Genomic DNA, 55,881 nt, shown 5'->3' with positions numbered 1-55,881 from the left:
ACGAACCATCCAGCGCGCCATCCAGGGTGCGAGATCCGTGCGGTCCTGGTATTTCAGCCCTTGCACCATCTGGCGGGCAACGCCGGAGTAGACGACCGCGGCCCGTGCCCGTTCGAAGGGAGGCGGATCCGCGATCGCCTCCGCCGACAGAAAACCATCGCCCATGTGATGGGTGAACGGCGTGCCCATCACCGGACACCAGGGCCGCTCCAGCAGCCGCAGCTTCGGCCAGCAGCCGCCGCACAACACACCGGGCTGCGAGACCTGCCGGCGGCAACCGGCGCAGACCGGCGGAAACAGGATGCGCGCCGGCCAGCCCAGAGCCGACCGGGCAGCAGACCCGGCTAGCTTACCGATCTCGACGGACTTGATCTTGGGCATCGGATCGGCCACGTGATTGGTTGCTCGGCACCACCATACCAACCATATCAGGGCGCCGACATACAAGGATCAATCCCTTGCAGCCTATAATGGACACCTCTCTGTGGCTGGCGCACAAGCGGCGCGCGCTCATCCATCCGGTTGACGGCGCCGACTTCCTCATGCGCCGTGCCGCCGAGGATCTCGCCGACCGGCTGGGCGCCGTCGAGCGAAAGTTCGCCAAGGCGGCGGTGCTGTTTTGCCAGACATCGGCCGCGGCCGATGTCCTTGCGCGGAGCGGCAAGGTGGCGGATCTCGCCCGTGTAGAGACGGCCGCGGCTTTCCTGAACGGTGCCGCCGGCCTGATTGCACCGCCGGAGACCGTCCCGTTCGAGCCGCAAAGTCTTGATCTGGTGGTATCGCTTTTGTCGCTGCAGGCGATGAACGACATCCCGGGCATGTTGATCCAGATCCGTCGCGCGCTGCGGCCGGACGGACTTTTCCTCGGCGCCTTCGCAGGCGCCGGCACGCTTGCGGAACTGCGCGAAAGCCTGCTTGCCGCCGAGACAGAGCTCTACGGCGGCGTCAGCCCTCGCGTCATCCCGTTCACCGACGTACGCGATGCCGGTGCGTTGCTGCAGCGCGCCGGTTTCGCGCTGCCGGTCGCCGACGTCGAGACGGTGACGGTGCGCTATGCCAACCTGTTTGCCCTGATGGCGGATCTGCGTGCCATGGGCGAAACCAGCGCGCTGGCCGATCGCAGCCGGCGGCCGGGCACGCGCCAGCTGTTTGCCCGCGCCGCGGAAATCTACGCCGAACGCTTTTCCGACCCCGACGGTCGTATCAGGGCAAGCTTCTCGACGGTCTGGATGTCCGGCTGGGCGCCCGATGCATCGCAGCAAAAGCCGCTGAAACCCGGTTCAGCCAAGGTTTCGCTGAAGACTATACTGGAGGGACCTGATGGGCATTGACCTGTTCGCAGGCACCAGCCTCATTGCGCAAAGGCGTTGGCAAGCCTGCTGGAGTTGTCGCTGAACAGCCAGGTCAGCGAGTTGAAGACCTGGCCGATACCGCCGATGATCGTCAGCGACAGCACGGCGATAATCAGACCATATTCGACGACCGTGGCGCCGTTTTCGTCCTTCAGAAAACGCAGCAGCACTGTTTTCATGACCTCGATCCCCGTTGCGGAAACTTTACCGCGGACCTGTTAAGAAAGGTTAACGGCAAAGGCTTAACAGGCGGTGAAGTCGCCGACCGTCGGAAATGTCCTGGCCTGGTCAGCAGTCGCCACTGCTTTTGCCATCGGAACGGATAATGCAGACGCCTCCTGGATCGGCCTGCAGCACGCTGCGGCGTACCGTATAGGTGCTGCGATGGCTGATCGAACCGGTAGCCGTCATGTCCAGGCCGGGGAAACCGTCTCGGGCCGTTTGCGAACGCGCCTGGTTGTCGAGGAAAGGGGTCGCGATCAACGCCAGCGCCACGGCGGCCGATCCGAACAGCAGCGTGAGGCGCAGGACGCCCATGCCCGCATCAGCGACACGAAAGCCGCGCTCGGGCCGGATCGAATCCCAATCCCTGTCCAGGCTCATTCTATCGCTCCCCAGCGAAATGGCGGCGGCCGCACGAAAAACGGCCATGCATCAATTTTTCATGATGAGATAAATCTTCCATTAACGCTGGCTGATATGGACGGTGGTCCAACCAGATCCTCAAAGGAGATCGATCAGGAAGGGGATCAGTGGCGCATCGGCCGGCGGCATCGGATAGTCGCGCATCTGTTTGGGCCGCACCCATTTCAGCGCCTGCCCTTCCCTCGGCTGGGCGATGCCGCGGAAGCGGCGGCAGACAAAAAGCGGCATCAGCAAGTGGAAGTCGTCATAGGAATGGCTGGCGAAGGTCAGCGGCGCCAGGCATGGGATCTCGGTCTCGATACCGATCTCCTCCTGCAGTTCACGGATAAGGCATTGTTCCGGCGTCTCGCCGGCCTCGACCTTGCCGCCGGGAAACTCCCACAGGCCTGCGAGTTGCTTGCCTTGCGGCCGCTGCGCCAGCAGCACCCGACCATCGGCATCGACCAGCGCGCAAGCGGCGACCAGAAGCAGGCGCTTGCCGCTGGATTGCACATCATTCATGCCCGATTTCACCCATGAACAGCGGGCCGGCGGTAGTGGTAGCGATAGACTTCCTCGAAGCCGAGCGCGCGGTAGAGCGCCAGCGCCGGCGCGTTGCCAGCCTCGACCTGCAGCCAGGCTTCCCGTGCGCCGCGCAGCCTCGCCCATTTCAGCGCCGACAGGATCAGGTTGCGGCCGTGGCCCTTGTTGCGCGCCGCCTTGTCGGTAGCGACCTCGAACAGGCCGGCCAGATCGCCGTCATGCACGCAGATCAGCGTCGCCAGCGGCTCCGTCCCATCCTCGAGTGCGAACAGCCCGGCTTCAGGCTGGATAGCGCCGATGATCTCCGACAGGCCCGGCCGCAGCGACACGTCCGAGCCGCTGACCTTGAGCAATGCGCCGATGAAGCGGCTGATGTCCTTGAGCGGGATCTGGTCCATGGCGGCGTCGAGCTGCGCGTCGGCCAGCGGCAGCCGCATGACCAGCGATTCGTCGAACCGACTCCAGCCCTCCTTGTCGAGATGACTGGCAAGATCGGGACCCGACAATGGCGACATGCGGAACGTCAGCGGCCGGCCGTACGCGTCGAAACGGCGGCTCGCGCGGCCGATGCGGTCGGCGATGTGCTGGATGTCGCCGGGATCGAGCGGATTGACCGAGTTCAGCCGCTTGGCCGGATGACCGGCGGTCAGGCGCACCACCCAGGTGCCGTCATAGTGGACGGCGGCCGCGGGCCAGGCGCGAAAGCCGGCCGCCTCATAGCGGCGCACGGTCGCGAGCATGCTTGCGGGATGACGCGAAACCAAGGCGATCAGCTCCGGTAGTCGCCATTGATGGCGACATATTCCTTGGTGAGATCGCAGGTCCACACTGTCGCCTTGCCGCGGCCGATGCCGATATCGGCGCGGATGCGGATGTCGTCGCGCTTCATATAGGCCGAGGTCTTTTCTTCCGAATAGCTGGGGTCGCGCTCACCCTCATGCGCCAGCCTGTTGTCGCCGAACCAGATCGACAGCCGGTCGCGATCCGCGGGCTCGCCGGCCTTGCCGACGGCCATGACGACGCGGCCCCAATTGGCGTCCTCGCCGGCGACCGCCGTCTTGACCAGCGGCGAATTGGCGATCGACAGCGCGATGCGTTTGGCCGAGCGGGCCGACTTGGCCCCGGTGACGGTGACCTCGACCTGCTTGCGGGCGCCCTCGCCGTCGCGCACCACCTGCAACGCCAGCGACTTCAGCACCTTGCCGAGCGCCCGGCGGAACTGGCCAAGGCGGGCGTCCCTGGGATCGGTGATCTCGGGCGCGCCGCGCTTTGCCGCCTTGCCGGTGGCAAACAACAGCAGCGTGTCGCTGGTCGAGGTATCGCTGTCGACGGTGACAGCATTGAACGTCTTGGCCGTGCCGCGCGACAACAGGTCCTGCAGGGCAGGAGCCGCGATCGGCGCGTCGGTGGCGATGAAGGACAGCATCGTCGCCATGTCGGGCGCGATCATGCCGGCGCCTTTGGAAATGCCATTGATGGTCACATCGGCGTCGCCGAGCTTGACCGTCGCCGTCGCCACTTTCGGATACGTATCCGTGGTCATGATGGCCTTTGCCGCCTCTGTCCACAGGTCCGGCTTGCCGTCGCTGACCAGCCCGGCGAGCAGATGGCTGAACTTGGCCGTGTCGAGCGGTTCGCCGATGACGCCGGTCGAGGCCAGGAAAACCTCGCCTGCCGTGCAGCCCGCGGCCTTCGCCGCCGCTTCGCCCGTCAGCGCGGTGGATTCGCGGCCCTTCTGCCCGGTGAAGGCGTTGGCGTTGCCGGAATTGACGACCAGCACCCGCGCCTTGCCCGAGCCAAGGTTCTGGCGGCAGAAATCAACCGGCGCCGAGGGACATTTCGACCTGGTGAACACGCCGGCGACCGCGGTGCCTGCATCGAACACCATGGCCAGCAGGTCGGTGCGGCCCTTGTACTTTATCCCTGCTTCGGCGGTGGCGATGCGCACCCCTTCGATTTCTGGCATTTTGGGGTATTTCTTCGGCGCAAGCGGGGAAATCGTCGTGGACATTCAGACCTCGGGCGGGAAAATCGCAAGGGAAGGCCGGTTTGCCCGATACGGCGAGCCGGTGCAAGCGCGTTTTCGTCGCTCCCGCGGAGGGCAAACCCGTTCAGGATCAAGCTTGCATTTCAAATCTGTTGGCGTCGCCGGGGTCCGTGGCGCTATGATCTTCCACATTGGGCAGGCGGGATCACTTATCATTGCCAGCGAATTGAAACGAGGACGAAAGGCATGGCCGAGGAGGCGGATACGGCGCGCAGATCGATCGGTGCGCGGCGCAATCCCGACAGCGCGGACGCCATCCTGGAGGCGGCCGAGGCAGTGCTGGTCGAAGGCGGCTATGCCGGCTTCTCGATCGAGGCCGTGGCGCGCCGCGCGCGCGCCGGCAAGCCGACCATCTATCGCTGGTGGCCAAGCAAGGCGGCATTGCTGCTCGAAGTCTATCAGCGCCAGAAACGCGTCGACATCCCAGACAGCGGAAGCTTGGAAGAAGACCTCGTCGGCTTCCTGAAAAACCTGTTCGCGCATTGGCGCGACACGCCTTCGGGCAGCGTGTACAGGTCGCTGATTGCCGAGGCGCAATCGGACGAGACCGCCGGCGCGGCGCTCGCCGGCTATGCCACGGGGCGCCGGACTCACAACAGCCAGATCGTGGACCGCGCCAAGGCAAGGGGTGAAATTGCCGACGATATCGATTCAGAGGTGGTCGCCGATCTGATCGGGTCCTTCGCCTGGAAGCATCTTTTGACCAACCGCCTCGACGTGAATGAAGCCACGATACGAACCGCTGTTGGCTATGTCACGCGAGGCATCGTCACGCCCAGGCGCTAAAAAACGGCAAAAAAATAGGCGCGGCGAGCAATCACTCGCCGCGCCTTCGCGATTGCGTCCTACTTGGCGCTTTCCAGCGTGTCGACGGCCTTCTTCAGATTGGCGTCGGGGATCTCAACCTTGGCGCCAGCGCGAAGCGACTTGACCAGCGCGAAATACTTGTCGCGGATGACCGCCTGCTTGGCCTGGTTCTTGACGTCGTCGAAGGCCGGCGGCTGCTTGGCGCGCTTGTCCTCGAGCTTGATGACATGCCAGCCGAACTGCGTCTGCACCGGCTCCTTGGTGTATTTGCCGACCTCGAGCGCGAAGGCCGCCTTGTCGAACTCCGGCACCATCTGGCCAGGTCCGAACCAGCCGAGATCGCCGCCATTGGACTTGCCCGAGGGATCGCTGGTGTGCTCGTTGGCGAGCTTCTGGAAATCACCGCCGCCGTCGAGCTGCTTGATGATCGCCTCGGCCTCTTCCTTCGTCTTCACGAGGATGTGACGGGCATGCACCTCGTTGACCGGCGGCGTGTTGGCGATTTCCTGGTCGTAGCGGGCGCGAACCTCGGCGTCGGTGACCTTGTCGACCACACCCTTCTCGACCATCTCGCCATGCAGGGCGCGCTGCTGCAGGAAAGCCATGCGGCGCTGGAAGTCAGGATCCTTGTCGAGACCGTCGGTGACCGCCTTGGCTGCCATGACGCGGATTTCGATGGCCGCCGAAAGTGCCGCGGCGCGGCGCTGCTCGGGCGGCAACTGCGCGAACTGCTGCGACAGCTCGCCTTCGGCAAGCACCAGATCGGCTTCGGTCAAGGGCTGGCCGTTGACGGTGGCGATCACCGCATTCGGGTCGACCGGCGCCGCGACCGGGGCAGCCGCATCCGCCGGCGCGGCGGGGGCGGCCGGAGCGGGAGCGGTCTCCTGCGCCGTGACAGGCGACAGGCAAAGAGCCGACAGGCCGAGGGCCAGGCCAAGGCTGGCAAGCGACGCACGGCTGAACAACAAGGACATAAGGATGACTCCGGTCAGGGATTGTAGGGAGGGTGGCTTCCAGATCAGCCAGATTGTGGCGGAATTTGGCGCGACCGGCAGGGCCAGCGCGGCGTTGACATCAGTTGAGCCCCCTCTTATCTGTCCATCGACTTGGCGTCCAGAACCGTTTTCCGGGCGCTTTTTGTGTTTGCCCGTATTCAGGCGGTGCGTTCACGTGGATGTGATGGGGCCGCCCGGCGCCTGTCTCAAGATTGAGAATTCTATCGAAAGGACCATTGGATGGTCAGTCTCGGCGGTCTCGCCCGTAAGGTTTTCGGTTCCTCCAACGACCGTCGGGTCAAATCGACCCGCCCCCGTGTCGAGGCGATCAACGCCATGGAAAACGAGATGCGGGCGCTCTCCGATGCCGAGCTTGCCGGCCGCACGGAAAAATTTCGCCAGGATATCGCCAACGGCGCCAGCCTCGACGATCTGCTGATCCCAGCCTTCGCAACCGCCCGCGAGGCCGCGCGCCGCGTGCTTGGCATGCGCCCCTTCGACGTCCAGCTGATCGGCGGCATGGTGCTGCACAATGGCGGCATCGCCGAGATGCGCACCGGCGAGGGCAAGACCCTGGTCGCGACGCTGCCGGTCTATCTCAACGCGCTCGCCGGCAACGGCGTCCATGTCGTTACCGTCAACGACTACCTCGCCACCCGCGACTCCGAATGGATGGGCCGCGTCTACAAGTTCCTCGGCCTCTCGGTCGGCGTCATCGTCCATGGCCTGTCGGACGAGGAGCGTCGCGTCGCCTACGCCTCCGATGTCACCTACGCCACCAACAATGAGCTCGGCTTCGACTATCTGCGCGACAACATGAAGTACGAGCGCGCCCAGATGGTGCAGCGCGGTCACAATTACGCGATCGTCGACGAGGTCGATTCCATTCTGGTCGACGAAGCGCGCACGCCGCTGATCATTTCCGGTCCGCTCGAGGACCGTTCGGAAATGTACAACACCATCGACACCTTCATCATCCAGCTGCAGCCGCAGGATTATGAGATCGACGAGAAGCAGAAGACCTCGATCTTCACCGAGGAAGGCACCGAGAAGCTGGAGAACATGCTGCGCGATGCCGACCTGCTCAAGGGCGAGTCGCTCTACGACGTCGAGAACGTCGCCATCGTCCACCACGTCAACAACGCGCTGAAGGCGCACCGGCTGTTCCAGCGCGACAAGGACTACATCGTGCGCAACGGCGAGATCGTCATTATCGACGAGTTCACCGGCCGCATGATGCCCGGCCGCCGCTATTCGGAAGGCCTGCACCAGGCGCTTGAAGCCAAGGAACACGTGGCGATCCAGCCGGAGAACCAGACGCTTGCTTCCGTCACCTTCCAGAACTACTTCCGCCTCTACAAGAAGCTTTCCGGCATGACCGGCACGGCGCTGACCGAAGCCGAGGAATTCGGCAACATCTACGGTCTCGAAGTCACCGAGATCCCGACCAACCTGCCGGTCATCCGCAAGGACGAGGACGACGAGGTCTACCGGACGGTCGAGGAGAAGTACAAGGCGATCGTCAGGGAGATCCGCGAAGCCAGCGCCAAGGGCCAGCCGACACTGGTCGGCACGACCTCAATCGAAAAGTCCGAGCAGTTGGCCGAGCGCCTGCGCAAGGAAGGCTTCACGGATTTCGAGGTTCTGAACGCCCGCCATCACGAGCGGGAAGCGGCAATCGTCGCCCAGGCAGGCAAGCCCGGCGCCATCACCATCGCCACCAACATGGCCGGCCGCGGTACCGACATCAAGCTTGGCGGCAATGCCGAGATGCGCATTGCCGAGGAGCTGGGCGACATGCCGGAAGGCCCCGAACGCGAAGCGCGCGAAAAGGAAATCAATGCCGACGTCGAGCGCCTGAAGGAAAAGGCGCTGGCCGCCGGCGGCCTCTACGTGCTTGCCACCGAGCGCCATGAATCGCGCCGCATCGACAATCAGCTCAGAGGCCGCTCTGGCCGCCAGGGCGACCCCGGTCGATCGAAATTCTTCCTGTCGCTGCAGGACGATCTGATGCGCATCTTCGGCTCCGAGCGCATGGACGGCATGCTGCAGAAGCTCGGCCTCAAGGAAGACGAGGCCATCATCCATCCCTGGATCAACAAGGCGCTGGAAAAGGCGCAGAAGAAGGTCGAGGCGCGCAACTTCGACATCCGCAAGAACCTGTTGAAATATGACGACGTCTCCAACGACCAGCGCAAGGTGGTGTTCGAGCAGCGCATCGAGCTGATGGACGGCGAGGGCCTTTCGGAGACCATCGGCGAGATGCGCGCGGGCGTCATCGACGAGATCGTCGCCAAGGCCATTCCCGAAAACGCCTATGCCGAACAGTGGGATGTCGCCGGCCTGAAGGCCGAGGTCGCCGAATTCCTCAATCTCGACCTGCCGATCGAGGACTGGGTCAAGGAAGAAGGCATCGCCGAGGACGACATTCGCGAACGCATCTCTCAAGCCGCCGACGCCGCGGCAAAAGAACGCGCCGACCGTTTCGGTCCCGAGGTGATGAACTATGTCGAGCGCTCCGTGGTGCTGCAGACGCTCGACCATCTGTGGCGCGAGCACATCGTCAATCTCGACCATCTGCGTTCGGTCGTCGGCTTCCGCGGCTACGCCCAGCGCGATCCGCTGCAGGAATACAAGAGCGAGGCGTTCGAGCTGTTCCAGGCGATGCTCGGCAATCTGCGCCAGGCCGTCACCGCGCAGCTGATGCGCGTCGAACTGGTCCGCCAGGCCGCCGAAGCGCCGCCGCCTGAAGCGCCCGACATGTTCGGCACGCATATTGACGGCACCACCGGCGAGAATGATTTCGAAGGCGGCGAAACGGCCCTTCTGGTACGCCAGGAAAGCACCGCCATCGTCGCTCCCGAGGACCGCGACCCTAACAACCCCGCAACCTGGGGCAAGGTCGGCCGCAACGAAGCCTGCCCCTGCGGCTCCGGCAAGAAATACAAGCACTGCCACGGGACTTTCGCGTAAAGACCTGCAGGATCGGTGTTCCCCGGACTTCTGATCCGGGGGCGGCTCCCATATTGTCAGATCAGCCCGGAATCGCGCGCCGCGGCGGTTGCCTCGCCGCGCGAAACGGCGTCCAGCTTGCCCAGCACCGCTGAGACATGATGATCGACGGTCTTCGGGGAGATGGTTAGGTGCTCGGCGATTCTCTTATTGGAGAAACCGCGCTCGATCAGGTGCAGAACCTCCATTTGGCGGAGCGTCAGGCCAGCATGATTGGCGCGTGTGCTCTGCCGCGGTCCCCTGGCAATGTTATGGACGCCATTCTGCCGCATGACGGCGCGGACGTGCTGGGCCACCGGCCGGGCACCGAGCCCCTCGAATATGTCCAGGGCCAGGCGCAGCGCCGGCTCGTCGCCGTACAACAGGGCGAGCGCCCGTTCGAACGGAGCGCCCAGCCGGGCCCACAGCATCGCGGCACCACGCCAGTCGCCGGTGAGCAGCAGGCGATAGGGCTCCGCCATGCCGGTCGTGTCGCCAGGACTGCTTTCAGGTGACAAGAGCAGCCGCCAGACGGCCAACTCGGCGAACATTGCCCTCGTCGGCGACAGGCTTTCGGCCAGGTCGATCAGGCGAAGTGCCTCTTCGGTGTCGCCTTGCCCGAGCCATGCCAGTTCGGCCATCGACGCCGTGTAGGGGACCAGCCGCTGCAGCTCCATTCCTTTGTCTAGGAACCGCTTCATTTCGTCCAGCAACGGCGCGGCCGGATCGCCTCGTCTTATGCGCAATTTCGCCAGCGCGACCAAGGATGGGTAGCGCACCAGGGCCGTGGTCGCACTATCGTCGATGACGTCGTGAGCCATCGCGGCCGCATCGTCCCAAAGGCCGCGTCGCAAAAGCAATTGCGCCTGCACGCCCCGCATATAGTCGCGCCAGGTCGCGAGGTCATTCTCGACGCAATAGGCGATGCCCCGGTCGAGAAAGGATTGCGCCCGGACAAGGTCGAGCTGGTTCATTTCGGCGCAGGCGCAATTGGTGAAGCCGCGTGCGGCGTGCTCCTGGAAATTCTGCCCGAGCGCGATGTCAAGGCTGCGGGCGAGGTGCAGACGGCCCTTGGCCAGGTCAAGCCACTGCTCGGCGGAGCCAAGATTGTTGAGCGCATGACAGACTATCTCCGGCTTGTTCAACCGTTCGGCCAAACCGACTGCCTTGCAGCCGAGCAGCAGCGTCTCGTCGAGCTTCTCGGCCAGCATCGCCAGCTGCGAGAGATTGGAATAGGCCATGGCAAGCTCCGGACTGGCCGGCGCCTGTTCCAGCAATTCCACCGCCTGTGCCCCGAACAGGTCCGCCTGTTCTCGGTCACCCACCAGATAGGCGAAGCGCGACAGGCATCTGAGGCTGTCGCCCTCCCTGAGCGTGTCGCCCAACGCCTGCTGCAACCGCCGCGCCTGGCCCTGCGCCTCGATGGCCATATCGATGCGGCCGATCAGATGGCATTCAAAGGCATAGCCTTCGTAAAGCCTCGCCCGGTCGCCCATAGGCAGGCTGTCGGCGTGCCGCAGGGCGACCTCGTAATAGCCGGCCGCATCGCGATGCGCGCCGACGCGGGAAGCCTCGCGCGCCGCAAGCGGGGCAAGCTCGCGCACCGCTTCCAAATTCTGGGCCTCCACCGCATGGTGGACAAGTCTTGCCGTAGCCACCTCGGCGTTTTCCTGCAGTGCGGAAAGCGCGCGCTGGTTGAATTCGCGCCGATGGCTTGGCGTCAGCGCCATCTCGACGGCGCGACGGGCGATCTCGTGGCGGAAGGCATAGCCATCGCCGAGATCGTCGAGCAGGCCGTTCGAGACACATTCCGCCAGTTGGCCTGCGCTGGCGACACCACAGAGGCCGCGCAGCGCCCAGACATCGGCGCGGCGTGGAAACACCGACACCGCGTCGAGCATAGAGCGCCCGCCCGGCGACAGGCGCTCGGCACGCGCCAGCACAGCGTCGCGGACGCTGGCCGGCGGGATCATCTCGCTTTCGGCAGCCAGCAACTCGGTGACGAAGAAGGCGTTGCCCGCGGTGGCGCGATAGATTGCGCTGCCGTCGCGGTTGGCGGCTTCGGCAAGCGACAACACCGCCGCTTCGCTAAGCAGCGGCACTTCGATACGCTGGACGTTGGCGGCCGGAATTTCACCGAGCACCCGACGCGCGCGCATCTGCCCTTCGCTGCGGTCGGTGCGTGCCGTGAACAGCACCAGCATATGCGTGTTGGCGATGCGTCGGCCCAGGAAACGGACGAAATCCAGGGTCGCGTCGTCGGCCCAGTGCATATCCTCGATGACCAGCAGGCCCGGCCGAGACCTCGCCTCGAAAACCTCGAGAGCGTCTGAAAACAGGGGCAGCCGCTGGCCTTGCCGGTCATCGATCGCCCGGGGCAGTGCCCACTGCGCATCCCGGGCCAGATCGTAGAGCGGTCCCAGCGGATCGGGGATCGACAGATCCTCGCAGGCGCTGCGGAATATGGAAACGTGCTGCCCAACACCGCTTACGAACGCCTCGACGAGTGCCGTCTTGCCGGCGCCGGCCTCGCCCAGCAATGCCGCCACGCGGCCGCGACCGCGCGCCGCCGCCGCGAGCAGTTCCTCCAACTGATCAAGTTGCGCCTGCCGCTCCAGAAGCATCGTTACTGGCCCATGAGTATCGTCGTCTGCCCCATCCCCCAGGATACCCACGCTTCGGTATCCGCAGTGTGGCTCCAAGATCGAACGTCGAAAACATAGGGAATCGTCCCGCGAAATATGGGGAAAGGCTCCGATGCGCGCTTTCGAAGGCCATGGTTTTTCTCCGACCGCGCTCATTTCGAGCGTGAATCAATCGTAAAAGGAAGCCATTCCATGCCTCGCTATCTGATCGAACGGACATTCCCCGACGGACTCAACCTGCCGATGAACGACATCGGCGCAACGGCGCTTGGCGGCATCATCATGCGCAATGCCGAGAAGGGGGTCACCTGGGTGCAGTCCTTCGTCTCGCCCGACAAGAGCAAGAGTTTCTGCATCTACGACGCCCCCTCGCCGGAGGCCATCCGCAGCACGGCGCAGAAGAATTCCCTGCCGGTGGACAAGATCACGGAGGTGAGGGTCCTGGACCCCTACTTTTATCGCTGATCCAATGGAGCAAGGATGGAGCCATGAGCGTGAAATTGTCCTGGGCAATGATAGCGGGCGGTTTTCCCTGTTGTTCCCTCCCGAAACGGCCGCCGGCATGGCGTTCGACCCTGCACCCCACCGGCGCGGTCTCGCATCGCGGATTGTCTCCGCGCTGCTATCGCCATTGCGAGGCCGGCGCGGGCGCCTGCCTCCGCAAGACGATTATTTGAGACGGGACGTCGGTCTGCCGGAGCACGAGATGCGGCGGGACTACTGGGAATATTGGTGGTGGCACCAATGAGACCGCGGTCCGGTTAGACGGGATGGACGAGGATCGAACCCGTCCCGTACTGCCAATCCCATGCCGCGGGCGTCTGCAGCCAGGCCTGGCCTTGCTGGCCGGCCTGGGCGCCTGCCGGATCATCAACAATCAATGGAGAACAAAATGAACGTCAATTTCTGGCGCCTTGCCGCGCTGTTCATCACGTCGATCGCCTCCACCGCCGCATCGGCGGGGAAGGACAATCCGCTTGCCGACGAGGTGCGGGCGGCCAACAGCCGCTTCGTGAACGTCGCGGCGGCCACCGCCGAGGGCTATGCGCCGATTCCTTGCGCCAGTGGCATCACTGGCGGCGCCATGGGCATTCATTACGTCAATGGCGCCTATCTGAAGGACGATGCGATCGACCTCGCCAAGCCGGAGGCCGTGATGTACGAGCCGATGTCCGATGGCACGCTGAAGCTGGTGGCCGTCGAATACATCACCGCGAAGGGTCCGGCCTCGCTCGGAGGCCAGTTGTTCAACTTCAACAGCGCTCCCAACCGCTATGGCCTCGGCCCTTTCTACGAACTTCATGTCTGGGCCTGGAAGCAAAACCCGACCGGCGCCTTCGCCGACATGAACCCGAACGTCTCGTGCGACGCCATGAAAAAGGCCGACTGACGGCACCCGGCCTGCCGGTCCAGTCCCGGCAGGCCTTTCGCGCGCATCGCGAGGAGAAATCATGCCCGAAATCGATGTCGTCCTGGCGAGGCCGCGCACCCGGCCTTCGCGCCTGATGGCCGTTACCGCTTGGCTTGCACACGGATGGCACCTGCGGCATGGCCGGCGTCGCTTGGAGGCCATGCCCGGTTTCATGCTGAAGGACATCGGTATCAGCCGTTGCGCGATCGACCATGTCGCAACGCGCGGAGAGGCGCGCCGCCGGTAGATCCGACTGGGCGACAAACGGCGCCGCGCCTGTGCGGCACCTTCACCGTTCGTCGACCCTCAGCCATTACGCACGCCCTCCCCACCCACGCTTTCTTAAGGTGTCTTCGCTACACCAAAGCCTGAAAAGAGGCGGAAAACGGAGAGAAATCGGGGTGCGCTTTTCCGCGGCCACGACTGCCGGGCGGTTCTTGCCGCAGCGTTTGGCGCTGCGCGTGGAGCCTTTGCTTGGCCGCCTCGACGCCGTGCTGTTCACCGCCGACGAACGCGGCGAGGCCGGCCGCATGTCGGTCATCGCCTTCTCCATCCGCATCGTCAGTGCCGTCATCGCCTTCATCAGCCAGGTGCTGATGGCGCGTTGGATGGGTTCCTTCGAATACGGCATCTTCGTGCTGGTCTGGGTGACGATGGTCATCGTCGGCAACCTCGCCTGCCTCGGCTTCCACACATCGGTCATCCGCTTCATCCCCGAATACCGCGAGCGCGGCCTGATGGATGAATTGCGCGGCATCGTCGTTGCGAGCCGCCTGTTCGTGCTGATCGCCTCGACGGTCATCGCCGGGCTCGGCGCCCTCGGCGTCTGGCTGGCCGCGCCCTGGATCGAAAACTACTACGTGATACCGTTCATCCTCGGCGTCATCTGCCTGCCGATGATCGCGCTGTCGGATTTGCTGCAAGGGCTGGCGCGCGCCAATTCATGGGCGTTGTTCGCGCTGTCGCCGACCTACCTGATCCGGCCGGTGCTGATCCTGCTGTTCATGGCGCTGATGCTTTGGGCGGGCTACGCCGCCGACGCGCGGACGGCGATCTTCGCTTCGATCGCCGCTACCTACGCCACCACGCTGACCCAGCTCATCGGGGTCACCCAGCGCATGGAAAGGCAAATTCCGGCCGGCCCGATGAAAGTGCATTTCGCGCAATGGTTCGTCGTCTCGCTGCCGATCTTCCTGGTCGAGAGCTTCTTCTTCCTGCTCACCAACGCCGATGTGCTGATGGTCGGCGCCTATATGGATCCCAATGACGTCGCCGTCTATTTCGCCACGGTCAAGACGCTGGCGCTGGTGCATTTCGTCTATTTCGCGGTCAAGGCAGGCGTTGCCCAGCGCTACGCGCAGTTCACCCATGGCGAGCCGCAAAAGCTTGCCGCCTTCGCCCGCGAGACGGTATCATGGACCTTCTGGCCCTCGCTGCTGATGGCGTTTCTGGTGCTGGCGCTGGGCGAACCGATGCTGGTGCTGTTCGGCCCCGAATTCACATCGGGCTATCCGCTTCTGTTCCTACTCGTCTTCGGCGTCGTGGCGCGCGCCGCCGTTGGCCCCTGCGAAAGCCTGCTCACCATGAGCGGCAACCAGAATGTCTGCGCCGCCGTCTATGCCATGACACTGGCCTTCAACATCGGGCTCAACGTGGTGCTGATCCCGCTTTTCGGCCTTTGGGGCGCGGCCATGGCCACCGCCTTTGCCATGATCTTCGAGGCCGGCGCGCTATCCTTCACGGTCTGGCGCAAGCTCGGCATCGTCATGGCGATCTTCGTGCCAGCCAAAGGAGCCGCCTGATGGCCGCCATCCCTCTGCTCGAGGAAACCAGCGGCGGTCCCGCCGGCGCCATGGTGTCCGGCCTTGCCGGGCTGGCGCGCGACGCCGATCCCGCCCATATCGAGATCCTCGCCAACAACCGGCCCGAGCGCAAACTCGCCATCTACCCGGCGTCGGCCGGCTTCGACCTGGTCGAGGAACTGGACTATCTCTGCGCCCGCACGATCGAGCCGAACGTCTTCTTCAACCCGCGTTTCCTGGCGCCGGCCATGCCCCGGCTGGAAGATCGCGAGGTGCGCCTTGCCGTGATCCGCGACGGCGATGAATACCGCAACCGGCTGCGCCTGCTGGTGCCGATCTCGGTGGAACGGCCGGTGGTGCCGCTCGGCGTGCCGGTCATGCGCACATGGTCGAGCCCATTCGGCCCGCTCGGCACGCCACTGATCGACCGTGACGATCCGGTCGGCGTGGTCGAGGACTTCTTCTCGATGCTGTCGCGCCCGCATCTCAAGCTGCCGAAAGTTCTGGTCCTGCCCGACATCAGGCTCGACGGTCCGGTGTCGAGCCTGGTCGCCACCGTGGCCGAGACGCGTGGCCTGGCGCTGGTCACCACGGGCCAGACTTCACGCCCCGTGCTGGAGAGCGAACTCGACGGCGACGATTATCTCAAGGCTTCGCTGCGCGCGCACCACTATCGCGAATTCCGCCGCCTGAAGCGGCGCCTCGGCGATCTCGGCAAGCTCGAACATGTCGTGGCACGCGGCCCCGAGGAAATCCGCCACGCCATCGAGCACTTCCTGACGCTGGAGGCGTCCGGCTGGAAAGGCCGCGAGCGCACCGCCATGGCGATCGACCGCTTCCGCGCCGCCTTCGCCCGCGAGGCGGTGCACCGGCTCGCCGAACAGGACATGTGCCGCATCCATTCGCTGACGCTCGACGGCCGCACCATCGCTTGCCTGATCGTCTTCGTCGAGGCTGGCGTCGCCTACACCTGGAAGACGGCCTATGACGAGACGCTGGCCGCCTATTCGCCGGGCACGCTGCTGATGATCGAGGTCACCAGGCAGCATCTCGACGATCCCAACATCATGATGACCGATTCCTGCGCCGTGCCCGACCACCCGGTGATGAGCCGGCTGTGGAGCGAGCGCAAGCCGGTCGGCACATTGGTGATCGGGTTGACAAGGGACGCCGACCGCCTCGCCCGCCAGGCCGCCTCGCAGCTGCATCTCTACCGCGAAACCCGCAACATGGCGCGCCTGCTGCGCAACCGGATGAAGAGTTTGCTCAGACGGCGCTAGACCTGCGCGGGGTGGGTGATGCAAAACCGTAGATTGGCGACAACCTGCCCGGTGGGTCGCGCTACTGGTAGGCCTTGCAACCCCATTCAGAAATGTCCTCTGGCATGGCGGGCCTAGGACAGTCGAACGGCCGACATGCGTTCCAGCGGCTGTCGTGTCCGGGGACGGCCTCCGCAGGCCGTCCTGATCTCGCAAGTCCGTCATGTTGGTGCAACGTCGACCCTCCCGTTTGACTGAGAGCAGGCGTTCTCGGAAGGAAGTACCTTCGCCAGATAGTCACCGACCAGGGTGGAACTCGCGGCATCGAAAGTGGCGCCGACATAGCCGTCCGGCCGGATGAGCAGGCAGCCGCCCTCGGCCAAGCTGAGCTGATTGGAGGGGTCGCGCAGTTCCGCGCCTTCGCCCACCGTGACCACTCGCAGGCCCGCGCGCGCAGCCACGATCGGCCAGTAGTCAGGGCTCGATAGAAGCAGGGTCCAGTGCGTGCCGGTCATCACGTCGAACAGACGGCGGGGCTGTCCAGCGGCGCCAGTTAGGGTCGCGTCCGGCATGCGCTCACCGGCCCGCGGGCCAATCGTCCGACCACCTCCGTCGTGAGAAAGTGATGAGTGGGGATAGCCGATGTCGAGCTGATGTGTGTCGCGGCCGCGCCGCATGCCGCCTTGTTCGCGCTGACGGTCGAGCAACTGGGTCGAAAGCCCCAGGACATCCGCCGCAACGGTGCGTCGCTCCTCCTCATAGGTGTCTAGCAGCGCTTCGCGGGCGCCGGCCAAGACTGCGGCCAATTTCCAACCGAGATTGTAGGCGTCCTGAACGCTGGTGTTGAGGCCCTGTCCGCCCGTTGGCGGATGGATATGCGCGGCGTCGCCGGCTAGCAAAACCCGTCCGACCCGGTAGCGGTCAGCCAGACGCGCGTTCATCGCGTAGGCGGATGCCCAGGCCACCGACTGAACATCGATGTCGCTACGGCCAGTCCGTTCGGCGATCATCCGCGTCAATCCATCCGCGGAAAGGTCAGGCTCGCCGTCCAGCGGGATCGGCGCCTGCACCTGGAACAGGTCCGTGCCCGCGAGCGGGCAGATCATGACGAGCCGCTCCATGTCGCCGTCATTGAACTGGTGCCAGGCAGCGCGGTCGAGTCCGCTCAGATGGGCATCCGCCACGATAGCACGGACACCCAGCGTCTTACCGGGAAAGTCGATGCCGAGCGCACTGCGGATCGAGCTGCGGCCACCGTCAGCACCAACCAGATAGCGCGTATGGACCCGCTCCTCGCCGCCAGACGACTTGAGGCGGGCGCTGACGCCATCATCGTCCTGCTCGAAGTCGATCAATGCGGTGCCGAACTCGACACGATGGCCCAGCTCCGCGAGGCGCTCTCGCATCACGCCCTCTGTAAGGAACTGCGGGATCATGAGCGCGATGAAATAGGGGACGTCGGGCGAGGGTTCGGGCGCTTCGAAAACTGTCTTTTCGTCATAGCCGCCGTCGTTGCGATACTCCCTCATCGGCGGATAGACACCGCCGGCTGCCATGATGCGGTCGATTATGCCCAGATCCTCGAACACCTCCTGCGTGCGTGGCTGCAAGCCCTTGCCGCGCGAGCCGGCGAAGGGACGTTCCATCTGCTCAACGATGCGGAACAACACGCCTCGCCTCGCCAAGTCGATTGCCAGCGTCAGCCCGGCTGCTCCCGCGCCGCAGATCAGGACGTCAATTTCAGCTCGCTCTTCCATTTTCGGCTCCAATGTGCATAATGCACATATTAAAGGGAGCCAAGCCGGTGTCAATAAAGAAAGTGCATAACGCACATATTAAAGTGTTGTTGCCCGAGCTGCATCGCTCGCTGATTGACATCGTCACCATCATGAACCGACCCGAGCGGGATGTGGAATTGCTCACCAAGGCGGGCCTCACGCTCGAGCGTGCCCTCTTCCCGCTGCTCGTTCTTGTCGAGAGACTTGGCCCGATCGGCGTTGTCGATCTGGCTGGCCGCGTCGGTCGCGATTACACGACCGTCAGTCGACAGGTGTCACGACTGGAGGAGCTGGGACTGGTCACGCGGCGCTTGAGCGCCGCTGACAAGAGAGTTCGCGAGGCCGTTGTCACACCGCAGGGAAAAGCGGCGACGGACGCGCTGGATGCGGCGCGGGAGCAAATAGCCGTTGCCAAATTCGCCGACTGGGACCGCAAGGACTTCGACGATCTAGTCCGCTTGATGCGAATGCTCGTCGATACGATGAAGGATTAGACCATAACCCAACAGCAAGTGTCGCACGTTGCAAGGAACGACCTGCGCCCTCACTCTGTAATATGTGTCTTATACACGCGTCTGATGAAAAGTGCAGCAGGCGCGACATGTCTGCTTACGCTGCACTTTCTCGACAGAAGCGAGCGGCTGAAACCGGCGCGCGCCTTGTTGTCGCCCACCACAGCGTGCCGAACGGAACGGCGAAGCGCTGGTTGGCGCGTTCGTCCGCCTTCGCCGACCGCGCCGACGTCGATTGGGGAAAGGCCGCGGCCTGGGCAGAAATGGCCGGCCGTTTGCCGCTGCTTTCCGGCGCCGAAGAGGATCTGGTTTGCGAGACCGGATTCTCGGATGTCGAGCTTCTTCCATGCCGCCTTCTCGTTCCGTGGCTAAGTGGCGGCGGCAAGCATGGCCTGAGCGCCTCCCGCGATAACTGCCCCCAAAATGGCTAAGCTTTGCTCTGATTTTGAAGGATGGTGCCCCTAGCCGGGATCGAACCAGCACTCCTTGCGGAACTCGATTTTGAGTCGAGCGCGTCTACCAATTCCGCCATAGGGGCTCAGGCCGGGCGGCCTGGATGGGCGCGGACTATACGGTCGGAGGCCTGTTCGTCAACAGGCCAATTCCAAACCAGCCTCTGCCGCGACCAGACGGCACCTTTCCAATTTGTAAGACCGCAGCCATTGTGCAGCGCGAAAAACCTTTCTAGACAGACGGGCCGTTCCATAGGAGAGCCGATGCTTCGCGGACTGTATGACTGGGCCCTGTCGCTGGCGGCGCGCAAATCCGCCGAATGGTGGCTGGCCTTCATCGCTTTCGTCGAGAGCTCGGTGTTCTTCATACCGGCAGACGTTCTGTTCCTGCCCATGGCGCTGGCGCGCCCGGAACGCGCCTATCGCTACGCGCTGACCGCCACCGTTGCGTCCGTGCTGGGCGGCATCGCCGGCTGGCTGATCGGCTACTATGCCTACGACACAATAGCACGGCCGATCCTGGAGCACTTCGGCGGCCTTGCCACGTTCGAGAAGTGGCAGTCTTCCGGCACCGGGCTAATGCTGGTGCTGCTCGTCACATCCGGCGTTGCGCACCTGCCGCCGATCAAGGTGGTCACTATTCTGGCCGGCGCGCTCCACATCAACCTTGTTGTCTTCATCGTCTCGGCCATCATCGCGCGCGGCGCCCGCTTCCTGCTGCTGGCGTGGCTTTTGCGCCGCTATGGCGAGCCAATCCGCGAATTCATCGAAAAGCGCCTGGGCCTGATCGTCGGCGCCGCCGCTGTCGCCCTGATTTTGCTCTATATTCTGATCAAATACGCCCTCTGAGGTTTGATGCTTAAAACCGCGCAACGGTTTTGGCGGCGCGGCGAGCAGACCTTGCGGACGGCGAACACAACGGACGAAAGACGCCATGACAGCGACCATGAATGCCGATACCGGCCGCCAGCGGACACGCGCGGCCCTGTTTCTCGCCGTCGCGATGGCAGCGACCGTTGGCTCGGCGCTCGGCTTCCAGCACATTGGCGGCTACATCCCCTGCCACCTCTGCCTGGAACAGCGCACGCCGTATTACATCGGCGTGCCCTTGATGGTGCTGGCGGCGATAGCGTCGATGCTGCGCGCACCGGCATGGCTGACGCGCGGCCTGTTGGCCATTGGCGGCCTCTTGATGCTGTACGGGCTCTATCTCGGCGTCTATCACTCCGGCGTTGAATGGGCATGGTGGCAGGGCCCGGCCGATTGCACCGCGGGCGCCGGCCCGGTCGACACCGGCGGCAAGGGCGTCCTCGACGCGCTTGACAAATTCGTGCCGCCCTCCTGCGACAAGGCCGCCTTGCGCATTCTCGGCCTGTCGCTGGCCGGCTGGAACGCCATTGCCAGCCTTATCCTCGCCGCCGTCGCCTTCCGTGGCGCGCTGGCCCGCGATTGAGCTACAGAGCCGACGCGAGATCGTTCAAAGAATTCGGCAGGCTGAGTCGCATGGAGTGACTGTCGAGAACCGAAACGCAGCGGACATTTGGTCCGTGAACATCGGAAGCGCAGACAATTGCTCCAGACGGCCAACCTCCCGAATTCTTCGAACGAACTCAAGGCTCCAGTTCGACGTCCCAGTAGAGATAATCCATCCAGCTTTCATGCAGATGGTTGGGCGGGAACAGGCGGCCGTTATTGTGCAGATCATGCACCGTCGGCTGGTAGGGTTTCTGCAGCGGCCACATCTTGGCGTGAGCCGGCATCATGCCGCCCTTCCTCAGATTGCAGGGCGAACAGGCGGCCACGACATTCTCCCATGTCGTGGCGCCGCCGCGGTGACGCGGGATGACATGGTCGAAGGTCAGGTCCTCGGGGGTACCGCAATACTGGCACTGGAAACGGTCGCGCAGGAAGACGTTGAAGCGGGTGAAGGCCGGATGCCTGGACGGCTTCACATAGGCCTTCAGGCTGACCACGCTCGGCAGCTTCATCGAGAAGGTCGGCGAGGATACGGCGTGCTCGTATTCGGCCACTATGTTCACCCGGTCCAGGAACACCGCCTTGATGGCGTCCTGCCAGGACCAGAGCGACAAGGGGTAATAGCTGAGCGGACGGTAATCCGCATTCAGCACCAGCGCTGGAAGCCCATCCGGAGATACGGCAACCGTCACCTTGTTGACCTCCTAGTTCTAGAACCGTTCGGTGTGGATACTGTAAGCCTGACATGACAGGGATGTGAAGCGGATTGTCGCTGGCACGAAGCGCCAAAAACACATGATTTTTAGGCTTTCTTGCGGATTCAGGCCGGCGGTGCGGCGTCCCGGCCCCTGGTTTCGCGATAATAAGACCAGAAAAGCCGCGATGCGACACCTCGCCACGGGCTCCATGATTCGGCCAGCGCGATCAGTGTTTTCTCCGCTGGACGCGGGTCGATGCCGAAGGCATGGCCGACAGCGCTCTGCAGGGCGACGTCGCGCGCCGGGAAAATGTCGGGATGCCCGGCCGCAAACAACAGATACACTTCCGCCGTCCACGTACCGATACCGGGCACCGCCGTCATCCTGGCGATCGCCTCCATGGCATCGAGCGAACAGAGGTGATGCAGATCGAGCCCATCGGCCACGGCCTGGGCGACCGCGATCAGGCCGCGCTGCTTGGGCCGCGACAGGCCGGCCTCGCGAAACATGTCCTCGCCGGCGGCAAGGATCGCCCGCGGCGTCAGCGGATCGACGAGTTTCGTCAGCCGGCCGAAGATCGCATCGGCGCTCGCCCGCGACACCTGCTGCGAGACGATGATCGAGGCCAGGCTCCTGAAGCCCGGCTCCGAAAGCCTGAGCGGCACCTCGCCGGCCATGCCGCGCACTTTCCCCAGGCGCGGGTCGATGAGGCAAAGCGCGTCCAGCCCCCGCTCAACGTCGTCCAGTGTCGCGATGCGCTGCATGGTATCCTTGTCCGAAGATGTGCAGCAAGGTAGCAACCGCCAAAACCACAGCACAACCCGATTGCCGCTCGAGACATGACGCTCCTGACATTCCGCTTCGCGCCCAGCCCCAACGGCGAACTGCATCTGGGCCACGCCTATTCGGCGCTGCTCAACCAGAAGCTCGCAAATACCAGTGGCGGCCGCCTGCTGCTGCGCATCGAGGATATCGACACCACGCGCTGCACGCCGGAGTTCGAGGCGGGCATGATCGCCGATCTGAAATGGCTGGGCCTCGACTGGGAAAAGCCCGTGCGCCGCCAGTCCGAGCATTTTGCAGAATATGGAACGGTGCTCGGGCGCCTGATCCGCGAGGAACTCGTCTATCCCGCCTTCATGAGCCGCGGCGAGATACGTGCCTTCATCGCCGACGGCGAAAAGCGCGGGCGCGACTGGCCGCGCGATCCCGACGGTGTGCCGCTCTATCCCCCGGCCGACAAGGCGCTTTCGATGAAGGAACGCAACCGGCGGATTGCCGAGAATGCGCCCTTCGCCTGGCGGCTGGACGTCGGCGCCGCCATGGCGCGTGCCGGCAGGGACCTGGCATGGGCCGAATTCAGCGACGGGACGCTGTCCACGACGCGCTCCGTCGAGGCGCGTCCCCAGGATTGGGGCGACGTTATCGTGGCGCGCCGCGACGTCCCGACCAGCTACCACCTCGCCGTAGTCATCGACGATGCCCTGCAAGGCGTCAGCCATGTCGTGCGCGGACAGGACCTGTTTTCCGCGACCGGGGTGCAACGCCTGCTGCAGGAGATTCTGGGATTGCAGCCACCCGCCTATTTCCATCATCGGCTGATCCTCGGGCCGGATGGGCGAAAACTGTCGAAGAGCTTCAGGGATACGGGCCTTGCCGCCTTGCGCGACGCAGGCGCCTCGCCGGAGGAAGTCAGAAGGATGATTGGGCTCTGACAGGAGAAACGCTCTCCGGACACGCCACCCGTTCAACCTCCTTGACGCATGGATCAATCGTTTCGTTTTGCGCGCGGGGTTGAACAGGACTAGAGCATCCTCACGGTCAATTCTCACCAGCGCGGCGATCCCGGAAAATGTCCAGCATCAAGCGGTTCATCCCCGCCACCTTCGTTGTCCTGTGGGCGACCGGCTTCATCGGCGCGCGTTACGCCATGCCATGGGCGGAGCCGTTCACCTTCCTCGCCGCGCGTTTCGTGCTCGCCGCCATCCTGCTGGCCGTGCTGATGCTGGTGCTGGGCTCGAAACGAGCCACCCGCGAGGAGGCTCTGCATGCCACCGGCGCCGGCGTGCTGATGCATGGCATCTATCTCGGCGCCGTCTTCTGGGCCATCCATCGAGGCATGCCGGCCGGTTTTTCGGCCCTGATCGTCGGCCTGCAGCCGCTGATCACCGCGGTGCTTGCCGGCAAGTTTCTGGGCGAGGCCATCCTGCCGCGCCACTGGCTTGGCCTCGCTATCGGGCTGGTCGGCATCGTCATCGTGCTGTGGCCGAAACTCGGGGCGCTCGGTGGCGGCGTGACGGCGGCGACACTGGCCGCCTCGCTGGTCTCGGTGCTCGGCATGAGCGCCGGCACGATCTGGCAAAAGCGTTTTGCGTCCGGAGGCGACCTCGTGGCGGCCACCATGTGGCAATATGTCGGCGGCGCTTCGCTGATGATCCTGGCTTCGCTTGCCTTCGAAACCCAAACCGTCGTCATCAATGGCGAATTGGTCTTCGCCATGGGCTGGCTGCTGCTGGTGCTGTCGCTCGGCGCCATCTTTCTCCTGATGGTGATGATCCGTGACGGCGAGATGTCGAAAGTGGCCTCGTTGTTCTACCTGGTGCCGGCGGTGACGGCCGTCATCGCCTGGGCCTTGTTCAACGAGCAGCTCAATGCGCTGCAGATCGTCGGCATGGCCATCACCACTTTCGGCGTGGGCCTGGCAACCGCCCGAACAGGCAAACTTCAGCCGACCCGGGCACGCGCCTCTAGATAACGGCTGATCGCGGCGTTGAGCTCGCCGCCGAGGATGAAGATCGCCGAGACGATGTAGAGGAAGACCACCGCGATCATGATCGAGGCGAGACCGGCATAGGTCGTCACATAGGACGAGAAATGGTCGAGATAGGTGGCGAACATGGTCGAGCCGATAAGCCATGCGGCCAGTGTGAAGATGATGCCGGGTATCAGCGAGACGAAACGGCGCTTGCCGGCCGGCAGCCAGTAATGGACGGCAAACAGTCCGCCGATGATGACGGTTGAGGCGATGACGTACCGCCACAGCGTGATCGTGCCCGTATAGGGTTTGATCCATTCGAAATGGGCTTCCGCCAGCCGCGCCAGCAGGGGCGCGAACACCAGCAGCACGCTTATCGCCAGGAACCCGGCGGTAGCGATCAGCACGAAGAAGATGCTTTGCACCCGGCGATAGATGATGCCGCGCGTTTCCGTGACCCGATAGGCGCGGTTCAGCGAGGTGCGCAGCGCCTCGATGCCGTTGGAGGCAAAGTAGGCGGCAAGCAGCACGCCATAAGTCAACAGATCACTGCGCCTGACGGTCAGCACGTTCAGCACCTCGTGTGCGATCGGCTTGGCGATCTGGTCCGGCCAGGTGTCGAAGACCAGGTGCACGGCTGTGTCGGCAAAGGCCTGGGCACCAAGGAAGCTGCCCAGCGTCGTGGCGAAGATCAGGAATGGAAACAGCGCCATCAGCGAAGTGATCGCCAGATGGCTGGCCATCGCCCAGCCGTCATCGGTATTGAAGTGGCCGAGCGCGTCGTAGAGCACGCGGCGCAGGGCGACAATGTTCCGCAGCAAGGACGCGCGCTCCCCTCGATTGTCTCGACGCCGCGAATATGGGAAATGAATGCGGCAAATGGCAACCCTTCGTCAAACCCCGAATTCTCCAGCGGCAGAGTTGCGCACCATCATCGTCACCGGTGCATCTTCCGGCATAGGCGCCTATTGCACCCGTGCATTGAAGGCTGAGGGCTGGCGGGTGTTCGCGACGGCGCGCAAGCCGGAGGACATCGCCGCCCTCGAAGTCGACGGCGTCGAGGCTTTTTACCTCGACTATAGCGAACCGGACTCCATAGCCGCTCTGGCGGCGGCGGTGCTCGACCGCACCGGCGGCAGGCTCGACGCGCTGTTCAACAACGGCGCCTACGCGCAGGCAGGCGCCGTCGAGGATCTGCCCGTTGCGGCGCTCAGGGAGCAGTTCGAGGCCAATTTCTTCGGCTGGCACGACCTGACCCGCCGCCTGGTTCCGGTGATGCGACGCCAGGGCCACGGCCGCCTCGTCCATTGCTCGTCGATCCTCGGTCTCGTGCCTGTGCGCTTCCGCGGCGCCTATTCGGCCTCCAAGCATGCCTTGGAGGCCCTGATGCTGTGCCAGCGCCAGGAACTGGCCGGCAGCGGCATCCATGTCTCGCTGATCGAGCCGGGGCCGGTGAAATCGAAGATCGCCAGCAATGGCCTGCCCTGGTTCCTCAGGAATATCGACCATGAGAATTCCGCGCATCGCGCCGACTATGCCGCGCAACTGGAGCGCATGCGCGCCGGCGGCAGCCAATCGGCGCGGAAGCCCGGGCCTGAAGTGGTCCACAAGGTGCTTCGCCATGCACTTCTGTCGCGGCGCCCACGCCCGCACTATGTGGTAACAATGTCGGCCAGGATCGGCGCCATGCTTAAACGCATCCTGCCGGCCTCGATGCTCCACCGCCTGCTCGCCAAGCGCGCCTGAACAAGCAAAGAACTGGAAACGCAAAAATGGCCACTGCCTTCAACATCCTTGCCATTCTGGTCATGGCCGCCGTGGTGGTCGTGCTGATCAGGGGGCTCATCAACATGATGCGCGGCGGCTCCGGTGTGACCTCCAACAAGCTGATGCAGGCCCGCGTCCTGCTGCAGGCCGTGGCGCTGGCGCTGATCCTGCTGGCCGTGTATTTCACCCGCAAGTGAGGCTTTTCGGGAGGCGATGTGGTCAAGCTCAACAAGATCTACACCCGCACCGGCGATGATGGCACTACGGGCCTTGGCACTGGTGAGCGGCGGCTGAAATCCGATCTCAGGGTGGACGCCTACGGCACGGTCGACGAAGCCAATGCCTGCATCGGCATGGCTCGCGTGCATACCGAACAGAGCTACCAGGCGATCGACGCCATGCTCTCGCGCATCCAGAACGATCTCTTCGACCTCGGCGCCGATCTCGCCGTGCCTGATGACGGCAAGCCGCTTGGCTACGAGCCGTTGCGCATCGTTGCCACGCAGACCGACCGTGTCGAGCACGACATCGACGTCCTCAACAAGAAGCTCCAGCCGCTGAAATCCTTCGTGCTGAACGGCGGCACGCCGGCAGCGGCGGCGCTTCATCTCGCCCGCACGGTGGCACGGCGCGCCGAGCGGCTGATGGTCGCCCTGGCTCAGGACCCGGCCGAACACGTCAACCGCGACGGGCTGAAATACATCAACCGCGTCTCGGATTTCCTGTTTGTCGCCGCCCGGGCGGTCAATGACAACGGAAATGCCGACGTGCTATGGGTTCCCGGCAAGAACCGCTGAACGGACCAGAGGCGGGAGGGGCCGGCGACCGATGTTCATCCCGCTTTACGACACCAACAGGCTGCGCCACATCAGGCTGCAATATGTGACCATCGGTCTGATTGTCGCCAACGCCGTGATCTATTGCGCCACGGCGCTCGGCGGCGAGAACTTCACCAATGCCGCCGTGCTTGGCCTCGGCTTCATCCCGTCCGTCGTTCACGACACGGCCGAACTCGACCCCCGCTTTGTCATCATCCCCGAGAGCCTGAGCTATCTCACCTATTCCTTCCTGCATGCCGATATTTTCCATCTCGGCGGCAACATGCTGTTCCTTTGGGTTTTCGGCGACAATGTCGAGGACGCGCTCGGCCACATCCGCTACCTGATCTTCTATCTGCTGTGCGCCATCGCCGGAGCCGCCTTCCAGGGGCTGGTCGCCTGGGATTCGCAGGCGCCGTTGATCGGCGCGTCGGGTGCCATCGCCGGCGTGGTCGTCGCCTACCTGATCCTCTATCCCAGGGTGAAGGTGTGGGTGCTTGCCTTCGCCCGCATCCCTTTGCGCATTCCAGCCTTTATCCCGCTCATCCTGTGGGTGCTGTTCCAGATCGTCATGTTCGCGGCCGGCGGCGAGGATCAGATATCCTGGGCCTGCCACATCGGCGGCATCATTGCCGGCGCGGTTCTGGTGCTGGTCCTGCGCAGCCGCGGCGTGCCGCTGTTCGCACCCGCCGACGAGGATGCCGTGGTACCTACTCCTGAACAGCCGCCGGTGGTCGGCGAACCAGCGGCGCCCCAAACGGCCGCCACCACGACGCGCTGGGGACGTGGAAACCCTTCTGGCCCAAACTGAACCGATTTGAGCGGCTTTCAGCGTATTGACGGCACGGGTTGCCACAATTACGGAAACGTCTCCGCCGCGGCCCAAGGCGTTTAAGGAGCAGCCAGGGCGGGCAAAGACCAGAATTTCCATCCGGCCAGAATTCCGTCTGGCCGGAATTCAGTCAGGAATGTCGGCTTTCGACAACTCAGAAGGGGCGCAGGCTGCTATAGCGCGCCCAACTAGCGTGAAGAGGTGACAGGCAAATGAAGATCCTTGTGCCCGTGAAGCGGGTTGTGGACGCGAACGTCAAGGTGCGCGTGAAGGCTGATGGTTCGGCGGTGGAGCTGGCCAACGTCAAGATGGCGATGAACCCGTTCGACGAGATCGCGGTGGAAGAGGCGATCCGGATCAAGGAAGCCGGCAAGGCCGAAGAGATCATCGTCGTGTCGATCGGTCCGCAGCAGGCGCAGGAAACCTTGCGCACCGCACTCGCCATGGGCGCCGACCGCGCCATCCTGGTCAAGACCGACGAACAGACCGAGCCGCTGGGCGTCGCCAAGGTGCTGAAGGGCGTCGTCGATGCGGAACAGCCAGGCCTTGTCATTCTCGGCAAGCAGGCGATCGACGACGATTCCAACCAGACCGGCCAGATGCTGGCGGCCCTGCTCGGCTGGGCGCAGGGCACCTTCGCCTCCAAAGTCGTGATCGAGGGCGATCATGCCAAGGTGACGCGCGAAGTCGACGGCGGCCTGCAGACGGTGGAGCTGAAGATGCCGGTGATCGTCACCGCCGACCTTCGCCTCAACCAGCCGCGCTATGCTTCGCTGCCCAACATCATGAAGGCCAAGAAGAAGCCGCTCGACGAGAAGAGCCCGGCCGATTACGGCGCCGACGTCAAGCCACGCCTCAAGGTCATCAAGACCGAGGAGCCGAGCGGCCGCAAGGCGGGTGTCAAGGTCAAGAGCGTCGCCGAACTGGTCGACAAGCTCAAGAACGAAGCCGGCGTGCTCTGAGATCGGAAGGAACAGACAACATGGCAATTCTCCTCATCGCTGAACACGACAACGCCACCCTTTCCGACCAGACCGCCAAAGCGCTTTCGGCCGCCCTGCAGATCGGCTCGGACGTTCATGTGCTGGTGGCCGGCAAAGGCGCCAAGGCTGCCGCCGACGCAGCAGCGAAACTGAAGGGCGTGAGCAAGGTGCTGCTCGCCGAAGCCGACGAACTCGCCGAGCGCCTGGCCGAGCCGACGGCGGCACTGGTCGTCTCGCTGGCTGGCGCCTACGACACGGTCATCGCGCCGGCGACGTCGGCCGGCAAGAACATCGCGCCGCGCGTGGCGGCCCTGCTCGATGTCGCGCAGGTCTCCGAGATCATCGAAGTGGTCTCGCCCGATACCTTCAAGCGGCCGATCTATGCCGGCAACGCCATCCAGACGGTGCAGTCGAGCGACGCCAAGAAGGTCATCACCGTGCGCACCGCCTCCTTCCAGGCCGCGCCCGACGGTGGCTCGGCTTCGGTCGAGACGGTCAATGCGGCAGCCAATCCCGGCCTGTCCACCTTCGTCGAGAACAAGCTGTCGGAGACCGACCGTCCGGAGTTGACCTCGGCCAAGATCATCATCTCGGGCGGCCGCGCGCTCGGTTCCTCGGAGAAATTCCAGGAAGTCATCCTGCCGGTCGCCGACAAGCTCGGTGCCGCCGTCGGCGCCTCCCGCGCCGCCGTCGATGCCGGGTACGCGCCGAACGACTGGCAGGTCGGCCAGACCGGCAAGGTCGTCGCCCCCGATCTCTACATCGCGGTCGGCATCTCCGGCGCCATCCAGCACCTTGCCGGCATGAAGGATTCCAAGGTCATCGTCGCCATCAACAAGGACGAGGAAGCGCCGATCTTCCAGGTTGCCGACTACGGCCTCGTCGGCGACCTCTTCGTCATCCTGCCGGAGTTGCAGAAGGCGCTTTGACGCTTCCGCGCAACCGTATTAAATTGCGAAGGGTGGGGTAGACGAAGTCGCCCCACCCTTTTAGTTTGCACCGCACAATAAGCAGGCCACAAAGGCTGAAAGCAATTCCAGCAGCAGTGCGCAGGGGTTTTTGCGCCGGGAATTGCGGGAAAACAAAGAGATGGGGCGGTTCGCGATCCAGCGAAAAACGCTCCGGACGGGATCGGGTAATGAGCAAGATCGAGACGATCGGCATCATTGGTGCGGGCCAGATGGGCGGCGGCATCGCCCACGTCTCCGCGCTTTCGGGCTATAAGGTGCTGATCTACGATATATCGCCCGACCGCATCGAGAAGGGCATTGCCACAATCAGCGGCAACATGGCCCGTCAGGTGGGGTCCGGCAAGCTCGACGAGAAGCTGCGCAATCAGGCGATGGCACGCATCGCGTCGGCACCGACGATGGCCGATCTCGCCGGCGCCGATCTGGTGATCGAAGCGGCGACCGAGGACGAAACCGTCAAGCGCAAGATCTATGCGCAGCTCTGTCCTCAGCTCAATCCCGAAGCGATCCTGGCGACCAACACCTCGTCGATTTCGATCACACGGCTAGCTGCCCAGACCGACCGGCCGGAGCGGTTCATCGGCATACATTTCATGAACCCGGTACCGCTGATGAAGCTGGTCGAACTGGTGCGCGGCATCGCCACCGAGGACCAGACCTTCGAGGCGGCCAAGACCTATGTGAAGCAGCTCGACAAGACGATCACCGTCTCGGAAGATTTCCCGGCCTTCATCGTCAACCGCATCCTTCTGCCGATGATCAACGAAGCGATCTACACACTCTATGAGGGCGTCGGCTCGGTCGATGCCATCGACACCGCCATGCGGCTCGGCGCCAACCATCCGATGGGACCGCTGCAGCTTGCCGATTTCATCGGCCTGGATACCTGCCTGTCGATCATGCAGGTGCTGCATGACGGCCTGTCGGATTCGAAGTACCGGCCTTGCCCGCTGCTGGTCAAATATGTCGAGGCCGGCTGGCTCGGCCGCAAGACCGGGCGCGGCTTCTACGATTATCGCGGCGAGCATCCCGTTCCGACGCGCTGACGTGATTGCCGCTCACGAGGCCGCGGCGAGTGGCTTGGGCGGTTCTGACCTGTCATCGTCGCTGACCTTGCCGTCCGGCGCCACCGAAACGCATCCCCGGCCGGCGGCCTTGGCTGCATAGCAAGCGGCGTCGGCCCTTGCGATGATCTCGTCGACTTCGCCGCAATTGGCGCAGATCGCGGTCAACCCGATGCTGGCGCCGATCCCGTGCGGCCGGCCATCCCAGGTGAAGTTCAGGCCCGCTATCGCATCGATGATGGAACGCGCCGCGATCCTCGCGTCGGTGGTGGAAGCCGATTTCAGGATCACGGCGAATTCGTCGCCACCCAGGCGCGCGACGATGTCTTCAGGACCAAGCACGCCGCGCAGGGCGTCAGCGACCCGCTTCAGCAGGGCGTCTCCGGCAGCGTGACCTCCCGTGTCGTTGACCAGCTTGAAATGGTCGAGGTCGATGAACATGAACTGATGGCGGCCCCCTGTCGTCGTGCCGTCCTTGCGCGCCTGATCGACCATCCCCTCCATGGCGCGGATGAAGCTCGAGCGGTTGGCAAGGCCCGTCAGTGCGTCGTGCGCGGCGGCATGGGCAAGCTGTCGCTGCAGGGCACGCGCATCGGTGAAGTCCTGGAAGACGATCACCAGACCGCAGAATTCGTTGCGTTCGTTGAGGATCGGCGACACGACCTGGCGGATGCTGCAGCGCGTGTCGTCGCGGCGGATGAGGACCGCGCGGCTGTTCTGGTCGGAGCGCGCCTCTTCGCCTGTCACCGGCCGCGTCATCCCGATCCTGTGGCCGGTCTCCTCGTCGACTGCCCAGTAGACATGGCTCAGCGTCTTGCCCAGCGCATCGTCACTGGAAACGCCGGTCAACTTTTCGGCCACCGGGTTCATGAAAGTGACGCGGTTCGCGGCATCGGTGCAGATGACGGCATCCCCGATCGATTGCAGCGTCACCCTCAGCCGCTCCTTCTCGTCGGCCAGCATCGCCGCCGAGACGATGAGCCGTTCTTCGGCCTGCTTTCGCCGGGTGATGTCCATCAAGCTGCCGATCGCTCTGACCAGGTGTCCGTCCGCATCGCGCTCGATGGCCTTGCCGCGGTCGAGGATCCAGATCCAGCGGCCGTCCTTGTGGCGCATGCGGAACTCGGCTTCGAAAAATTCCGTCTCGCCGGCGAGATGGGCGCGATCGGCCTCCGCGACCGTGGCGCGATCGTCTGGATGGATCATCGTCAGCCAGCGATCGGGGTCACCATCGAGCTCGCCATCCCCGTAGCCCAGCATCTTGACCCAGGTAGAGGAATAGGTGGTGCCCCCCTTGCGCATGTCGAAATCCCAGACACCTTGACCGGCGCCGGCCAGCGCGAAGTTCCAGCGCGTTTCGGCCTCTGTGATGCGCGCCTCGGCCTGTTTGCGCGCGTCGATGTCCTCGATCTGCGAGACGAGATAGAGCGGCCGGCCGCTTTTCTCGTCGCGAATAACCGAGCCGGCAAGATGAGCCCAGACGGGTGTGCCGTCCTTCTTGAGATAACGCTTCTCGAAGTGGAAGGCATCGACGGTGCCCGCCTTCAGGCCGGCCATCGTTTCGCTGCCGATCTGCACATCGTCGGGATGCGTGAGCTGGAAGAAGGTCAGTGCCTCGATCTCGTCGCGGCTGTAGCCAAGCATGGCGGCAAAGGCCGGATTGGTCTGGAGAATACGCCCGTCGAGACCGACGATAGCGATGCCGATCGCCGAGTCCTCCATGGCCCGGCGGAACCGCTGCTCGCTGTCCGTGATCTGCCGTCGATCCTCCGAGATTCGACCGATGAACAGATAGGCCGCGAAAAGCGCGCAGACCGTCACAGCGACCGATATTTGGAGGCAAAGTCTGAGGGCTTGCGCGCCAAGGTCCAGCCCTGACAGCACAAGCGAGGCGGCCACTACGGCCAGACCGGCCACAAGCAGCGCCAGAGCTGCATGCTTGTGCCGTCCCGGCCCGATGATACCTCGCAATGTCACGATTCGTGCCACCCCCGTGGGCAATCGCTTTTTCCCGTTAAAACCCTGAAGGATCGATTTTAAGGAAAGGTTGCGCCCAGGGCATAGGCGACATGGAAAACCGGCAGACAATTGCCGGCATGATTAAGGATCGGTATTCACGGGGTGTAGGCGTGGGTATCCTGCTACCAGCGCACGAAAAACCGCCCGCCGAGCGCGCCAAGCAGAGCGAGAGCCGCGATGGCGATCGTGTACCAGGTGGCAACGAAAAGCGGCGAATCGTCGAAGCAGTGCGCCGCGTAGAAAGTCGCCGCCAGCCCGCCGGCAAGCAGCCCCGCGACCGCGCCGGCAAGCACCGGCCGTGTCGGCGCGCCATAGCGCAGCATCCACAGGAAGATGGCCAGCGGGCCGATGCCGATCAGCGGGATGAAGCCCATGCAGATCATCATGTTCGAGCCGATCATGCGCGTGCCCCACAGGGCCTGCGGCACCATGAAGAGCTCCAGCACCACGGCTAGCGCGACCAGCAGCGGCGCCGCGATCATCGCCGCCATAGCCCGGCCTGTCGCCGCGCCCGGCGTCGACAGGGCACGGATCAGGGCAAAGGCGCTGATGGCGAGCACGATGGTGAAAACGAATTTGGACAGGAAACGCACCGTGTGCGCGGCCACCATGAAATCGGGGCGCGGCCCGATCGTCATCATGAAGACAGCCGCCGCGACCAAGGCGGCCGCGCCAGCCGCCAGCCACCAGGCCGAGCGCAATGGCATCGCCTTGCTGCGGGCATCGGCGTCGAGCGCCTTGATGAGATCGTCGGTCTTCATGTCATTCCCGCCCGAACCGCCCCTGCCCGAATCGCCTGGCTATGGCGGTAAGTCCCCGGTGCAGCGACACCCGCACCGCCGTCTCGCTGATGCCGAACTTAGCCGCCGTCTCGCCGATCGAGCGGCCCTCCACGGATACTGCTGAAACCACGGAACGCTGTGCCGGCGGCAGCCCGTCGAGCGCCCGGTTGATGTCCCGCTCGCTGACGGTTTCCGTTTCGGGCTCGGCGAACGTCTCGGCGATGTCGTCGACATCGATCTCGATGCGCCGTCCGCGCCGCCGGAACGCATCGATCAGCTTGAAACGGGCAATCGCATAGACCCAGGGCAGCACCGGCGCGTCCTGGCGCCAGGTGTGCCGTTTCACATGAATGGCCAGCAAGGTTTCCTGCACGACATCCTCGGGATCGACCCCGCCCTGCACGATCTTGCGCCTGACGAAACCGCGCACCAGCGCGGCAATCCGGTGCAGAAAGTCGGCATAGGCCTTTTCATCCCCCGCGATCGCGGCCCGCATCAGCCGGGAAAGCTCGGCCTCGTCCTTGCCGCTCACAAGAGTTCACTCCCCGATCTTCGCGCCTCGGCACTGATTTGTTACGTGGCCGGCGAAATAATGTCCAAGCCAAACTACGGGCAAATCACGAAAGTTTGCGGGATGGCTCGCTAAATTCCCGGACGGGTTCTCTGGTTCCCAGCTCATGCGTGAGGAGCGGCGCGGGACCAACCTTTGATTGACGTAAGGTAAACCCTTCTGTAGCGTCAAGGGATCGGAGGGCGGCCGAAATGGATTTCATTGAACGCATTTTTGGATTTTCTCCCGACAATGGCTCGGGAACTTTCGAGAGCAGCCTTGTCATTGCGGCCATAGTCCTTGTCGCCGCCGTCTACTTCTACAGAAGACAGGGATCACTGAAGAAATAGCCTCTGGACAACCGGCGGAGACAGGTCCGCCAGGAAAACATTACCGTTGCGTCCTCTCAGCGTGGGAAACACGACATGGCAGGATCTCTGGTCAACCACATCAGAACCGCGGCCTTGCTGTTGTTCGCCGCCGAATTCTGGAAGCGTCTGGCCACCGGGCTGAAGGTGCTGTTTGCCACGATATGCAGGCTGCTTTGCCGGCTGGCCAAGGGCCAGCGGCTGCCCAGCCCGGCGCAGAACGATTGCTGCATCCAGCTGCCGCCCGACATCTACAAGCGCGCCGATCCTCTTCTCTATGCACAGTACTATCTGATGGCGCAGGGGCTCGCGGTCACCTGGGACAACCCCGACATCGACATTTTCGACGGCACCCTGCCGGTCAGCGGCGCGCTTCAGCCAGCACATGCATATCGCGTTCGCGTGCGCGTCTGGAACGGGTCCTATGACGCCCCCGCGGTGGGCGTCGGGGTGGCACTGTCCTACCTGTCATTCGGCGCCCAAACCATTTCCCGTCCGATCGCCAACGTCGCCATCAATCTCGGAGCCAAGGGCACGATCGATTGCCCTGCCTATGCCGAGTTCAGTTGGACCACGCCCGCCACCGGCGGCCACTACTGCCTGCAGGCACAGCTTTCCTGGGGCGACGACGCCAACCCCGGCAACAACCTTGGCCAGAAGAACGTCAACATTGCCGAGATGCGCTCACCGGCGAAGTTCGTCTTCAGCGTGCGCAACGAGGCCTCGGTCGTCCGGCGTTTCCAGATCGAGGCGGACTGCTACGCTCTGCCGAAGCTGCGGCCATGTATCCCGCCACGCGGCCAGGGTCGAGACGAGCGCACGGACACCCCACAGCCGCGGCTCGCCGAAAGCAAGGCGCGCTGGGCCGAGGCCCTCGAGGAACAGGCGTATGGCCGGTTTCCCGTGCCGGACGACTGGTCGGTCAGGATCGTCCCAAGAACGCTTTTGCTGCAGCCGCGCCAGCTGACCGAGATCGCTGTCGAAATCGAACCGAAGGACACCGCGTTCCGCGGCTCAAAGACCTTCAACGTCCACGTCTTCACGATCGGCGAGAGTGGATCGCGCACCATGACCGGCGGCGTGACGCTCACCGCCACGAAAGGCTGAGGCGCTCCGATGGCTTACAAGCACTATACGAGCTGCTTTCTCTATCCGGTCGGTGGCAAGCCCTACAACGAGGACGATCGGCTGGCTTTCCTCGCCGGCCAGGCGCTGCAGATCATCGTGATCACCGGGCTGGCGGCCGCCTTCGGCCTGCTGCTGGGGCCGGTCGGTGCGGCACTTGCCGCGGCAATCGCATTTCTGGCGTCCGCCACCGCGACGATCGACAAGGCCGCCGGGGAATGGCTCAACCACCGCCTGGTCTGCCTCGACAAGGACAATCCGAAATGCGCCGTCGGCATCGTCTCCTACAATCCGTTCCGCAGCGATCTCGGCGCCTTCGACAACGACCAGTATTTCGACGTCATACTGATGCCGCATCCGACGACCGAAATTCTCAACGCCGAGACCAACGAGGCGGCCTTGGCGGCGGCCAATCGCTACAATGCCGACGGCACCATCGTGGCGGAATTCGCCGCCAGCGTCGCGGCCCATCCGGCCAACGATATTCTCAATGACGGCTTTCAGGGTCATGAGTTGCTGTTGCCACGCGACGACCTAAAGACGGATCTGGGCTACGCACCGGCCGACGATCATGCCCGCTGGGGCCTGCACTGCGAGGCCGAGGGCGACTTCTGGATCAAGATGCGCCAATGGGCGCCGGCCATCGTCATCCTGCTGACGGCGGCCCTGGTCGTCACGGTGGCCGCGGCGGCCGCCGGCGCCAGTGCCGGAGCGGCTGTCGGCTGCGCCATAGGATCGTTCTTCCTGGGTGCGCTGGGCTGCGCCATCGGCTCGTTCCTGGGAGGATTGCTCGGAGCGGCCATTGGCGGCGCCATTGGCGGAGCGGCATCCTATTTCGGCGGGGTCAAGCCGGTCCTGCAGGGATTGTTCAACTGGAACCCCGGCAATGTCGAGGACGCCAATGTCGGCGACAAGGCGCTCGGTCCCATCAGGATGGGCGATCATGTCGCCGTCCTCGGCGAACATGTCTATGACGGCTACCACAAGGGCTGGCACGAGTTTCATCCGCTGATGGCGGTGGTCAAATTCGATGCGGCCGCCAGTGTCGACGCGAAACACTATCTGCAGTGGGATCCGGACTTTGCCGACACGGGCACGGTTCCGCCCAAACCGCCGGGCGAGACCACCGACCTGTCCGCGCAGGATATCCGTGACGGGCTTGGCAGCGCAGCGTTCCGGACGCGCTGCGACAATTTGCGCAGGACCTGGTGCGCCATGCTGAACGAAGCGTTCGATCCCGAGACCAAACGAACACAGCAGGGGCTGGACCAGCGGTGGACCATTCATCCCATGGTCGATGGCTGCATCCCGCAGGAGCAGCCACCAGCCCCGCATATCGGGTGATGCCATCGGCGTCCGACACGCGAAACCGTGATGATGCCCGTCGTCTTTCAATCTTGACTAGTGTATTCATGAATTGGTACTCGGACGCACCCCAGTGCGGGACAACCCGAGGAGTACCCTTATGAAATCCCCCCTTCTTGCCCTTGCCAGCGTAGCCGCGCTTGCAATCAGCCTCGCCGCTGGTCCGGCGACGGCCGAAGATGCCGGCATCGTCGTCTATAACGCCCAGCATGAAAGCCTGGCGAAGGAATGGGCGGAAGGGTTCACCAAGGAAACGGGGATAAAGGTCACCTTGCGCAACGGCGGTGACAGCGACTTCTCCAACCAGATCGTCGCCGAAGGTGCTGCCTCGCCCGCCGACGTGTTCCTGACGGAAAATTCGCCGGCCATGGTGCTGGTCGAGAATGCCGGCCTGTTCGCGCCGGTCGACGCCGATACGCTGGCTCAAGTCCCGCAAGACTATCAGGCCACCAGCGGCAAATGGGTGGGCGTGGCCGCGCGCAGCACCGTGTTTGCTTATAACACCACCAAGCTCAAGGCAGACCAGCTGCCCAAGTCGATGCTCGATCTCGCCGACCCGAGCTGGAAGGGCCGCTGGGCGGCTTCACCTTCCGGCGCCGATTTCCAGGCCATCGTGAGCGCTTTGCTGCAGCTCAAGGGCGAGCCCGCCACGGCCGACTGGCTGAAGGCGATGAAGGAGAACTTCACCGCCTACAAGGGCAACAGCACCGTGATGAAGGCGGTCAATGCCGGTGAGATCGAAGGCGGCGTGATCTACCACTACTACTACTTTGGCGATCAGGCCAAGACCGGCGAAAACTCCAAGAACGTCGCGCTGCACTATTTCAAGAACCAGGATCCGGGCGCTTTCGTATCGGTTTCCGGCGGCGGCGTGCTGGCCTCGAGCAAGCATCCCAAGGAAGCCCAGGCCTTCCTGAAATGGGTGACCGGCAAGGGCGGCCAGGACGTTCTGAAGAACGGAACCTCCTTCGAATACGCGGTCGGCAAGGGCGCGCAGTCCAATCCGAAGCTGGTGCCACTGGCCGACCTGCAGGCGCCGAAGGTCGATGCCACGACGCTGAACTCCAAGAAGGTCACCGACCTGATGACGGCAGCCGGCTTGCTTTAGTTGCCGTTCTTCCTAATAAGGACGTCAGATCGTGCTCCCGCGGGAATTCACCTTTCGCGGGAGCGTTTTGTTTCGAGATGCATTCGTCCATGACGACACGCTTCGTTCCTGACCGCGACCGTGGTCCCATGATTGCCTCTGCCGCGTCGCAACGGTATGGCGCCTGAACTGATGCAGTCCGCGGTCGATCTCGCGCGTCCCGGCCTGCCGTCCAAAATGCGTCGACGGGCGCAGCGGCGGGCGGCGCCTTGGCTTGTCGCCGCCGCCATATTTGTCTCCTTGCTGGCGCTGCTGCCGCTCGCTTTCATCATCTGGGTCGCGGTGCAGACCGGCTGGGAGACGGTCTCGGCACTGGTCTTTCGGCCGCGTGTCGGCGAACTGCTGGTCAACACCGGCCTGCTCGTCCTGCTGGCGGTGCCGATCGCCATCACCTTGTCGGTTACGCTTGCCTGGCTGACGGAACGCAGCGACCTGCCCGGTGCCCGGCTCTGGTCCTGGCTCTGCGTGGCGCCGCTCGCCATCCCCGCTTTCGTGCACTCCTATGCCTGGATCACCCTGGTGCCCGGGCTGCACGGCCTGTGGGCTGGCGTGCTGGTGTCCGTCATCGCCTATTTCCCTTTCCTCTATCTGCCGGTGTCGGCGGCCCTGCGCCGTCTCGATCCCGCTCTCGAGGACGCGGCCGCGGCACTTGGCCATGGACCCTGGCGCGTGTTCTGGCGCGTCGTGCTGCCGCAGCTCAGGCTCGCAATATGCGGCGGCTCGCTGTTGGTCGGCCTGCATCTGCTGGCCGAATATGGCCTCTATGTCTTCATTCGCTTCGACACCTTCACGACCGCGATCGTCGATCAGTTCCAGTCGACCTTCAACGGCCCGGCCGCCAACATGCTGGCCGGCGTGCTGGTGACCTGCTGCTTCGTGCTGCTCGGCCTCGAAGTGCTGGTCCGCGGCGAGGAGCGTTATGCCCGTGTCGGCTCCGGTGCCGCGCGATACCAGCAACGAATGAACCTCGGCCGCGCCACCCTGCCCAGCTTGCTGCTGCTCGCCGTCACCACACTGCTGGCGCTTGGCGTTCCGTTCGTGACCATCGGGCGCTGGCTCGCCGCCGGCGGCGCCGATGTCTGGCGCTTCGACGAGATCGGCCTGGCACTCGGCCAGACGCTGTTCCTGTCCCTCGCTGGCGCCCTGCTTGCCACTGTCGCGGCCATGCCGATGGCCTGGATCTCTATCCGCGCGCCGGGTCCGTTGCAGCGCTTGCTCGAGGGATGCAATTACATCGTCGGCTCGCTGCCCGGGGTCGTGATCGCGCTGGCACTGGTCACCATCACGGTGCGCATCGCACTGCCGCTCTACCAGACCTTGTTCACTATCCTGGTCGCCTATGCACTGATGTTCCTGCCGCGCGCGCTGGTCAGCCTGCGTGCATCGATCGCGCAAGCGCCGGTCGAGCTCGAACGCGCCGCGTCCAGCCTCGGCCGGCGGCCGCTCAATGCGCTGTGGTCGACGACGATCCGCCTGTCGGCGCCCGGTGCGGCGGCCGGCATGGCCCTGGTGGCGCTCGGCATCATGAACGAACTGACCGCGACCCAGATGCTGGCGCCGAACGGCACCCGCACACTGGCCATGGCGTTCTGGTCCTACAGCAGCGAGATCGATTACGCCTCGGCGGCTCCTTACGCCTTCATCATGGTGGCGATGTCGCTGCCCCTGACCTGGCTGCTCTACGTCCAGTCGAAGCGGATGGCAGGACGATGAGCTTTCTCGAACTCGGTAATCTGCACAAGCACTACGGCCCGGTAGCCGCACTGGCCGGCGTCAACCTGAACGTCGCCAGCGGCAGCCGCACGGCGATCGTGGGACCTTCCGGCTGCGGCAAGACGACCTTGCTGCGGCTGATCGCCGGCTTCGAGGCGCCTGACCAAGGCCGCATCGTACTCGACGGGCAGGTGCTGGCCAATGGCGGCGCCGCTGTCCCGGCGCATCGCCGCGGCATCGGCGTGGTGGCGCAGGACGGCGCCCTGTTCCCGCATCTGACCATCTCGGACAATATCGGCTTCGGCATGGCACGGGACGACGACAAGCGCGCCGAGCGCATCGTCGAACTTGCCTACATCGTGGGACTCGACAAGGCGATCCTTAAACGCCGCCCGCACGAGCTCTCCGGCGGCCAGCAGCAGCGCGTGGCGCTAGCCCGGGCCATGGCGATGAAGCCGCGGCTGATGCTGCTCGACGAGCCGTTCTCGGCACTCGACACCGGCCTGCGCGCCTCGATGCGCAAGGCGGTGGCCGAACTTCTGGAGGCGGCCGGCATCACCACCATCCTGGTGACGCACGATCAGGCCGAGGCACTCTCCTTCGCCAGCCAGGTGGCGGTAATGCGCGATGGGAAATTTTCCCAGGTCGGCACGCCGCGCGAGCTCTATCTCAAGCCAAAGGACAGGATGATCGCCGAGTTCCTCGGCGACGCCATCATCCTGCCGGCGAGCATTTCGGGCGGCTTCGCCAGTTCGCCGCTGGGCCGCATCGCCGTCGACGCGCCGGACAGCCGCGATGTCGCCCGTATCATGCTGCGGCCGGAACAGATCGGCCTGAAACGCACCTCGCGCGAGGGCATGTCGGGCACATCGGACATGCCGTTCGGCGAGGTGACGGAATCGGAATTCGCCGGCTCGACATGCACGATCGCGGTGCGGCTCCTGAACAATTCCGATCCGCCCGACGCCGCGGCCATCGGCGGCACGCCGCTGATCCTGCGCAAATCCGGCATGGACGCGCCGGCGGTCGGCGAGATCGTGCGGCTGACCGTATCGGGCAAGGCGCACGTCTTCGCCTGAGCCCGACGATTTTAAGCCCTTGAACCAAAGCGAAGTGGCAAGCTCACGCCGTGATGCGTTCGCCGGTTTCGGCTGAATATATCGGCCATTGCTCGATAAAATCGCAACCGTGCACCACCACGCACGCGTTGGCGCTGTCGATGAGGATGACGGCGTAGGACGGCGGCGCTTGTTCGACGATCTCGCTCGATCGCTCGAGGGCGAGCTCGAAGCGGGCATGCAAGCCGCGCTGCGCCGAGAACGGAATGCCGGCAACGGTGCCGGCAATGTCGCGATGGACATGGCCGAAGAAGATATGGCGGACGTTGCCATGGCCCCGCAACAAGTCGAGCAACCGCTCGGGCTGTTGAAGCGCCAGCGGATCGAGTTGAGGCAGGCCGAGCGCGACCGGCGGATGATGCAGGAACACGTAAGCGGGCCGGCCGCCCGACCGTTCCAGCCGGGCTTCGAGCCAGGCAAGCCGCCTCTCGCACAGTTCGCCCTCGATGCGCCCTTCCGCCAGGCAGTCGAGAAACAACAGCACTTCGTTGCCGGTATCGTGGACCGACTGCACGAAGCCGTTTTCGTCGACCGGAACGTCGGGAAACGCGGCGATGAGATTTGCCCGCCGGTCATGGTTGCCCGGCAGCAGCCTGTACGGCACCGACAGCGTGGTCAGGGCAGCGCGCAGATCGGCATAGCTCCGCGGCGCACCGGTCTCCGTCAGGTCGCCGGTGAAGACGCAAAGCGCGGCGTCGGCGTGATGCGCATTGATGTGCGCGATGCACTGGTCCAGCCGCTGGTGCAGGTCGGCCCCATAGCGGCGCTCACCTTGCCGACCGAGATGCACGTCGGTGACCTGGATGATTTTCATGTACGTCTCTTTGGCGGCGCGCGTGCTGGAAATCAAAGCGCTGGCTCTGGCACCGAAGCCTTGAAGACATCGAGACGGGTGCCTGTCTCCGACGAGAAGAAGTGCATGTCGTCAGGCGAGATCTTCAGGCCGACGGTGCTGCCGGGCTCGGGGTGAACGGGCTCCGAGGTCATCACCGAAAACGGCGCGCCGTCGAGGTCGACATAGATCACCCGCCCCGCGCCCAATTCCTCGACTAGGTCGACAGTCGCATCGAGCGCGCCCGGCGTTCCCGGCGCCACCAGCCGCACCGCCTCCGGCCGGATGCCCATCGCCACTTTCGTGCCGACCGGCAGGCCGGCGCGAGCCATCGCCAGGCGCCGGCTGCCGCCGAGCAGCGACAATCCGTCGAGTTCGGCGGTGCCTTCGAGGATGTTCATGGCCGGCGCGCCGACGAAGGTGGCGACGAAGCGGCTGGCCGGGCGGGTGTAGATTTCACCTGGCGTGCCGACCTGTTCGACCCGTCCCCCATTCATCACCACCAGCCGGTCGGCCAATGTCATGGCCTCTACCTGGTCGTGGGTGACGAAGACGGAGGTGGCATTCAGCCGGCGATGCAGCTTGCGGATCTCCGAACGCATCTGCACGCGCAGCTTGGCGTCGAGATTGGACAGAGGCTCGTCGAACAGGAACACCTTCGGCTCGCGGATCATGGCGCGGCCCATGGCGACGCGTTGCCTCTGGCCACCCGAAAGCGCCATCGGCTTGCGGTCGAGCAGTTGCTCGAGTTCCAGTGTGCGGGCCACCGCCTGGATGCGCTGGTTGCGCTCGGCCGAGGGAACACCGGCGACTTTCAGCGAATAGCCGATGTTCTGGGCCACGCTCATATGCGGATAAAGCGCGTAATTCTGGAACACCATGGCGCAGCCGCGCTCGCGTGGCTCGAGTTTGTTGACCACCGTGCCGTCTATGGCGATCGTGCCGTCGGAAATTTCTTCCAGCCCCGCGATCATCCTGAGCAGCGTGGACTTGCCGCAGCCGGACGGCCCGAGAATGACGACGAATTCGCCCGAGGCAAAGTCGAGATCCACGCCGTGCACGACCTGCGTCTTGGCATAGTTCTTCTTGACGCCGCGTATTGCGATGGAGGCCATTTTTTGTCTCCTTGTTACTTCTCGGTGGCGATCAGGCCGCGCACGAACCAGCGCTGCATCAGCACCACGACGATCATCGGCGGCAGCATAATGATGAGAGTGCCGGCCATGGCGATATGCCACTCCGGAGTGCCGCCGACGTTGGGGATGAGCTGCTTGAGCTCGGTCACCGCCATCGCATGCGACTGGTCGGTGGTGATGAGCAGCGGCCATAGATACTGGTTCCATGCCCACAGGAACATGATGGTCCCGAGCGCCGCCATGTTGTTGCGCGACAGCGGCAACAGGATATCGATGAAGAAGCGCAGTGGCCCGGCGCCATCCATGCGTGCGGCCTCCGTCAATTCGTCTGGCACGGTCAGGAAGAATTGGCGATAAAGGAACGTCCCGGTCGCCGTGGCGACCAGCGGCAGAATTAGGCCGGGATAGGAGTTGAGCAGCCCAACGCTGAGGTGGACCTGCACGCCCGAAACCGTTTCGATCAGCCAGCTCAGGCCGGTCACGTCCAGGATAGCCTGATACGGCTCGAGCACGTTGGCGACCACCGCGTAGGTCGGCACGATGCGCACTTCAAGCGGCAGCATCAGAGTGATGAAGATCAGCCAGAAGATCAGCGTGCGTCCGGGAAATCGGAAATAGACGATCGCGAAGGCGGTCAGCGCCGAGACGATCACTTTGCCTGCGGCAACGCCGGTCGCAACGATGAAGCTGTTCAGCAGCTTGGGACCAAGGTCGGCCGTCACCCAGGCGGTCTTGATGTTGATCCAGAAATCGCTACCCGGCAGCAGCGACATCGGCACGTCGTTGACATCCCTGAGATTATGCGAGGCCGCGATCGCCACGATGGCGAACGGCGCCACGCAGAAAACGAAGCCGACGAACAAGATCAGGTGCGTGAAAAAATTGAGGAACGGGGTGCGCTCGACCATATCAGTCTCACCTGTAATGGACGCGCCGCTCGATGAAGCGGAACTGGAAAATGGTCAGCACGATGATGAGCAGCATCAGGATGATGCTCTGCGCGGCGGCACCGGAGTAATCGAGGCCTTTGAAGCCGTCGGAGTAGATCTTGTAGACCATCAGATTGGTGGCATTCGCCGGCCCACCGGACGTCATGATGTCGACGATGCCGAAGGAATCCTGGAAGCTTTCCGTGATGTTGATGACAAGCAGGAAGAAGATGGTCGGGGTGATCAGCGGAAACTGGATGTCCCAGAAGCGCCTCATGACACCAGAGCCGTCCATCGCGGCGGCTTCGATCAGGGAACGCGGGATCGCCTGGAACGCGGCGAGGAAGAAGATGAAGTTGTAGCCGACATACTTCCAGGAAAAGGCGATGATGATCGAAGCCATGGCGTCGGCGCCGTCCAGGCCGGGATCCCAGAAGCCGGGCCAGACCTGGTTGACGACGGCCATGAAGCCGGCTTCCGGCGCCAGGATGAAGCGGAATGCCAGCGCCAGGGCGGGCGCGGCGATGCCATAGGGCCAGATCAGCACCACGCGATACAGCCATGAGCCGGCTAGCTGGCGGTCGGTGAGCGCGGCGAGCACGAGCGCGACGAACATCGCAAGCCCGGTGCTGATGCCGGCAAAGACAAGGCTGGCGGTGATCGAGTTCCAGTAATCGGCGTTGGCCAGGATCGAGCGGAAATTGTCGAGACCGACCCAGATGTTGCCGCCGCCCCAGGGCTGCTGCAGCGTCAGCGACCAGTATACGGCCTGGCCGGCAGGCCAGTAGAAGAAGGTGAAGATCAGCAGGAGCTGCGGCACCGCGAAAAGAATGCCGATTGTCCAACTGCCGAAAGTGACGCGTTTTTCCATCGGTCCGCCGTTGCCGCAGGGTGGTCAGCTTAAAGCAAGCGAGAGATTAATAACGAAATGCCCGCCCGTCGACCCAGGCATGATCCCGAAAACTGGAAACCGGTCTTCGGGATCATGCTCAAATGGGTCGGCGGGCGGTCTGGGAAATCCCTGGATCAGGGCAGGGTCTTGCCTGGATATGTCTGCTGGAAGCGGTCGAGGATGGCGTCGCCGTTCTTGACCAGCGTGTCGAGACCTTCCTGCACGGTGAGCTTGTTGGCGAAGATCGCCTGCATCTGGGTGCCGAACTCGGCGCGGATCTGGGTGAAATTGCCCAGGCGGATGCCGCGGGTGATTTCGGTCGGCTCGGAGGCGGTCAGGCTGGCGATCGCGGCTTCGCGGCCCTTGTAAGGCGCCTTGTCGTAAAAGCCCTGGCCCTTCATGTAGTCGAAGCCCGACTTGGTCACCGGGATGTAACCGGTGTTGGTCGACCAGAACAGGGCGGTCTTCGGATCATGGATGAAGTTGAGGAACGCGGCCGCGCCCTTGTATTCAGCATCCGACTTGCCCGAGAGAACCCACAGCGATGCGCCGCCGACGAGCGAGTTCTTGCGCTCCGTGCCGGCATAGACGGGCAGTTCGGCGACGTCCCAGTTCATGCCTTCCTTCTGCGTACGGCCAACCGTGCCGTGATCGCCGACCGAGGTCAGGATGACCTGGCAGGTGCCGGTGGCAAAGGCCTGGACCATATCCTGGCCGAGATCCTTCGACTTGATCTTGATCAGGCCGGCATCATACCACTTCTTGAGGTCGGTGACGTACTGCACGAACTTGGTCTTGTTGACTTCGAGGCGGGCGTCGAGGCCGTCATAGCCATTGTTCTTGGTAGCGATCGGCTGGTTGTGAATGGCGGAGAACTGCTCCATCAGCTGCCAGCTTTCATTGGCCGAGATGTTGATCGCCATCGGGCATTCATAGCCGGCGTCCTTCATTGCCTTGAGGTCGGCGCCGACGTCTTCCCAGGTCTTCGGCGCTTCGGTCTTGCCGATCTTGGCGAAGGCGTCCTTGTTCCAGTACATCAACGCCGTAGACGAGTTGAACGGGAAGGACAGCATCTCGCCTTTCGAGGTGGCGTAATAGCGGGCGATGCCGGGGAAATAATCGGCGTAGTCGATCTTGTAGCCGTTTTCTTCCATGAGCTTGTCGGCCGGCTTGTAGGCACCCGACAGCATCATGGTGGCGGTGCCGACGTCATAGACCTGAACGACGGTGGGCTGCTTGCCGGCGCGGAAGGCGGCAATGGTGTTCTGCAAGGTGGCGTCGTAATTGCCCTGGCTGGTGCAGACGACTTCATAGTCCTTCTGCGAGGCGTTGAAATTCTTGCACAGCGTGTCCACGACCCGGGCGAGATCGCCCGAAAGACCAAACCAGAAATCGAATTTTGTCGGTTCCGCGAAGGCAGGCATCGCCAGCGCGGAGCTGAGCACGCCAGCGGCAAGGGCAGCAAAGCCCCGCTTGATGATCGTCATGATTTCTTCCCTCTTGAATGACTGTTGACAAGGGTCTTGCGCAAGTCCTTGCCCGCTCTCTTAGAGAAGGTATGTGACAGTTCTGTTGTGGCCTCCCGGGCCTGTGCACAGCTGGTCTTTTCTCTCCTCCGGCGGCTACAGCGGCATGAAAACGTCACACCGGCGCCTTAGGTAGCTAGGGCGACTTCCAAGGACGTAAAGGCCGTCATTGTTATCCGGCTAAAAGGGATGATGAAATGCTGGTGAAGCAGCTGGCGCACGTGCCCATCACCGACAGGCAGGCGATGCGCGAAGGCCCCCGCGACAGCGCCACGCATTTGCGGCATGCAGCCGCCATTCCGGCTCTTGGCCAGATCGAAATCGGCGGCAAGGCGTCGCGCGCGAACGTCGGCGAGGCCTTGAAGGTGGTGGCCTGGAACGTCGAGCGGCTCCGTCATGTCGATGCCATTGCACGAACGCTTGCCGGGCTGGCCCCCGAAATCGTGCTGTTGTCCGAGGTGGACAAGGGCATGGCACGCTCCGGCAACGGCCATCCGCTCAGCGTGCTTGCCGACCGGCTCGGCCATGCCTTCGCCTATGGTGTCGAGTTCGTCGAACTCGCTGGCGGCAACGAGGCCGAGCGCATGGCAACCGGTGAAGCCTCCAACGCGGAAGGCTTTCACGGCAATGCCGTGACCAGTGGCATGCCGCTGCTGCGACCCTTCCTGGTGCGCCTGGACGCCGCCGGCGGCTGGTTTCGGCCGGAGCGCGGCCAACCGCGCATCGGCGGACGCATGGCGATCGGCGGCCAGGTGCGCATCGGCGACCGCAGGATGACGGTCGTCTCGGTGCACCTTGAAAACCGAACCGATCCGGCTGGCAGGGCCGCTCAGACACGCAAACTCCTCGATGCAATCGACAACTATGATGCGCAAGCGCCGGTACTGCTCGGCGGCGATTTCAACACGCTGACGGCAAGCCACGAGGAGCGCCATGACGACCCACGGGCGTGGATGGCTCGGGTCATGGCCGAACCGGACCGGCTGATCCATGCCGAGCGTCACGAGCCGCTGTTCGCGGCCCTTGCCGAGCGCGGCTATGATTGGCAGGCCGCCAACAATTTGGACCTGCCCACCCAGCGCCGGCCCGCCGGCACGCCGGTTGGCCGAATCGACTGGTTCTTCACGCGGGGCCTCGCGGCCAGCGCGCCGGCGGTTCTTCCGGCGGTGTTGCCGGATGGCAGCCCAAGCTCGGACCATGACGCCCTGACAGTGACCGTCCGCCTGAAATAACCGTCGTCTTCAATCGATGCGGCTGACCTGGCCTGTGCTCTTGCGGTCAGCTTGCGCCGCAAAAGCACGCTATGGTTGCAGGCGGCTTTATCGATCCTTCAACAGCCAAGCATTAATCAGTCATATTTCTTTCTTTATTTCCTGCGGGCCAGGGGGAATAAGATGCTGACGGTCTATAACTGCATCGTGAACCAGCACGATCTGAGGCTGGTTGCATTGGCAGCGCTGATTTGTGGAATTTCCTGTTTTTCAGCCGTCAATCTTCTTCATCACATAGGTCGCTCGACGGATCGAAATCGGCTTGCCTGGCTGACGATCGCCTCCACCTCGACCGGTTTCGGCATCTGGGCGACGCACTTCATCGCCATGCTTGCCTTCACGCCGGGAATCCCCAACGCCTATGATCCCGGACTTTCAGTACTCTCGCTCGCTGGCGCGGTGGCGGTTACGGCGGCCGGCATGTGGGTCGCCACCTTGCGCGACGAGCTTGATTACCATCTGGTCGGCGGCGGCGTTCTGGGCGGCGGTATTGCCGCCATGCACTACATCGGCATGGCGGCATTCGAGGTCGAGGGCCGGATCGAATGGAACCTGCTCCTCGTCGCCGTCTCCTTGCTGGCCGGCGTGACGCTCGCGGCGCTGGCTTTGCGCGTCGTCCTGCGCGGCTCGTCGCTGCCTGCGACGCTTGCCGGTGCGGTCTTGCTGACGCTGGCGATCTGCGGCCTGCACTTCATCGCCATGGCTGCCGTCTCGATCTTCCCGGATTCCTCGATCGCCATATCCCAACACACCGTCGCACCGACCTCGCAGGCCTTCGCCGCCGCTGCGGCCACTCTGGTGATCCTGGTGCTTTCGGCCACCGCGCTGTGGATCGACCTTCGCTTCCGCCGCCAAAAGCTTGAGGTCGACCGCATGCACGGCTTAGCCAACGCTGCGGTGGAAGGCCTGATCGTCTGCGATGGCAATCGCATCGTCAGTGTCAACGACAGCATGGCCAGGCTGACCGGCATGGTCGCCACGACACTGAACGGAAGGGAACTTGGCGACCTCTTCGATGAGCGCACCGCATCCGACCTGATCAACTTCCAGGGACAGCCGTGGGAGGCGGAACTGAGCAATCGCGACGGGATGAGAATTCCCGTCGAACTGATCGCCAGAAGCATCGACTATTGCGGTAAGCCTCACAATGTCGTCGCCGTCCGCGACATTCGCGAACGCAAGAAGGCGGAACAGGAAATCCTTCGCCTCGCTCATTTCGATCCGCTGACGGGGCTCGCCAACCGCCGTAGCTTTTCCAGCCGGCTTGATACCGAAATCGCCGCCACGAGCCGAGACGCAAAAGCCGGCAAGGGCGCGAGGGGCGGACATCTTGCGCTTCTGCTGCTCGACCTCGACCGGTTCAAGGAGGTGAACGATCTTTATGGGCATGGCGCAGGCGACGCGATGCTTCAGAAGGTGGCGAACTGCGTCTCCGGCGTTCTTCGCCACGGACAGATGCTGGCGCGCCTGGGCGGCGACGAATTCGCCATCATCGCCCCCAACCTGCCCGACCCGCAGGCGGCGAGCCGGATAGCCGACGCGGTGCTCGCCGCGATGCGCGAGGAGAACCGGCTCTCGGCGGGTGGCGGGCTGGTATCGGGGAGCATCGGCATCGCGCTCTATCCGCTGGACGCGGAAGACCAGGCCAGCCTCATCAGCCATGCGGATACCGCGCTCTATCGCGCCAAGACCGAAGGCAGGGACACCTATCGCTATTTCGAGGCGTCGATGGGCGCCGAGGCTCGCGACAAGCGCGTCATGGAGCACGAACTGCGCCAGGCAGTAGCGCGCGACGAATTCTATCTCGTCTACCAGCCGCAGAAAGAGATCAGCAGCGGCAAAATGGTCGGCTTCGAAGCCTTGATCCGTTGGCGGCATCCCGAACGCGGCGATGTTCCCCCGTCCATATTCATTCCGCTGGCGGAGGACAGCGGCGCCATAGGCCAGATCGGAGATTGGGTGCTGACCGCAGCGTGCCGGGAGGCCGCCCGTTGGGAAAATCCACTGACGGTGGCCGTCAACGTCTCCGCGGTGCAGTTGCACAATCCGAACTTCAGCCGAAAGGTGCACGAGACCTTGCTCAAGTCCGGTCTCGCGGCAGCCAGGCTGGAACTCGAAATCACCGAGACGGCGCTGGTGAAGGACATGCCGCGCGCGCTGGCGAGTTTGCGACAGGTCAAGGCGCTTGGCGTGCGCGTGGCCATGGATGATTTCGGAACCGGCTATTCCTCCCTCTCCAACCTTCGAGCCTTCCCTTTCGACAAGATCAAGATCGACGGTTCCTTCATCAAGTCCGTCGACACCAACGGCCAGGTTGCGGCGATCGTGCGCGCCGTGCTCGGGCTGGGGCGCGGCCTGGGTCTGCCGGTGCTGGCGGAGGGCGTCGAGACGCTCGGCGAGTTGAAGTTCCTCGACGCCGAGGCCTGCGAGATCGGCCAGGGCTATTATCTCGGCAAGCCGGCGCCGATCGAGGCGTTCGGAGACCTGACCGGCCACGGCAAGCGTGTTCGGGCGCGAGGCGCCGACCGCCAGGATGGCAGCCTCGTATTGCTCAAGCCGAGCGTACGCTCGGCCTAGAGCTCTTTGTTTTTACGCAATTCCGGACGGAGAACCGTTACACACTATCCTGGAGGTGCTCTGGCTCACGACCCGAGCGCCGTCTCGACCAGCCGCTTTGCATCGGGGCCCGCCCATTCGGCTGGACCGTTCATGTGGGCGATCAGGCAGCCTTCGCCGTCGATCAGCATGGTGACGGGCAGGCCGAGCGCCAGACCGCGCGTCTTGAGGTCGTTGAACAGTGTCATCGTCGAATCGCGGTAGTAGCCGAGCGTGTGCACACCGGTATCGGCGAGAAACTTCTTCGGTTTCACGTCGTCGCCGGCATCGACGTTGACGGCGACGACCTGAAAGGCGTCGCTGCCTTTCTCCTTTTGCAGCGCATCGAGCGCCGGCATTTCGGCACGGCAGGGCGCGCACCATGTGGCCCAGAGATTGAGCAGCACGGTCTTGCCGGCATGATCGGCGATCGTCATCGGCTTGCCGTCGGGACCGTGGAAGGCGAGGCTCCTCATCGACTGCGGCGGATCGGCCGGCAAAAGTGCCGCGACCTCGCCGGTGGCCGCGGCCGCGACCTTCTTGGCGCGATCGCTCTTGGCGGCGCAGGCGACATCGTCCTTGCTGTCGCCGGCGGCTGCTTGGGGCGCGGCGTTGTTGCCAGACCGGCTCTCGCTGACATATACCGCGACCGCGCCGGCCAGCGCTCCCGCCACCAGGGCGGCGAGGATCAGGCGCCGGGCCGGGAAAAATGTGTTTCCGTCTGCCATATTCTCAAACTGCTCCGAAGCACGGGTTATAGCCATGAGCGACAAGAAGACCAGCAACCAGATGTGGGGCGGACGATTTGCCTCGGGTCCGGCCGCGATCATGGAAGCGATCAACGCGTCGATCTCGTTCGACCGCAAACTCTACGCGCAGGACATAAGAGGCTCGATCGCTCATAGCGAGATGCTGGCGCAAACGGGCATTATTTCGGCGGCCGATCAAGAAAAAATCGCTCACGGTCTGAACACGATCCTGAAAGAGATCGAGGGCGGCAGCTTCGAGTTTTCGACGCGGCTGGAAGACATCCACATGAACATAGAGGCCCGCCTTGCCGATCTCATCGGTCCGGCGGCCGGCCGGCTGCACACCGCCCGTTCGCGCAACGACCAGGTGGCCGTCGATCTGAGGCTCTGGGTCAAGGACGAATGCTTTCGTGTCACCGAGGCGTTGAAAGGCTTGATCATGGCCCTCCTGGCGCGAGCCGAGGAACATGCGGCGACCGTCATGCCGGGTTTCACCCACATGCAGGCGGCGCAGCCGGTCACTTTCGGCCATCATTGCATGGCCTATGTCGAGATGTTTTCGCGCGACCTGTCGCGCGTGCGCGACGCCATCGAGCGCATGGATGAGAGCCCGCTCGGTGCCGCTGCCCTTGCCGGCACCAGCTTCCCGATCGACCGTCACCAGACCGCGAGCGCGCTCGGCTTTCGCGAGCCGATGCGCAATTCGCTGGACAGCGTCTCAGACCGCGATTTCGCGCTGGAATTCCTTGCCATGGCGGCGATCTGCGCCACTCACCTGTCGCGGCTGGCCGAGGAGATCATCATCTGGTCGACGCCGCAATTCGGCTTCATCAGGCTGTCGGATAGCTTTTCCACCGGCTCCTCGATCATGCCGCAGAAGAAGAACCCCGACGCGGCCGAACTGGTTCGCGGCAAGACAGGCCGCGTCAACGGCCATCTGGTCGGCCTGCTGACGGTGATGAAGGGCATGCCTTTGACCTACGGCAAGGACATGCAGGAAGACAAGGAATCGGTGTTCGACGCGGCCGAGACGCTCGACCTGATGCTGGCCGCGATGACCGGCATGGTTGCGGACATGACGGTCAATGCCGCCGCGATGAAGAAGGCCGCCGGCTCCGGCCACGCCACCGCCACCGACCTCGCCGACTGGCTGGTGCGTACCTTGGGCCTGCCGTTCCGCGAGGCGCATCATGTCACCGGCCGCGCGGTGGCGCTGGCCGAACACAGGAAGGTCAGCCTGGAAAAGCTTTCGCTGGAGGATCTGCAGTCGATCAACCCAGGCATCACTTCCGACATATTCTCGGTGCTGGCGGTGCAGAACTCGGTCAAGAGCCGCACCAGCTTCGGCGGCACCGCACCGTCGGAAGTGAGAAAGCAGATCCGCTATTGGAAAAAGCGTCTCGCCAAGGCGTAATGCCGGATATCGCGATCAGCAATATCCGGGGTGCAATGCACCGAGAACTCGGCTAAAAGCAGCGGCGGACAGAGAGTTTCGGACGGATGGATCGATGACCGGAAGCAGGATTTTGGTGACGCTGACGCTGCTTGCGGCGCTTGCCTCCGTGACCGCCTGCGGCCGCAAGGCGGGCCTGGACACGCCCTATGAGGCGGCTGTCCAAGCACGCAAGGATGCCGAGAAGGCCCACCAGCCCGTGCCGCCGGAACCGGAAAAACCGGTCGTGGACAAGAAGTTCATTCTCGACCCGCTGATCTAGCGCCGATGAAGGCGGGATTGGTCTTGTCCAAACCCGATCGCATCGTGCCTCAACTTCCGGAACCACACTCGTGAACCATTTCGACTACCGCGATGGCGTGCTGCATGCCGAGGACGTGGCGATCCCTGATATCGCCGCACAGGTCGGCACGCCGTTCTATTGCTATTCGACGGCGACCCTGACTAGGCACTACCGTGTCTTCGTCCAGGCCTTTGCCGGGCTCGATACGCTGGTCTGCTACGCCATGAAGGCCAATTCCAACCAGGCGGTGCTGCGGACCTTGGCCAAGCTCGGCGCCGGCGCCGACGTCGTCTCGGAAGGCGAATTGCGCCGGGCTCTCGCCGCAGGAGTCCCGGCCGGCAAGATCCTGTTCTCGGGCGTCGGCAAGACCGCCCGCGAAATGGACTTTGCGCTCCAAGCCGGCATTCTCTGCTTCAACGTCGAATCCGAGCCGGAACTCGAGCTGTTGTCGGCACGTGCCGTGGCGCTCGGCAAGGTGGCGCCTATCTCGCTGCGCATCAATCCCGATGTCGACGCCAAGACCCACAAGAAAATCTCAACCGGCAAGGCTGAAAACAAGTTCGGCATTCCCTGGCAGCGGGCGCGCCAGGTCTATGCCCGCGCGGCAACGCTTCCGGGCATTAAGGTCACCGGCATCGATACCCATATCGGCAGCCAGATCACCGAGTTGCAGCCCTTCGACGACGCCTTCGCCCTGCTGGTCGACCTGGTCGGAGCGCTGCGCGGCGACGGCCACGCCATCGAGCATGTCGATCTCGGCGGCGGTCTCGGCATTCCCTACCGCGTCGACAACAACCCGCCCCCCTTGCCCGACGCCTATGCCCAGATCGTCCGCAAGCATGTCACCAAATTGGGTCTCAAGGTGATGTTCGAGCCGGGCCGGCTGATCGTTGGCAATGCCGGCATCCTGGTCTCGGAAGTGATTTTCGTGAAGGAAGGCGACGCCAAGAATTTCCTCGTTGTCGACGCTGCCATGAATGACCTGATCCGGCCGACGCTCTACGATGCCTTCCACGAGATCAGGCCGGTCGTGCAGCCGCCGGCCGACGCGCCGCGCATGATGGTCGACGTGGTCGGCCAAGTCTGCGAGACCGGCGATTATCTCGGCCTCGACCGCGACCTGCCCCGGCTGATGGCGGGCGATCTCGTCGCCGTTTCCACCGCCGGCGCCTATGGCGCGGTCCAGGCCGGCACCTACAACACTCGCCTGCTGGTGCCGGAGGTGCTGGTCGACGGCGACCGTTTCCATGTCGTGCGTCCGCGCCCGACCTATGACGAGCTGATCGGGCTGGATTCGGTGCCGGACTGGCTTGCGTAAGCCGCCCTGCCGCGACGCTATAACCGGTTCTGCGCTATAACCGGTTCTGGATGAGTGCCCTTGCGTCGGCGATCCTGTCCTCGTCGCGGCGGTAGAAGGTCCATTGCCTGATGCGCTTGGTTCTGAGCAGGCCGGCCTGGACGAGCACGCGCATATGCTCGGAAAGCGTCGCCTGAGTGATGCCGAGCTTCTCGGCGATCAGCAGCGCGCAGACGCCGTCCTCGACCAGATCGCCATCCGCCTGTGCCCGGAAATGCGCACGTGGATTCTTGAGCCAGTCGAGAATCTGCAGTCTGCGCTCGTTGGCGATCGCCTTGAAGACATCAACCTCTTGCATTTAGCCATTTTGCCAAGTTACTAATTGCTGTCAATCCCAAGGAGATTTTGATGTCGCAGGGCAACGTCGTCACACGCGGACGCATCGCCGCGATGGAACCGCGCATCCGCCCCTATATCAGGCACACACCGGTTCTGCGCGTCGACATGGCCGACTTCGATCGGGGGCCATTGGCGATCGACCTCAAGCTCGAATGCCTGCAGCATTCCGGCTCGTTCAAAGCCCGCGGCGCCTTCACCAACCTCCTGGAGCGGCCGGTTCCCGAGGCCGGCGTCGTCGCCGCATCGGGCGGCAATCATGGCGCTGCCGTCGCCTACGCCGCCATGCGGCTTGGCCACAGAGCAACCATCTTCGTTCCCGAAGTGAGCCCGCAGGCCAAGCTGGACCGCATCCGGGCCTATGGCGCCGACCTCGTTGTCGGCGGCGCCCGCTATGCCGAAGCGCTGGCCGCCAGCGAACGGTTCGCCGAGGAAACCGGCGCCTTGCAGATCCACGCCTTCAACCAGGAGGAGACGCTGGTCGGCCAAGGCACTCTCGGGCTCGAAATCGAAAGCGATCTGCCTGAGATCGACACGCTGCTGGTCGCCGTCGGTGGTGGCGGCCTGATCGGCGGCATCGCCGCCTGGTATGCCGGCCGCATCCGCATCGTCGCCGTAGAGCCCGAGGGTGCGCCGACGCTTCATCGCGCCTTCGAGGCCGGCCATCCGGTGGACGCGTCGGCGGAAGGCATCGCCGCCGATTCGCTGGCGCCCAAGCGGGTCGGCGAGATGATGTTCCCGATCGCCGAAGCCTTCGTCGAACGCTCCATCCTGGTCAGCGACGACGACATCATCGCCGCCCAGAAGGCGCTCTGGAACCGCGTGCGCATCATCTCGGAGCCGGGTGGTGCCGCCGCCTTTGCCGCGATCCTGTCCGGCCGCTACGCGCCGACACCGGGCGAACGGGTCGCCGTGCTGGTCTGTGGGGCCAACGCAAACCCCGCCAATTTCTGATTGCAACCATTTCGGCAGGCTTCACGTTTTCTCAAACTGCCTCGCCTTTGCCGTGTTTACTGGTATTCTTCGAGTCGTGAGGCTTGGGCTATCCCGTCCGCCTCGCCGCATGATCCCGAAAAATAGAATCCAAGTTTCGGAACAGATCATGCCCAAAGAGATAGAGCCCATTGCGGTCCTTCAGGACGGAACAGGGCTCCAGGAAGGGCCGATGACCGAACGACCCACCTTCAGCAGCAATCGCGGCCTGGCCGGACGCCTGGCCTTGAGCCGGCTGGCGACGCGGGTCTCGATGGCGATCGAGCGTGGCTGGCCGCTGCTGCTTCCGCTCATTGTCGTCGTCGGCCTGTTTCTCAGCGTCTCCTGGTTCGGTATTTTTCCCCGGCTGCCGGACGTGGTGCGCATCGGCCTTATCGCCATGTTTTGCCTGGCAGGTCTGGCGGCGCTTTATCCGCTGCGCTTTTTCCGCATACCTGGCGCGGCCGAGATCGATCGCCGCATCGAAGCCGCCAACAGACTGCTGCACAGCCCGGTGCAGGTGCAGAGCGACCGGCCCAGCGGCCAGGAAAGCAGTTTCTCGCAGGCGCTCTGGCGCGAGCACCAGAAGCGAATGGCTGGAAAGCTCGACAATCTCGGCGCCGATCTGCCGCGCACGCGCGTGCCGGAGCGCGACCCGTGGGGATTGCGCGCCGTGGCGGCGCTCCTGCTGGTCACTGCCTTTGCCTTCTCCTTCGGGCCGACCGGCGGCCGGCTGACAGATGGGTTCAGCGCACATGGCACGCTCGACGCCGTACCGCCG

At 63.9% G+C, this 55,881-nt stretch carries 55 protein-coding genes and 1 tRNA gene (2 of these 56 running past the window's edge); 33 read left to right on the top strand and 23 right to left on the bottom strand.

What is annotated here, in order from left to right; translation table 11 throughout:
• A protein-coding gene (locus LB554_RS22115) for a ComF family protein (protein ID WP_224586946.1) crosses the window boundary here: on the bottom strand, window positions 1–393 show its beginning. Its footprint begins 420 nt before the window's first position; the window shows 393 of its 813 coding nt (coding positions 1–393); its start codon is at window positions 391–393; its stop codon lies off the left edge, out of view.
• A 65-nt stretch (window positions 394–458) separates the two neighbouring features.
• On the opposite strand from LB554_RS22115, the gene LB554_RS22110 reads away from it, so the two are divergent.
• Window positions 459–1,331 (top strand): methyltransferase domain-containing protein, encoded by an 873-nt coding sequence (locus LB554_RS22110; RefSeq protein ID WP_224586945.1) that lies wholly within the window; start codon window positions 459–461, stop codon window positions 1,329–1,331.
• Between the two features lie 20 nt (window positions 1,332–1,351).
• Here LB554_RS22110 and LB554_RS22105 read toward each other — a convergent pair whose 3' ends face one another.
• From LB554_RS22105 to argJ, 5 genes are all read right to left on the bottom strand, one after another.
• Window positions 1,352–1,531: a Flp family type IVb pilin gene (locus tag LB554_RS22105; RefSeq protein WP_140787759.1), complete on the bottom strand. Its 180-nt coding sequence runs from the start codon at window positions 1,529–1,531 to the stop codon at window positions 1,352–1,354.
• 109 nt (window positions 1,532–1,640) lie between these two features.
• The gene (locus tag LB554_RS22100) at window positions 1,641–1,955 is read right to left on the bottom strand and encodes a hypothetical protein (protein ID WP_140787757.1); all 315 of its coding nucleotides are present in this window, start codon (window positions 1,953–1,955) and stop codon (window positions 1,641–1,643) included.
• Between the two features lie 120 nt (window positions 1,956–2,075).
• Complete coding sequence (locus tag LB554_RS22095) at window positions 2,076–2,498, bottom strand: (deoxy)nucleoside triphosphate pyrophosphohydrolase (protein ID WP_224586943.1); 423 nt, start codon at window positions 2,496–2,498, stop codon at window positions 2,076–2,078.
• A gap of 8 nt (window positions 2,499–2,506) precedes the next feature.
• Window positions 2,507–3,259, bottom strand: a complete 753-nt coding sequence (locus LB554_RS22090) for a GNAT family N-acetyltransferase (RefSeq protein ID WP_140616904.1) — start codon at window positions 3,257–3,259, stop codon at window positions 2,507–2,509.
• Between the two features lie 29 nt (window positions 3,260–3,288).
• Window positions 3,289–4,530, bottom strand: a complete 1,242-nt coding sequence (gene argJ, locus LB554_RS22085) for a bifunctional glutamate N-acetyltransferase/amino-acid acetyltransferase ArgJ (protein ID WP_140823952.1) — start codon at window positions 4,528–4,530, stop codon at window positions 3,289–3,291.
• 222 nt (window positions 4,531–4,752) lie between these two features.
• On the opposite strand from argJ, the gene LB554_RS22080 reads away from it, so the two are divergent.
• The gene (locus LB554_RS22080) at window positions 4,753–5,352 is read left to right on the top strand and encodes a TetR/AcrR family transcriptional regulator (protein WP_140713089.1); all 600 of its coding nucleotides are present in this window, start codon (window positions 4,753–4,755) and stop codon (window positions 5,350–5,352) included.
• A 59-nt stretch (window positions 5,353–5,411) separates the two neighbouring features.
• Here the strand turns inward: LB554_RS22080 and LB554_RS22075 are convergent, their stop codons facing one another.
• Window positions 5,412–6,347, bottom strand: a complete 936-nt coding sequence (locus tag LB554_RS22075) for a peptidylprolyl isomerase (RefSeq protein ID WP_224586941.1) — start codon at window positions 6,345–6,347, stop codon at window positions 5,412–5,414.
• 261 nt (window positions 6,348–6,608) lie between these two features.
• Between LB554_RS22075 and secA the strand changes: the two genes are divergently transcribed.
• Window positions 6,609–9,341 carry a preprotein translocase subunit SecA gene (gene secA / locus LB554_RS22070; protein WP_015315583.1) on the top strand — a complete coding sequence of 911 codons (2,733 nt, stop codon included), beginning with the start codon at window positions 6,609–6,611 and terminating at the stop codon, window positions 9,339–9,341.
• Window positions 9,342–9,397: 56 nt separating this feature from the next.
• Here secA and LB554_RS22065 read toward each other — a convergent pair whose 3' ends face one another.
• A complete protein-coding gene (locus LB554_RS22065; protein WP_140720275.1) occupies window positions 9,398–11,983 on the bottom strand; it encodes a helix-turn-helix transcriptional regulator in 2,586 nt (861 codons plus the stop codon).
• Between the two features lie 213 nt (window positions 11,984–12,196).
• Between LB554_RS22065 and LB554_RS22060 the strand changes: the two genes are divergently transcribed.
• The 5 genes from LB554_RS22060 to LB554_RS22040 all read left to right on the top strand — a co-directional run bounded on the left by LB554_RS22060 (window position 12,197) and on the right by LB554_RS22040 (window position 16,497).
• Complete coding sequence (locus LB554_RS22060) at window positions 12,197–12,469, top strand: DUF4242 domain-containing protein (RefSeq protein ID WP_023770749.1); 273 nt, start codon at window positions 12,197–12,199, stop codon at window positions 12,467–12,469.
• Between the two features lie 427 nt (window positions 12,470–12,896).
• A complete protein-coding gene (locus LB554_RS22055; protein WP_015315580.1) occupies window positions 12,897–13,394 on the top strand; it encodes a hypothetical protein in 498 nt (165 codons plus the stop codon).
• Window positions 13,395–13,455: 61 nt separating this feature from the next.
• Complete coding sequence (locus LB554_RS22050) at window positions 13,456–13,662, top strand: DUF1127 domain-containing protein (protein WP_015315579.1); 207 nt, start codon at window positions 13,456–13,458, stop codon at window positions 13,660–13,662.
• A 154-nt stretch (window positions 13,663–13,816) separates the two neighbouring features.
• Entirely contained in the window at window positions 13,817–15,217 is a 1,401-nt protein-coding gene (locus tag LB554_RS22045) for an oligosaccharide flippase family protein (RefSeq protein WP_015315578.1), read from the top strand.
• A complete protein-coding gene (locus tag LB554_RS22040) occupies window positions 15,217–16,497 on the top strand; it encodes a GNAT family N-acetyltransferase (protein ID WP_140616852.1) in 1,281 nt (426 codons plus the stop codon). The genes LB554_RS22045 and LB554_RS22040 overlap by 1 nt, the downstream gene beginning before the upstream one ends.
• Before the next feature lie 200 nt (window positions 16,498–16,697).
• Here the strand turns inward: LB554_RS22040 and LB554_RS22035 are convergent, their stop codons facing one another.
• Window positions 16,698–18,233 carry an FAD-dependent oxidoreductase gene (locus LB554_RS22035; protein ID WP_140823956.1) on the bottom strand — a complete coding sequence of 512 codons (1,536 nt, stop codon included), beginning with the start codon at window positions 18,231–18,233 and terminating at the stop codon, window positions 16,698–16,700.
• 20 nt (window positions 18,234–18,253) lie between these two features.
• Between LB554_RS22035 and LB554_RS22030 the strand changes: the two genes are divergently transcribed.
• On the top strand, window positions 18,254–18,748 hold the full coding sequence (locus LB554_RS22030; RefSeq protein ID WP_210161499.1) for a MarR family transcriptional regulator: 495 nt from the start codon (window positions 18,254–18,256) through the stop codon (window positions 18,746–18,748).
• Window positions 18,749–18,855: 107 nt separating this feature from the next.
• Window positions 18,856–19,197: a hypothetical protein gene (locus LB554_RS22025; protein WP_224586939.1), complete on the top strand. Its 342-nt coding sequence runs from the start codon at window positions 18,856–18,858 to the stop codon at window positions 19,195–19,197.
• Window positions 19,198–19,219: 22 nt separating this feature from the next.
• On the opposite strand, the gene LB554_RS22020 is transcribed toward LB554_RS22025, so the two are convergent.
• A tRNA-Leu gene (locus LB554_RS22020) sits at window positions 19,220–19,304 on the bottom strand.
• 178 nt (window positions 19,305–19,482) lie between these two features.
• Here LB554_RS22020 and LB554_RS22015 point away from each other — a divergent pair.
• Both LB554_RS22015 and LB554_RS22010 read left to right on the top strand, forming a co-directional pair.
• A complete protein-coding gene (locus LB554_RS22015; protein ID WP_224586938.1) occupies window positions 19,483–20,067 on the top strand; it encodes a YqaA family protein in 585 nt (194 codons plus the stop codon).
• A gap of 85 nt (window positions 20,068–20,152) precedes the next feature.
• Window positions 20,153–20,671 carry a disulfide bond formation protein B gene (locus LB554_RS22010; protein WP_140720265.1) on the top strand — a complete coding sequence of 173 codons (519 nt, stop codon included), beginning with the start codon at window positions 20,153–20,155 and terminating at the stop codon, window positions 20,669–20,671.
• A gap of 157 nt (window positions 20,672–20,828) precedes the next feature.
• Here the strand turns inward: LB554_RS22010 and LB554_RS22005 are convergent, their stop codons facing one another.
• Both LB554_RS22005 and LB554_RS22000 read right to left on the bottom strand, forming a co-directional pair.
• On the bottom strand, window positions 20,829–21,386 hold the full coding sequence (locus tag LB554_RS22005) for an HNH endonuclease (protein ID WP_008874122.1): 558 nt from the start codon (window positions 21,384–21,386) through the stop codon (window positions 20,829–20,831).
• A 128-nt stretch (window positions 21,387–21,514) separates the two neighbouring features.
• On the bottom strand, window positions 21,515–22,156 hold the full coding sequence (locus tag LB554_RS22000) for a DNA-3-methyladenine glycosylase family protein (RefSeq protein WP_224586937.1): 642 nt from the start codon (window positions 22,154–22,156) through the stop codon (window positions 21,515–21,517).
• Between the two features lie 75 nt (window positions 22,157–22,231).
• On the opposite strand from LB554_RS22000, the gene gluQRS reads away from it, so the two are divergent.
• Together gluQRS and LB554_RS21990 are read left to right on the top strand one after the other, a co-directional pair.
• Window positions 22,232–23,107, top strand: coding sequence for a tRNA glutamyl-Q(34) synthetase GluQRS (gluQRS, locus tag LB554_RS21995; RefSeq protein ID WP_224586935.1), 876 nt, complete (start codon window positions 22,232–22,234; stop codon window positions 23,105–23,107).
• 137 nt (window positions 23,108–23,244) lie between these two features.
• Window positions 23,245–24,147 carry a DMT family transporter gene (locus LB554_RS21990; RefSeq protein ID WP_140662803.1) on the top strand — a complete coding sequence of 301 codons (903 nt, stop codon included), beginning with the start codon at window positions 23,245–23,247 and terminating at the stop codon, window positions 24,145–24,147.
• Here LB554_RS21990 and LB554_RS21985 read toward each other — a convergent pair.
• Window positions 24,117–24,968 (bottom strand): YihY/virulence factor BrkB family protein, encoded by an 852-nt coding sequence (locus LB554_RS21985; protein ID WP_015315569.1) that lies wholly within the window; start codon window positions 24,966–24,968, stop codon window positions 24,117–24,119. The genes LB554_RS21990 and LB554_RS21985 overlap by 31 nt on opposite strands.
• 58 nt (window positions 24,969–25,026) lie before the next feature.
• On the opposite strand from LB554_RS21985, the gene LB554_RS21980 reads away from it, so the two are divergent.
• The 7 genes from LB554_RS21980 (at window position 25,027) to LB554_RS21950 (ending at window position 30,564) form a co-directional block, all read left to right on the top strand.
• Window positions 25,027–25,893 carry an SDR family oxidoreductase gene (locus LB554_RS21980; RefSeq protein WP_140787741.1) on the top strand — a complete coding sequence of 289 codons (867 nt, stop codon included), beginning with the start codon at window positions 25,027–25,029 and terminating at the stop codon, window positions 25,891–25,893.
• A 26-nt stretch (window positions 25,894–25,919) separates the two neighbouring features.
• Window positions 25,920–26,111 carry a twin transmembrane helix small protein gene (locus tag LB554_RS21975; protein ID WP_015315567.1) on the top strand — a complete coding sequence of 64 codons (192 nt, stop codon included), beginning with the start codon at window positions 25,920–25,922 and terminating at the stop codon, window positions 26,109–26,111.
• An 18-nt stretch (window positions 26,112–26,129) separates the two neighbouring features.
• Window positions 26,130–26,711: a cob(I)yrinic acid a,c-diamide adenosyltransferase gene (locus LB554_RS21970; RefSeq protein WP_015315566.1), complete on the top strand. Its 582-nt coding sequence runs from the start codon at window positions 26,130–26,132 to the stop codon at window positions 26,709–26,711.
• A 31-nt stretch (window positions 26,712–26,742) separates the two neighbouring features.
• Window positions 26,743–27,543 carry a rhomboid family intramembrane serine protease gene (locus tag LB554_RS21965; protein ID WP_140712902.1) on the top strand — a complete coding sequence of 267 codons (801 nt, stop codon included), beginning with the start codon at window positions 26,743–26,745 and terminating at the stop codon, window positions 27,541–27,543.
• 233 nt (window positions 27,544–27,776) lie between these two features.
• Window positions 27,777–28,526 carry an electron transfer flavoprotein subunit beta/FixA family protein gene (locus tag LB554_RS21960; RefSeq protein WP_140662808.1) on the top strand — a complete coding sequence of 250 codons (750 nt, stop codon included), beginning with the start codon at window positions 27,777–27,779 and terminating at the stop codon, window positions 28,524–28,526.
• Between the two features lie 20 nt (window positions 28,527–28,546).
• Complete coding sequence (locus tag LB554_RS21955; RefSeq protein ID WP_140662810.1) at window positions 28,547–29,476, top strand: electron transfer flavoprotein subunit alpha/FixB family protein; 930 nt, start codon at window positions 28,547–28,549, stop codon at window positions 29,474–29,476.
• A 209-nt stretch (window positions 29,477–29,685) separates the two neighbouring features.
• Window positions 29,686–30,564 (top strand): 3-hydroxybutyryl-CoA dehydrogenase, encoded by an 879-nt coding sequence (locus LB554_RS21950; RefSeq protein WP_015315562.1) that lies wholly within the window; start codon window positions 29,686–29,688, stop codon window positions 30,562–30,564.
• Window positions 30,565–30,576: 12 nt separating this feature from the next.
• Here LB554_RS21950 and LB554_RS21945 read toward each other — a convergent pair whose 3' ends face one another.
• From LB554_RS21945 to LB554_RS21935, 3 genes are all read right to left on the bottom strand, one after another.
• Window positions 30,577–32,559: a PAS domain S-box protein gene (locus LB554_RS21945; RefSeq protein ID WP_224586933.1), complete on the bottom strand. Its 1,983-nt coding sequence runs from the start codon at window positions 32,557–32,559 to the stop codon at window positions 30,577–30,579.
• A gap of 164 nt (window positions 32,560–32,723) precedes the next feature.
• Window positions 32,724–33,362, bottom strand: coding sequence for an NrsF family protein (locus LB554_RS21940; RefSeq protein WP_224586931.1), 639 nt, complete (start codon window positions 33,360–33,362; stop codon window positions 32,724–32,726).
• 1 nt (window position 33,363) lies between these two features.
• On the bottom strand, window positions 33,364–33,915 hold the full coding sequence (locus LB554_RS21935) for a sigma-70 family RNA polymerase sigma factor (protein ID WP_015315559.1): 552 nt from the start codon (window positions 33,913–33,915) through the stop codon (window positions 33,364–33,366).
• Window positions 33,916–34,358: 443 nt separating this feature from the next.
• Between LB554_RS21935 and LB554_RS21930 the strand changes: the two genes are divergently transcribed.
• From LB554_RS21930 to LB554_RS21910, 5 genes are all read left to right on the top strand, one after another.
• Window positions 34,359–35,408: a hypothetical protein gene (locus tag LB554_RS21930; RefSeq protein WP_224586929.1), complete on the top strand. Its 1,050-nt coding sequence runs from the start codon at window positions 34,359–34,361 to the stop codon at window positions 35,406–35,408.
• Between the two features lie 9 nt (window positions 35,409–35,417).
• Window positions 35,418–36,770 (top strand): hypothetical protein, encoded by a 1,353-nt coding sequence (locus LB554_RS21925; protein ID WP_224586927.1) that lies wholly within the window; start codon window positions 35,418–35,420, stop codon window positions 36,768–36,770.
• Window positions 36,771–36,891: 121 nt separating this feature from the next.
• Window positions 36,892–37,899 (top strand): iron ABC transporter substrate-binding protein, encoded by a 1,008-nt coding sequence (locus LB554_RS21920; RefSeq protein ID WP_140662818.1) that lies wholly within the window; start codon window positions 36,892–36,894, stop codon window positions 37,897–37,899.
• Between the two features lie 171 nt (window positions 37,900–38,070).
• Window positions 38,071–39,651 (top strand): ABC transporter permease, encoded by a 1,581-nt coding sequence (locus LB554_RS21915; protein ID WP_411962644.1) that lies wholly within the window; start codon window positions 38,071–38,073, stop codon window positions 39,649–39,651.
• Entirely contained in the window at window positions 39,648–40,730 is a 1,083-nt protein-coding gene (locus tag LB554_RS21910; RefSeq protein ID WP_224526232.1) for an ABC transporter ATP-binding protein, read from the top strand. The genes LB554_RS21915 and LB554_RS21910 overlap by 4 nt, the downstream gene beginning before the upstream one ends.
• Before the next feature lie 43 nt (window positions 40,731–40,773).
• Here the strand turns inward: LB554_RS21910 and LB554_RS21905 are convergent, their stop codons facing one another.
• The 5 genes from LB554_RS21905 to LB554_RS21885 all read right to left on the bottom strand — a co-directional run bounded on the left by LB554_RS21905 (window position 40,774) and on the right by LB554_RS21885 (window position 46,045).
• Window positions 40,774–41,583, bottom strand: coding sequence for a phosphodiesterase (locus LB554_RS21905; RefSeq protein WP_015315552.1), 810 nt, complete (start codon window positions 41,581–41,583; stop codon window positions 40,774–40,776).
• 32 nt (window positions 41,584–41,615) lie between these two features.
• A complete protein-coding gene (locus LB554_RS21900) occupies window positions 41,616–42,716 on the bottom strand; it encodes a sn-glycerol-3-phosphate import ATP-binding protein UgpC (RefSeq protein WP_015315551.1) in 1,101 nt (366 codons plus the stop codon).
• Between the two features lie 14 nt (window positions 42,717–42,730).
• Complete coding sequence (locus tag LB554_RS21895) at window positions 42,731–43,645, bottom strand: ABC transporter permease subunit (RefSeq protein WP_015315550.1); 915 nt, start codon at window positions 43,643–43,645, stop codon at window positions 42,731–42,733.
• 7 nt (window positions 43,646–43,652) lie between these two features.
• Window positions 43,653–44,537, bottom strand: a complete 885-nt coding sequence (locus LB554_RS21890; protein ID WP_015315549.1) for a carbohydrate ABC transporter permease — start codon at window positions 44,535–44,537, stop codon at window positions 43,653–43,655.
• A gap of 155 nt (window positions 44,538–44,692) precedes the next feature.
• Complete coding sequence (locus LB554_RS21885; RefSeq protein ID WP_224586925.1) at window positions 44,693–46,045, bottom strand: extracellular solute-binding protein; 1,353 nt, start codon at window positions 46,043–46,045, stop codon at window positions 44,693–44,695.
• Window positions 46,046–46,281: 236 nt separating this feature from the next.
• Here LB554_RS21885 and LB554_RS21880 point away from each other — a divergent pair, with 236 nt between their 5' ends.
• Both LB554_RS21880 and LB554_RS21875 read left to right on the top strand, forming a co-directional pair.
• Window positions 46,282–47,316 (top strand): endonuclease/exonuclease/phosphatase family protein, encoded by a 1,035-nt coding sequence (locus LB554_RS21880; RefSeq protein ID WP_224586923.1) that lies wholly within the window; start codon window positions 46,282–46,284, stop codon window positions 47,314–47,316.
• A 162-nt stretch (window positions 47,317–47,478) separates the two neighbouring features.
• Window positions 47,479–49,932: an EAL domain-containing protein gene (locus LB554_RS21875; protein ID WP_224586921.1), complete on the top strand. Its 2,454-nt coding sequence runs from the start codon at window positions 47,479–47,481 to the stop codon at window positions 49,930–49,932.
• Between the two features lie 65 nt (window positions 49,933–49,997).
• Here LB554_RS21875 and tlpA read toward each other — a convergent pair whose 3' ends face one another.
• Entirely contained in the window at window positions 49,998–50,678 is a 681-nt protein-coding gene (gene tlpA / locus LB554_RS21870; RefSeq protein ID WP_224586919.1) for a thiol:disulfide interchange protein TlpA, read from the bottom strand.
• A 34-nt stretch (window positions 50,679–50,712) separates the two neighbouring features.
• Between tlpA and argH the strand changes: the two genes are divergently transcribed.
• The 3 genes from argH to lysA all read left to right on the top strand — a co-directional run bounded on the left by argH (window position 50,713) and on the right by lysA (window position 53,753).
• Window positions 50,713–52,113, top strand: coding sequence for an argininosuccinate lyase (gene argH / locus LB554_RS21865; protein WP_224586918.1), 1,401 nt, complete (start codon window positions 50,713–50,715; stop codon window positions 52,111–52,113).
• Window positions 52,114–52,207: 94 nt separating this feature from the next.
• Entirely contained in the window at window positions 52,208–52,414 is a 207-nt protein-coding gene (locus tag LB554_RS21860) for a lipoprotein (protein ID WP_015315543.1), read from the top strand.
• Between the two features lie 70 nt (window positions 52,415–52,484).
• Complete coding sequence (lysA, locus tag LB554_RS21855) at window positions 52,485–53,753, top strand: diaminopimelate decarboxylase (protein WP_140662834.1); 1,269 nt, start codon at window positions 52,485–52,487, stop codon at window positions 53,751–53,753.
• 34 nt (window positions 53,754–53,787) lie between these two features.
• On the opposite strand, the gene LB554_RS21850 is transcribed toward lysA, so the two are convergent.
• Entirely contained in the window at window positions 53,788–54,090 is a 303-nt protein-coding gene (locus tag LB554_RS21850; RefSeq protein WP_015315541.1) for an ArsR/SmtB family transcription factor, read from the bottom strand.
• Window positions 54,091–54,140: 50 nt separating this feature from the next.
• Between LB554_RS21850 and LB554_RS21845 the strand changes: the two genes are divergently transcribed.
• Together LB554_RS21845 and LB554_RS21840 are read left to right on the top strand one after the other, a co-directional pair.
• A complete protein-coding gene (locus tag LB554_RS21845; RefSeq protein WP_224586916.1) occupies window positions 54,141–55,082 on the top strand; it encodes a threonine/serine dehydratase in 942 nt (313 codons plus the stop codon).
• Between the two features lie 211 nt (window positions 55,083–55,293).
• On the top strand, window positions 55,294–55,881 hold the start of the coding sequence (locus LB554_RS21840) for a TIGR02302 family protein (RefSeq protein WP_224586915.1). The gene runs 2,010 nt beyond the window's last position; the window shows 588 of its 2,598 coding nt (coding positions 1–588); it begins with the start codon at window positions 55,294–55,296; its stop codon lies off the right edge, out of view.

Source organism: Mesorhizobium sp. CO1-1-11, from assembly GCF_020164995.1.
GTDB lineage: Bacteria > Pseudomonadota > Alphaproteobacteria > Rhizobiales > Rhizobiaceae > Mesorhizobium > Mesorhizobium australicum.
Note: the sequence above shows the minus strand (reverse complement) of the source record. Positions and strands in the feature narration are given on the sequence as shown.

Excerpts from the sequence above, each read along its gene's own strand:
- secA (WP_015315583.1), top strand. The coding sequence starts at position 6,609 with ATGGTCAGTCTCGGCGGTCTCGCCCGTAAGGTTTTCGGTTCCTCCAAC.
- LB554_RS21895 (WP_015315550.1), bottom strand. The coding sequence starts at position 43,645 with ATGGTCGAGCGCACCCCGTTCCTCAATTTTTTCACGCACCTGATCTTG.
- LB554_RS22060 (WP_023770749.1), top strand. The coding sequence starts at position 12,197 with ATGCCTCGCTATCTGATCGAACGGACATTCCCCGACGGACTCAACCTG.
- LB554_RS22050 (WP_015315579.1), top strand. The coding sequence starts at position 13,456 with ATGCCCGAAATCGATGTCGTCCTGGCGAGGCCGCGCACCCGGCCTTCG.
- LB554_RS21885 (WP_224586925.1), bottom strand. The coding sequence starts at position 46,045 with ATGACGATCATCAAGCGGGGCTTTGCTGCCCTTGCCGCTGGCGTGCTC.
- LB554_RS21955 (WP_140662810.1), top strand. The coding sequence starts at position 28,547 with ATGGCAATTCTCCTCATCGCTGAACACGACAACGCCACCCTTTCCGAC.
- LB554_RS22015 (WP_224586938.1), top strand. The coding sequence starts at position 19,483 with ATGCTTCGCGGACTGTATGACTGGGCCCTGTCGCTGGCGGCGCGCAAA.
- LB554_RS21890 (WP_015315549.1), bottom strand. The coding sequence starts at position 44,537 with ATGGAAAAACGCGTCACTTTCGGCAGTTGGACAATCGGCATTCTTTTC.
- LB554_RS22025 (WP_224586939.1), top strand. The coding sequence starts at position 18,856 with ATGTCTGCTTACGCTGCACTTTCTCGACAGAAGCGAGCGGCTGAAACC.
- LB554_RS21850 (WP_015315541.1), bottom strand. The coding sequence starts at position 54,090 with ATGCAAGAGGTTGATGTCTTCAAGGCGATCGCCAACGAGCGCAGACTG.
- LB554_RS22095 (WP_224586943.1), bottom strand. The coding sequence starts at position 2,498 with ATGAATGATGTGCAATCCAGCGGCAAGCGCCTGCTTCTGGTCGCCGCT.
- LB554_RS22000 (WP_224586937.1), bottom strand. The coding sequence starts at position 22,156 with ATGCAGCGCATCGCGACACTGGACGACGTTGAGCGGGGGCTGGACGCG.
- LB554_RS21975 (WP_015315567.1), top strand. The coding sequence starts at position 25,920 with ATGGCCACTGCCTTCAACATCCTTGCCATTCTGGTCATGGCCGCCGTG.
- LB554_RS22105 (WP_140787759.1), bottom strand. The coding sequence starts at position 1,531 with ATGAAAACAGTGCTGCTGCGTTTTCTGAAGGACGAAAACGGCGCCACG.
- LB554_RS22080 (WP_140713089.1), top strand. The coding sequence starts at position 4,753 with ATGGCCGAGGAGGCGGATACGGCGCGCAGATCGATCGGTGCGCGGCGC.
- LB554_RS21920 (WP_140662818.1), top strand. The coding sequence starts at position 36,892 with ATGAAATCCCCCCTTCTTGCCCTTGCCAGCGTAGCCGCGCTTGCAATC.
- LB554_RS21905 (WP_015315552.1), bottom strand. The coding sequence starts at position 41,583 with ATGAAAATCATCCAGGTCACCGACGTGCATCTCGGTCGGCAAGGTGAG.
- LB554_RS21880 (WP_224586923.1), top strand. The coding sequence starts at position 46,282 with ATGCTGGTGAAGCAGCTGGCGCACGTGCCCATCACCGACAGGCAGGCG.
- LB554_RS22055 (WP_015315580.1), top strand. The coding sequence starts at position 12,897 with ATGAACGTCAATTTCTGGCGCCTTGCCGCGCTGTTCATCACGTCGATC.
- argJ (WP_140823952.1), bottom strand. The coding sequence starts at position 4,530 with ATGTCCACGACGATTTCCCCGCTTGCGCCGAAGAAATACCCCAAAATG.
- LB554_RS22075 (WP_224586941.1), bottom strand. The coding sequence starts at position 6,347 with ATGTCCTTGTTGTTCAGCCGTGCGTCGCTTGCCAGCCTTGGCCTGGCC.
- LB554_RS21965 (WP_140712902.1), top strand. The coding sequence starts at position 26,743 with ATGTTCATCCCGCTTTACGACACCAACAGGCTGCGCCACATCAGGCTG.
- LB554_RS21900 (WP_015315551.1), bottom strand. The coding sequence starts at position 42,716 with ATGGCCTCCATCGCAATACGCGGCGTCAAGAAGAACTATGCCAAGACG.
- LB554_RS21960 (WP_140662808.1), top strand. The coding sequence starts at position 27,777 with ATGAAGATCCTTGTGCCCGTGAAGCGGGTTGTGGACGCGAACGTCAAG.
- LB554_RS22035 (WP_140823956.1), bottom strand. The coding sequence starts at position 18,233 with ATGGAAGAGCGAGCTGAAATTGACGTCCTGATCTGCGGCGCGGGAGCA.
- LB554_RS21930 (WP_224586929.1), top strand. The coding sequence starts at position 34,359 with ATGGCAGGATCTCTGGTCAACCACATCAGAACCGCGGCCTTGCTGTTG.
- LB554_RS22090 (WP_140616904.1), bottom strand. The coding sequence starts at position 3,259 with ATGCTCGCGACCGTGCGCCGCTATGAGGCGGCCGGCTTTCGCGCCTGG.
- LB554_RS21925 (WP_224586927.1), top strand. The coding sequence starts at position 35,418 with ATGGCTTACAAGCACTATACGAGCTGCTTTCTCTATCCGGTCGGTGGC.
- LB554_RS22065 (WP_140720275.1), bottom strand. The coding sequence starts at position 11,983 with ATGCTTCTGGAGCGGCAGGCGCAACTTGATCAGTTGGAGGAACTGCTC.
- LB554_RS22040 (WP_140616852.1), top strand. The coding sequence starts at position 15,217 with ATGGCCGCCATCCCTCTGCTCGAGGAAACCAGCGGCGGTCCCGCCGGC.
- LB554_RS21990 (WP_140662803.1), top strand. The coding sequence starts at position 23,245 with ATGTCCAGCATCAAGCGGTTCATCCCCGCCACCTTCGTTGTCCTGTGG.
- LB554_RS21980 (WP_140787741.1), top strand. The coding sequence starts at position 25,027 with ATGGCAACCCTTCGTCAAACCCCGAATTCTCCAGCGGCAGAGTTGCGC.
- LB554_RS21950 (WP_015315562.1), top strand. The coding sequence starts at position 29,686 with ATGAGCAAGATCGAGACGATCGGCATCATTGGTGCGGGCCAGATGGGC.
- LB554_RS22010 (WP_140720265.1), top strand. The coding sequence starts at position 20,153 with ATGACAGCGACCATGAATGCCGATACCGGCCGCCAGCGGACACGCGCG.
- LB554_RS22100 (WP_140787757.1), bottom strand. The coding sequence starts at position 1,955 with ATGAGCCTGGACAGGGATTGGGATTCGATCCGGCCCGAGCGCGGCTTT.
- LB554_RS21875 (WP_224586921.1), top strand. The coding sequence starts at position 47,479 with ATGCTGACGGTCTATAACTGCATCGTGAACCAGCACGATCTGAGGCTG.
- tlpA (WP_224586919.1), bottom strand. The coding sequence starts at position 50,678 with ATGGCAGACGGAAACACATTTTTCCCGGCCCGGCGCCTGATCCTCGCC.
- gluQRS (WP_224586935.1), top strand. The coding sequence starts at position 22,232 with ATGACGCTCCTGACATTCCGCTTCGCGCCCAGCCCCAACGGCGAACTG.
- LB554_RS21910 (WP_224526232.1), top strand. The coding sequence starts at position 39,648 with ATGAGCTTTCTCGAACTCGGTAATCTGCACAAGCACTACGGCCCGGTA.
- argH (WP_224586918.1), top strand. The coding sequence starts at position 50,713 with ATGAGCGACAAGAAGACCAGCAACCAGATGTGGGGCGGACGATTTGCC.
- LB554_RS21845 (WP_224586916.1), top strand. The coding sequence starts at position 54,141 with ATGTCGCAGGGCAACGTCGTCACACGCGGACGCATCGCCGCGATGGAA.
- LB554_RS21860 (WP_015315543.1), top strand. The coding sequence starts at position 52,208 with ATGACCGGAAGCAGGATTTTGGTGACGCTGACGCTGCTTGCGGCGCTT.
- LB554_RS21915 (WP_411962644.1), top strand. The coding sequence starts at position 38,071 with ATGCAGTCCGCGGTCGATCTCGCGCGTCCCGGCCTGCCGTCCAAAATG.
- LB554_RS22030 (WP_210161499.1), top strand. The coding sequence starts at position 18,254 with ATGCACATATTAAAGGGAGCCAAGCCGGTGTCAATAAAGAAAGTGCAT.
- LB554_RS21940 (WP_224586931.1), bottom strand. The coding sequence starts at position 33,362 with ATGAAGACCGACGATCTCATCAAGGCGCTCGACGCCGATGCCCGCAGC.